Annotated in this window: 52 protein-coding genes and 1 tRNA gene (2 of these 53 only partly in view); 33 read left to right on the top strand and 20 right to left on the bottom strand. The window is 66.2% G+C overall.

Annotated elements, in window-relative coordinates; all coding sequences use genetic code 11:
• The 6 genes from M2319_RS18775 to M2319_RS18750 form a co-directional block, all read left to right on the top strand.
• A protein-coding gene (locus M2319_RS18775) for a hypothetical protein (RefSeq protein ID WP_264603001.1) crosses the window boundary here: on the top strand, positions 1-813 show its 3' portion. Its footprint begins 504 nt before the window's first position; 813 of the gene's 1,317 nt are visible here — the last part of the coding sequence; the start codon falls outside the window, past its left edge; the stop codon is at positions 811-813.
• Positions 803-1,759: an AAA family ATPase gene (locus M2319_RS18770; RefSeq protein WP_264603000.1), complete on the top strand. Its 957-nt coding sequence runs from the start codon at positions 803-805 to the stop codon at positions 1,757-1,759. Before M2319_RS18775 ends, M2319_RS18770 begins: the two co-directional genes overlap by 11 nt.
• Before the next feature lie 23 nt (positions 1,760-1,782).
• Entirely contained in the window at positions 1,783-3,054 is a 1,272-nt protein-coding gene (locus M2319_RS18765; protein ID WP_264602999.1) for a DUF58 domain-containing protein, read from the top strand.
• Positions 3,054-4,052: a stage II sporulation protein M gene (locus M2319_RS18760; RefSeq protein ID WP_264602998.1), complete on the top strand. Its 999-nt coding sequence runs from the start codon at positions 3,054-3,056 to the stop codon at positions 4,050-4,052. Before M2319_RS18765 ends, M2319_RS18760 begins: the two co-directional genes overlap by 1 nt.
• Positions 4,049-4,966 (top strand): RDD family protein, encoded by a 918-nt coding sequence (locus M2319_RS18755; RefSeq protein ID WP_264602997.1) that lies wholly within the window; start codon positions 4,049-4,051, stop codon positions 4,964-4,966. The genes M2319_RS18760 and M2319_RS18755 overlap by 4 nt, the downstream gene beginning before the upstream one ends.
• Positions 4,967-5,131: 165 nt before the next feature.
• Complete coding sequence (locus M2319_RS18750) at positions 5,132-5,905, top strand: hypothetical protein (RefSeq protein WP_264602996.1); 774 nt, start codon at positions 5,132-5,134, stop codon at positions 5,903-5,905.
• 48 nt (positions 5,906-5,953) lie between these two features.
• Here M2319_RS18750 and M2319_RS18745 read toward each other — a convergent pair whose 3' ends face one another.
• Positions 5,954-6,628 (bottom strand): TetR family transcriptional regulator, encoded by a 675-nt coding sequence (locus tag M2319_RS18745; RefSeq protein ID WP_264602995.1) that lies wholly within the window; start codon positions 6,626-6,628, stop codon positions 5,954-5,956.
• A gap of 105 nt (positions 6,629-6,733) precedes the next feature.
• On the opposite strand from M2319_RS18745, the gene M2319_RS18740 reads away from it, so the two are divergent.
• The 9 genes from M2319_RS18740 to M2319_RS18700 all read left to right on the top strand — a co-directional run bounded on the left by M2319_RS18740 (position 6,734) and on the right by M2319_RS18700 (position 17,559).
• The gene (locus M2319_RS18740) at positions 6,734-7,627 is read left to right on the top strand and encodes a shikimate dehydrogenase (RefSeq protein ID WP_406682216.1); all 894 of its coding nucleotides are present in this window, start codon (positions 6,734-6,736) and stop codon (positions 7,625-7,627) included.
• Between the two features lie 32 nt (positions 7,628-7,659).
• Entirely contained in the window at positions 7,660-8,673 is a 1,014-nt protein-coding gene (locus tag M2319_RS18735; RefSeq protein WP_264602993.1) for a DctP family TRAP transporter solute-binding subunit, read from the top strand.
• A gap of 74 nt (positions 8,674-8,747) precedes the next feature.
• Entirely contained in the window at positions 8,748-9,293 is a 546-nt protein-coding gene (locus M2319_RS18730; protein WP_264602992.1) for a TRAP transporter small permease, read from the top strand.
• 3 nt (positions 9,294-9,296) lie between these two features.
• Positions 9,297-10,571: a TRAP transporter large permease gene (locus M2319_RS18725; protein ID WP_264602991.1), complete on the top strand. Its 1,275-nt coding sequence runs from the start codon at positions 9,297-9,299 to the stop codon at positions 10,569-10,571.
• Positions 10,571-11,503, top strand: a complete 933-nt coding sequence (locus M2319_RS18720; RefSeq protein WP_264602990.1) for a hydroxymethylglutaryl-CoA lyase — start codon at positions 10,571-10,573, stop codon at positions 11,501-11,503. The genes M2319_RS18725 and M2319_RS18720 overlap by 1 nt, the downstream gene beginning before the upstream one ends.
• Entirely contained in the window at positions 11,500-12,336 is an 837-nt protein-coding gene (locus tag M2319_RS18715; protein ID WP_264602989.1) for a sugar phosphate isomerase/epimerase family protein, read from the top strand. The genes M2319_RS18720 and M2319_RS18715 overlap by 4 nt, the downstream gene beginning before the upstream one ends.
• A gap of 27 nt (positions 12,337-12,363) precedes the next feature.
• Positions 12,364-13,770, top strand: coding sequence for an aldehyde dehydrogenase family protein (locus M2319_RS18710; RefSeq protein WP_264602988.1), 1,407 nt, complete (start codon positions 12,364-12,366; stop codon positions 13,768-13,770).
• Positions 13,771-15,564 (top strand): thiamine pyrophosphate-binding protein, encoded by a 1,794-nt coding sequence (locus M2319_RS18705; RefSeq protein WP_264602987.1) that lies wholly within the window; start codon positions 13,771-13,773, stop codon positions 15,562-15,564.
• Between the two features lie 72 nt (positions 15,565-15,636).
• The gene (locus M2319_RS18700; protein WP_264602986.1) at positions 15,637-17,559 is read left to right on the top strand and encodes a bifunctional sugar phosphate isomerase/epimerase/4-hydroxyphenylpyruvate dioxygenase family protein; all 1,923 of its coding nucleotides are present in this window, start codon (positions 15,637-15,639) and stop codon (positions 17,557-17,559) included.
• A 42-nt stretch (positions 17,560-17,601) separates the two neighbouring features.
• On the opposite strand, the gene M2319_RS18695 is transcribed toward M2319_RS18700, so the two are convergent.
• Positions 17,602-18,477, bottom strand: coding sequence for a LysR family transcriptional regulator (locus tag M2319_RS18695; protein WP_264602985.1), 876 nt, complete (start codon positions 18,475-18,477; stop codon positions 17,602-17,604).
• A 123-nt stretch (positions 18,478-18,600) separates the two neighbouring features.
• Between M2319_RS18695 and M2319_RS18690 the strand changes: the two genes are divergently transcribed.
• From M2319_RS18690 to M2319_RS18655, 8 genes are all read left to right on the top strand, one after another.
• Positions 18,601-19,461 carry a carbohydrate ABC transporter permease gene (locus tag M2319_RS18690; RefSeq protein WP_264602984.1) on the top strand — a complete coding sequence of 287 codons (861 nt, stop codon included), beginning with the start codon at positions 18,601-18,603 and terminating at the stop codon, positions 19,459-19,461.
• Positions 19,458-20,273, top strand: a complete 816-nt coding sequence (locus M2319_RS18685; protein ID WP_264602983.1) for a carbohydrate ABC transporter permease — start codon at positions 19,458-19,460, stop codon at positions 20,271-20,273. The genes M2319_RS18690 and M2319_RS18685 overlap by 4 nt, the downstream gene beginning before the upstream one ends.
• 46 nt (positions 20,274-20,319) lie before the next feature.
• Positions 20,320-21,648, top strand: a complete 1,329-nt coding sequence (locus M2319_RS18680) for an ABC transporter substrate-binding protein (RefSeq protein WP_264602982.1) — start codon at positions 20,320-20,322, stop codon at positions 21,646-21,648.
• Positions 21,649-21,772: 124 nt separating this feature from the next.
• Positions 21,773-23,233 (top strand): sulfatase family protein, encoded by a 1,461-nt coding sequence (locus M2319_RS18675; protein WP_264602981.1) that lies wholly within the window; start codon positions 21,773-21,775, stop codon positions 23,231-23,233.
• A 24-nt stretch (positions 23,234-23,257) separates the two neighbouring features.
• Positions 23,258-24,268 carry an ABC transporter ATP-binding protein gene (locus M2319_RS18670; protein ID WP_264602980.1) on the top strand — a complete coding sequence of 337 codons (1,011 nt, stop codon included), beginning with the start codon at positions 23,258-23,260 and terminating at the stop codon, positions 24,266-24,268.
• Between the two features lie 44 nt (positions 24,269-24,312).
• Complete coding sequence (locus M2319_RS18665) at positions 24,313-25,086, top strand: L-iditol 2-dehydrogenase (protein ID WP_264602979.1); 774 nt, start codon at positions 24,313-24,315, stop codon at positions 25,084-25,086.
• A 171-nt stretch (positions 25,087-25,257) separates the two neighbouring features.
• Positions 25,258-26,187: a sulfite exporter TauE/SafE family protein gene (locus tag M2319_RS18660; protein WP_264602978.1), complete on the top strand. Its 930-nt coding sequence runs from the start codon at positions 25,258-25,260 to the stop codon at positions 26,185-26,187.
• Between the two features lie 7 nt (positions 26,188-26,194).
• Positions 26,195-27,409 (top strand): anaerobic sulfatase maturase, encoded by a 1,215-nt coding sequence (locus tag M2319_RS18655; protein WP_264602977.1) that lies wholly within the window; start codon positions 26,195-26,197, stop codon positions 27,407-27,409.
• A 98-nt stretch (positions 27,410-27,507) separates the two neighbouring features.
• On the opposite strand, the gene M2319_RS18650 is transcribed toward M2319_RS18655, so the two are convergent.
• From M2319_RS18650 to M2319_RS18610, 9 genes are all read right to left on the bottom strand, one after another.
• Positions 27,508-28,275 carry a L,D-transpeptidase gene (locus M2319_RS18650; RefSeq protein ID WP_319801799.1) on the bottom strand — a complete coding sequence of 256 codons (768 nt, stop codon included), beginning with the start codon at positions 28,273-28,275 and terminating at the stop codon, positions 27,508-27,510.
• A gap of 69 nt (positions 28,276-28,344) precedes the next feature.
• Positions 28,345-28,737, bottom strand: a complete 393-nt coding sequence (locus M2319_RS18645) for a hypothetical protein (protein WP_264602976.1) — start codon at positions 28,735-28,737, stop codon at positions 28,345-28,347.
• An 85-nt stretch (positions 28,738-28,822) separates the two neighbouring features.
• Positions 28,823-30,223, bottom strand: a complete 1,401-nt coding sequence (locus tag M2319_RS18640) for a multicopper oxidase family protein (RefSeq protein WP_264602975.1) — start codon at positions 30,221-30,223, stop codon at positions 28,823-28,825.
• Entirely contained in the window at positions 30,220-31,119 is a 900-nt protein-coding gene (locus M2319_RS18635; RefSeq protein ID WP_264602974.1) for a cytochrome c, read from the bottom strand. The genes M2319_RS18640 and M2319_RS18635 overlap by 4 nt, the downstream gene beginning before the upstream one ends.
• Positions 31,116-31,772 (bottom strand): c-type cytochrome, encoded by a 657-nt coding sequence (locus M2319_RS18630; protein WP_264602973.1) that lies wholly within the window; start codon positions 31,770-31,772, stop codon positions 31,116-31,118. Before M2319_RS18630 ends, M2319_RS18635 begins: the two co-directional genes overlap by 4 nt.
• 58 nt (positions 31,773-31,830) lie before the next feature.
• On the bottom strand, positions 31,831-32,205 hold the full coding sequence (locus tag M2319_RS18625; RefSeq protein WP_264602972.1) for a hypothetical protein: 375 nt from the start codon (positions 32,203-32,205) through the stop codon (positions 31,831-31,833).
• Between the two features lie 51 nt (positions 32,206-32,256).
• Positions 32,257-32,640, bottom strand: coding sequence for a c-type cytochrome (locus M2319_RS18620; RefSeq protein ID WP_264602971.1), 384 nt, complete (start codon positions 32,638-32,640; stop codon positions 32,257-32,259).
• A 383-nt stretch (positions 32,641-33,023) separates the two neighbouring features.
• Entirely contained in the window at positions 33,024-34,409 is a 1,386-nt protein-coding gene (locus M2319_RS18615) for an ATP-binding protein (protein WP_264602970.1), read from the bottom strand.
• A complete protein-coding gene (locus M2319_RS18610; RefSeq protein ID WP_264602969.1) occupies positions 34,406-35,140 on the bottom strand; it encodes a response regulator in 735 nt (244 codons plus the stop codon). The genes M2319_RS18615 and M2319_RS18610 overlap by 4 nt, the downstream gene beginning before the upstream one ends.
• 170 nt (positions 35,141-35,310) lie before the next feature.
• Here M2319_RS18610 and M2319_RS18605 point away from each other — a divergent pair, with 170 nt between their 5' ends.
• A complete protein-coding gene (locus M2319_RS18605) occupies positions 35,311-35,934 on the top strand; it encodes an EF-hand domain-containing protein (RefSeq protein ID WP_264602968.1) in 624 nt (207 codons plus the stop codon).
• 264 nt (positions 35,935-36,198) lie between these two features.
• On the opposite strand, the gene M2319_RS18600 is transcribed toward M2319_RS18605, so the two are convergent.
• Positions 36,199-36,945, bottom strand: a complete 747-nt coding sequence (locus M2319_RS18600) for an IclR family transcriptional regulator (RefSeq protein WP_264602967.1) — start codon at positions 36,943-36,945, stop codon at positions 36,199-36,201.
• 103 nt (positions 36,946-37,048) lie between these two features.
• On the opposite strand from M2319_RS18600, the gene M2319_RS18595 reads away from it, so the two are divergent.
• The 6 genes from M2319_RS18595 (at position 37,049) to M2319_RS18570 (ending at position 42,998) form a co-directional block, all read left to right on the top strand.
• Positions 37,049-38,236, top strand: coding sequence for a M24 family metallopeptidase (locus M2319_RS18595; RefSeq protein WP_264602966.1), 1,188 nt, complete (start codon positions 37,049-37,051; stop codon positions 38,234-38,236).
• A gap of 38 nt (positions 38,237-38,274) precedes the next feature.
• The gene (locus tag M2319_RS18590) at positions 38,275-39,351 is read left to right on the top strand and encodes an ABC transporter substrate-binding protein (protein ID WP_264602965.1); all 1,077 of its coding nucleotides are present in this window, start codon (positions 38,275-38,277) and stop codon (positions 39,349-39,351) included.
• Positions 39,351-40,457 carry an ABC transporter ATP-binding protein gene (locus tag M2319_RS18585; protein ID WP_264602964.1) on the top strand — a complete coding sequence of 369 codons (1,107 nt, stop codon included), beginning with the start codon at positions 39,351-39,353 and terminating at the stop codon, positions 40,455-40,457. Before M2319_RS18590 ends, M2319_RS18585 begins: the two co-directional genes overlap by 1 nt.
• On the top strand, positions 40,454-41,308 hold the full coding sequence (locus M2319_RS18580; RefSeq protein WP_264602963.1) for an ABC transporter permease: 855 nt from the start codon (positions 40,454-40,456) through the stop codon (positions 41,306-41,308). The genes M2319_RS18585 and M2319_RS18580 overlap by 4 nt, the downstream gene beginning before the upstream one ends.
• The gene (locus M2319_RS18575; protein WP_264602962.1) at positions 41,305-42,102 is read left to right on the top strand and encodes an ABC transporter permease; all 798 of its coding nucleotides are present in this window, start codon (positions 41,305-41,307) and stop codon (positions 42,100-42,102) included. Before M2319_RS18580 ends, M2319_RS18575 begins: the two co-directional genes overlap by 4 nt.
• A 149-nt stretch (positions 42,103-42,251) precedes the next feature.
• A complete protein-coding gene (locus M2319_RS18570; protein WP_264602961.1) occupies positions 42,252-42,998 on the top strand; it encodes a type 1 glutamine amidotransferase in 747 nt (248 codons plus the stop codon).
• A 147-nt stretch (positions 42,999-43,145) separates the two neighbouring features.
• Here the strand turns inward: M2319_RS18570 and M2319_RS18565 are convergent, their stop codons facing one another.
• The 8 genes from M2319_RS18565 to M2319_RS18530 form a co-directional block, all read right to left on the bottom strand.
• Positions 43,146-44,648: an amidase gene (locus tag M2319_RS18565; RefSeq protein ID WP_264602960.1), complete on the bottom strand. Its 1,503-nt coding sequence runs from the start codon at positions 44,646-44,648 to the stop codon at positions 43,146-43,148.
• Positions 44,645-45,739 carry an ABC transporter ATP-binding protein gene (locus tag M2319_RS18560; RefSeq protein WP_264602959.1) on the bottom strand — a complete coding sequence of 365 codons (1,095 nt, stop codon included), beginning with the start codon at positions 45,737-45,739 and terminating at the stop codon, positions 44,645-44,647. Before M2319_RS18560 ends, M2319_RS18565 begins: the two co-directional genes overlap by 4 nt.
• A gap of 30 nt (positions 45,740-45,769) precedes the next feature.
• On the bottom strand, positions 45,770-46,600 hold the full coding sequence (locus M2319_RS18555; protein WP_264602958.1) for an ABC transporter permease: 831 nt from the start codon (positions 46,598-46,600) through the stop codon (positions 45,770-45,772).
• Positions 46,597-47,469: an ABC transporter permease gene (locus M2319_RS18550; protein WP_264602957.1), complete on the bottom strand. Its 873-nt coding sequence runs from the start codon at positions 47,467-47,469 to the stop codon at positions 46,597-46,599. The genes M2319_RS18555 and M2319_RS18550 overlap by 4 nt, the downstream gene beginning before the upstream one ends.
• 114 nt (positions 47,470-47,583) lie before the next feature.
• Complete coding sequence (locus M2319_RS18545) at positions 47,584-48,645, bottom strand: ABC transporter substrate-binding protein (protein WP_264602956.1); 1,062 nt, start codon at positions 48,643-48,645, stop codon at positions 47,584-47,586.
• A 53-nt stretch (positions 48,646-48,698) separates the two neighbouring features.
• On the bottom strand, positions 48,699-49,859 hold the full coding sequence (locus M2319_RS18540; protein ID WP_264602955.1) for a mandelate racemase/muconate lactonizing enzyme family protein: 1,161 nt from the start codon (positions 49,857-49,859) through the stop codon (positions 48,699-48,701).
• Positions 49,860-50,204: 345 nt separating this feature from the next.
• The gene (locus tag M2319_RS18535) at positions 50,205-51,182 is read right to left on the bottom strand and encodes a LysR family transcriptional regulator (protein WP_264602954.1); all 978 of its coding nucleotides are present in this window, start codon (positions 51,180-51,182) and stop codon (positions 50,205-50,207) included.
• Between the two features lie 470 nt (positions 51,183-51,652).
• A tRNA-Ser gene (locus M2319_RS18530) sits at positions 51,653-51,744 on the bottom strand.
• A gap of 415 nt (positions 51,745-52,159) precedes the next feature.
• On the opposite strand from M2319_RS18530, the gene M2319_RS18525 reads away from it, so the two are divergent.
• The 3 genes in view from M2319_RS18525 to M2319_RS18515 are tightly spaced (at most 2 nt apart) and all read left to right on the top strand, a layout consistent with a single transcriptional unit that may run on beyond the window.
• Positions 52,160-53,233, top strand: a complete 1,074-nt coding sequence (locus M2319_RS18525) for an HlyD family secretion protein (RefSeq protein WP_264602953.1) — start codon at positions 52,160-52,162, stop codon at positions 53,231-53,233.
• On the top strand, positions 53,223-55,994 hold the full coding sequence (gene rbbA / locus M2319_RS18520) for a ribosome-associated ATPase/putative transporter RbbA (RefSeq protein ID WP_264602952.1): 2,772 nt from the start codon (positions 53,223-53,225) through the stop codon (positions 55,992-55,994). The genes M2319_RS18525 and rbbA overlap by 11 nt, the downstream gene beginning before the upstream one ends.
• 2 nt (positions 55,995-55,996) lie before the next feature.
• Positions 55,997-56,842, top strand: the 5' portion of a protein-coding gene (locus tag M2319_RS18515; protein ID WP_264602951.1) for an ABC transporter permease. 276 nt of this gene lie beyond the right edge of the window; 846 of the gene's 1,122 nt are visible here — the first part of the coding sequence; its start codon is at positions 55,997-55,999; its stop codon lies off the right edge, out of view.

Here is a 56,842-nt window from a genome sequence, read left to right as displayed (position 1 = left end):
ACCTATTCGAACCGCGCCTTCACCGGCTTCCGCTACGGCACGGAGGCGGGCAGGGCGCTGACGGCGGAGGTCTACGCGGCCCAGCTGTTCGACGCTCCCGGCTGCAAGCCGATGATCGGCCGGCCCGGCGCCATGCTCCTCGCCGACTGTCCGCTGGCGGCGAGGGACGGCAAGCGGCGCGTCCTGATCCTCTCCGATCCCGACCTTCTCAACAATCACGGCCTGCGCCTCGGCGACAACGCGTTCATCGCCAGGAACCTCTTCCGGCAGCTTGCGGGCGATCGCAACATCGTCATCGACTACAGCCTCAGCAACTGGCTGCACGCCCCCCGCGATGCCGCAAGGCGCGAGCGGAGCTGGGCCGACCTCAAGCGCTTCTTCTCGCCGCCCTTCACGCTTCTCTGGCTCGGCGCGGCGCTTACATTCGCCCTGTTCCTGTGGCGCGGCGCCCGGCGCTACGGCCCGGTCAGGGCCGGCGGCGGCGGCCTCGGGGCGAGCAAGACCGTGGCGATCGCCGCCCGGGCACGCCTGATGCGCCTTGCCGACCAGGACGGCGCCATGGTCAAGGACTACGCAAGGGCCCGGCTCGCGGCGACGGCCGCCGCCATGGTCGGTCCCGCCGAGGGGCATCGCATTGCGGGAAGCGATGCGTTCCTGAAATATCTGCGCCGCCGCCATCCGGCTTATGCCGAGCCGCTGGCCGCCGCGCTCTCCGCCATCGACGCGCTGCCCCAGCGGGTCGGCGCCAACGAAGCCATGCAACATGTCGACAGACTGGAACGGATATTGGAGCAGATAACGCATGACACCTGACATGCTTCGCGAGCGGGCGGAGGCCCTGCGCGCCGAGATCGGCAAGGTGGTCCTCGGCCAGGAGGACATTATCGAACTCCTCCTGGTGGCGCTGTTCGCGCAGGGCCACGTGCTTCTGGAAGGACCGCCGGGCACCGCCAAGACGCTGCTGGCGCGCTCCTTCGCCGCCGCCCTCGACCTCGATTTCGGGCGCATCCAGTTCACGCCCGACCTGATGCCGGGCGACGTTCTCGGCACCTCGATCTTCAACTTCCAGACCAACGATTTCGTGCTCACCAAGGGGCCGGTGTTCAGCCAGATCCTGCTCGCCGATGAGATCAACCGGGCACCGCCCAAGACCCAGGCCGCGCTGCTGCAGGCCATGAACGAGCGCATCGTCAGCATCGACGGCACCGACCACGCGCTCGGCTCCGAATTCATCGTCGTCGCCACCCAGAACCCGATCGAGCAGCAGGGCACCTATCCGCTGCCGGAGGCGCAGCTCGACCGGTTCCTGTTCAAGCTGGTCATCGATTTCCCGCCCCAGGACATCGAGATGGCGATCCTGCAGCAGCACGCCGCCCAGCCGATCGATGTGGGGACGGAGCCGACCGGCCTGGACCAGGTCATCGGCGCCGGCGAATTGGCGGAAATCCGGTCTGCGATCGATGCCATCATCCTCGACGACGACATCCTCGCCTATATCCTCCGGCTGGTGCGCGCGACCCGGGAAAGCGCCGACATCGCCTTCGGCGCCTCGACGCGCGCGGCCGATGCGATGGCCGGTGCCGCGCGCGCCTTTGCGGCGCTGAACGGGCGGGACTTTGCTATCCCCGATGACGTCAAGCGGCTGTTCGTGCCGGCGCTGCGCCACCGCATCGTGCTCGGTCCCACGGCCGAGATCGAGGGCCGGCACCCGGCCCAGGTGCTTGAGAACATCCTCAACCAGATCGAGGCCCCGCGCTGATCCGTCCCGCCCCCAGACTGTTGTTGGCCGGAACCCTGGCGCTGGTCCTGTCGGTCGTGGCGTCGGTCCTCGGCGGCGTACTGCGCGAGGCGGCGCTGTTGCCCTGGGCGCTGCTGGCGTTCGCCGGTGCCGCCGACCTCCTGCTGTCGCCGTCGCGGCGCAAGGAGGTCGCGTTCGAGCTCGTCCCGGAGATCTTCGTCGGCGAGACGGCCGACCTGAAGCTTGCGGTCGCGAACGCGCCGGACGCCCTGCGCGGCCGGCTCGAGTGGCCGGTCGGCGTCAGCGGCCCCGGCGAGTTTGCGTTCGAGGTCAGCGACGACCGGACGGCTAGGGCACGCGTGCCCTGCCGGGCGGTCCGGCGCGGCAACTGGTCGTTCGAGTATTTGTGGCTGTCCTGGCAATCGCGCCTGAAGCTCTTTGAATTCGTCCCGCGCATCGCCGTCGGCGCCAGCGTCCGGGTGGTGCCGAACATCCGTCTCGTCCAGTCGGGCCAGATCACCACCACCGTTGCCAGCACGCTGTTCGGCGTCAAGGAAAACCGGATCATCGGCGAGGGGTCCGAATTCCACCAGCTCCGGGACTTCGTGCAAGGCATGGACGTCAAGACCATCGACTGGAAGCGCTCCGCCCGCCGCCGCTCGCTCGTCGCCAAGGAGCTGAGGGCGGAACGCAACCACCAGGTCATTGTCGCGCTCGACACCGGCTATCTGATGCGCGAGGAGGTGATGGGCATTGCCAAGATCGACCATGCCGTCACCGCCGCCCTTGCCACCGCATGGGCGGCGATCATCGGCGGCGACCTCGTCGCCTGCTACGCCTACGACATCCAGCCCCGGGTCTTCGTCGCCCCGCAGGCCGGCCGCGCGGCCTTTGCGCGGCTGCGCAGCCTGATGGCGGATTTCACCTATGTCGGCCGCGAAACCAACCACATGCTGGCCCTCAGCGAGCTCAACGCGCGCACGCCGAAGCGCAGCCTGATCGTTATCTTCACCGATTTCGTCGACACCACCTCGGCCGAACTGCTGATCGAGAACATCGGCATCCTGGCACGGCGCCACGTGCTGATCTTCGTGACCCTGCGCGATCCCGAGACCGAAGGGCTGGTCGAGACGGCGCCGGAGACCCTCAACGGCGTCGCGACCCTCGTTGCCGCCAGCCAGTCGATCGCCGAACGCCGCCTGGTGCACGAACGGCTCGCCCGGCTCGGCGTCACGGTCGTCGATGCCAGGCCGGACCAGGTGACGGCCCGGCTGATCTCGGCCTATCTCGATATCAAGGCGCGCGAGGTGATCTGATGGACCAGGGCCAGCTCATGCGTTCGGCCCGGTTCCGCAAGGAGCGGGAAGCCGACTGGAAGCGGCTGGAGCGGCTGGTCACCGAGGCCGAGACGCACGGCATCCAGCATATGAGCTTTGCCGCGGCCCGCGACCTCTCCGCGCTCTACCGGCAGGCGACGACCGCGCTTGCCATCGCCCGGGAGGTCTCCCTTGACAAGGCGCTGCTGGAGTATCTGGAGGCGCTGACGGCGCGGGCCTATCTCAGCGTCTACGCGCCGCAGGAGCGTGTCGGCGGCGTCTTGCGGCGGTTCTTCGCGCAGAGCGCGCCCCGGGCCATGCGCCGCTCGTGGCCGTTCATCCTCGCCGCCTATCTGTGTCTCGGCCTCGGCGTCTTCGTCGGCTACCTGCTCTACCAGGAGAGCACCGGCTGGTACCACGTCTTCATGCCGTCCGGCCTTGCAGGGGGTCGCGGGCCGGAGGCCACCACGGAGTTCCTGCGCCGGGCGCTCTATGATGAGGCCCCCGACAAGTCGGCGCTCGGCGCCTTTGCGACCTTCCTTTTTTCGCACAACACGCAGGTTGCGTTTCTGGTCTTCGGCCTCGGCGTCTTCCTGTGCGTTCCGGCCATCCTGCTCACCGTCCAGAATGGCCTGTCCCTCGGGGCGTTCTTTGCCTTGTATGTCGACCGCGGCCTCGGGGTCGATCTGGCCGCCTGGCTTTCGGTCCACGGGGTGACGGAGCTGTCGGCGATCTGCGTTGCCTGCGCCGGGGGATTGCAGCTCGGCTGGGCGGTTCTCTTTCCGGGCGACCGGACGCGCCGGGACGCGCTTCGCCATGCCGGCCGCGATGCCGCCAAGCTTGCGATCGTCGCGGCCGCAATGCTGCTGGTCGCCGCCGTTCTGGAGGGCTTTGCCCGGCAGCTCATCCAGCAGCCGGAAACGCGGTTCGCGCTCGGCTGGGGCGTCGGCCTTCTCTGGCTGGCCTGGGTCGTTCTGGCGGGAAGGTCGCCGCGATGATCCGCCGGTCCCGCCCATCTGAGAAAAGGCCGCCGGTCGACGAGATCATGCCGCCGGAAGGCGTGCCGCTGAAGCTGAAGGTGGCCGGCGTCGGCGTCCGCCTGGCCGCCCAGATCGCCGATGTGCTGATCACCTTCGTCGGAGCGCTCGCCATCTTCCTGTTGCTGATTGCCCTTGGCGCCACCGATCCGACGAGCACGCTTGCCATCGGCGTCATGCTCTTCTTCCTGATCCGTGTGCCCTATTACGTGGTCTCTGAACTGGTCTGGAACGGCCAGACGCTCGGCAAGCGGCTGATGAAGATCAAGGTGGTCGCCCATGACGGCGGCCCGCTGACGACCCACGCGGTGGTCGCGCGCAACCTGATGAAGGAGGCGGAGGTCTTGCTGCCCGCGACCCTGCTCCTGGCGCTGGACGCCGACGAGCCCGTCCTCATGCTGCTCGGCCTGGCGTGGATCGTCATCACATTGCTCGTCCCGCTCCTCAACCGGTACCGCATGCGGCTCGGCGACATGATCGCGGGCACACATGTGATCCACCTGCCGGTGCCGATCCTCCTGAAGGACCTTGCGGCGGAGGCCCCACGCGGTGCGGCAACCGGCGACAGGTTCACCTTCCTGCCGCACCAGCTGGACCACTATGGGGCGTTCGAGCTGCAGACCCTTGAGAAGTTTCTGAGGGTGGAAGAACGATCCGTGGCGCTCTCCGAATACACCAATCACCGCGCGACGCTGGCCGCGATCGTCGACAGGATCCAGCACAAGATCGGCCATGCCGACCCGATCCCGCCGTCCGATCACCGGGAGTTCCTGCGCGCGTTCTACAACGCGCAGCGCGAGCATCTGGAGCAGCGCCAGCTCTTCGGCGACCGGCGCAAGGACAAGCATTTCGCCGCATCGAGCGAGGACGAGTGAGGCTTTTGCCACAGCCGGCTGACTGAGACAGGCCGCCTCGGCAAAAAGGGTTGCGCGCGCAAGGCAGGCCGGCTTTTCATGGGTTGGAGCGAGCGGTCGCATCCTCGCGGCCGGGACGGGGCGCCCGATTGAACAGATAAGGCGTTTTCGAGAAAAGGATTTGTCATGACGGATATGTCCATGGACCGGCCCGCGCCGTCGCTTGGCGTCGGCACGATCATCGGCGACAGTTTTTCGATCTTTTTCCGGAAATTTCCCGCCGTGATCGTCATGGCCCTTATCCCGACGGTGATCGGGCTCGTCATCTCCGCGATGCTCGTCGGCTGGAGCGTCACCCTCGGCCTGACTGAGGTCAACACGTCCAATGCCGGCGCGGCGGCCGCCAGTTTCTTTCAGACACTGATCGACCAGGTCGTCTATGCGATCGCGACCGCTCTGCTGGTGCAACTGGCCTATGACGCCAAGCTCAAGCGGCCGCTGCGCATGGGCCAGTACATCTCGCGCGCCTTCGGCTCGGCCCTGCCGATCGCGATTCTCGGCCTGGCCGCGGGCTTTCTCGCAGTGATTGCCGCACTGGCCCTGATCATTCCGGGCCTTTGGGTCTACGCCGTGTTCTCGGTCATGGCGCCGGCCGTCGTCATCGAGGGCATCGGCTTTCGCGGCCTCGGCCGCAGCGCGCAGCTGACCAAGGGGTACCGCTGGCCGATCCTCGGGACCTTGGTCCTCGTCGGCATCATCCTGGTCCTCATCAGCCTCGCCGGCGGCGTTATCATTGCCATGATCGGCACCAGCAGCCTGTTCATCGGCGCGGGCGCCTTGGCCCTCCTCACGGCTTTCTTCATGGGCTTCGGCGGCATCGTCATCGCCCTGATCTATGCGCGCCTGCGCGAGATCAAGGAAGGCGTCAGCGTCGACGAGATCGCATCGGTGTTCGACTGACCGCGTTCGCTCCGCGCTGCCCGCATGTCGGGTACGCGTCCTGCGCCCTTACCGCGGCGGCCGCGCCGCGGACAGCACCGCCTCGATGGTGAGGTCGCGCAGGCGCTCCTCGTTCTCCGGATCGAACAGGTGCTCGCCGAAACTGATGCCGAAGCTCGGCCGGTTCGAAACGTTGAAGAAGCAGAGCGCTGAGATCATCCAGTGCAGCTCCAGCGGCGTCACGGTCGCGCGGATGCTGCCGTCCTCCTGGCCGCGCGCGCAGATCTCGTGGATGCGTTCGATGGCGCTGGCATTGACCCGCGCGATCAGGTCCGACGTCGCCAGGTGCCGGCCCTTGTGGACGTTCTCGATCATCACCAGGCGGATGAAGCTCTCATTGGCGCGGTGGTGGTCGAAGGTGAACTCCACCAGCTTGCGCAGCGCATCGAGCGGCGCCAGCGACGACAGGTCGAGGGTGGATTCCTCGCCGCGGACCTTGCGGTAGGCCTCTTCCAGGACCCGCCGGTAGAGCGTCTCCTTGTCCTCGAAATAATAATAGATCATCCGCTTGGAGGTGCGCGTGCGCGCGGCGATCTCGCTGACCCGCGCGCCGGTCAGGCCGTGCTCGGCGAATTCCTCGGCCGCGGCCGCCAGGATATTGGCCCGCACCGCTTCCGGATCCTGTTTCCAGCGCCTCTTCGGTTCCGTCTCCGGAGCCTCGTCCGCCGCCTCTATGTCGCTCATTGATTTCGGATTCCTTGCTTGACGTCAGGGTAATGAACCGGCCGGTCCAAAGCAATTGACTCTTTTAACCGTACGGTCCAATGTCGTCGGTACTAGGGAGGATACATGTTACGGTTGCCGGATGATCGGGGTGCCGGGCGCGGCTCGGTGCTCATCGGTTTAATTGGCGCTGGGATCGCGGAATCGCGAACGCCCGCCATGCACGAGGCTGCCGCACTGGCGGCGGGTTTCTCGCTCGTCTATCGCCGTCTCGATCTCGACCTCGGGCCGGATATCCCCCTTTCGGAGCTGTTGAAGCTCGCCGACTGGATGGGCTTCGACGGCCTCAACGTCACCTACCCGTGCAAACAGGCGGTGCTGCCGTACCTGGACGAATTGTCGGAAAACGCCCGCGGCGTCGGCGCCGTCAACACGGTCGTCCTTCGGGATGGGCGCCGCTTCGGCCACAATACCGACATCTGGGGCTTCACCGAGGCCTTTCGCAACGAACTCCCCGACGTGCCGCGGACACGTGTCCTGCAACTGGGTGCCGGAGGCGCCGGTTCCGCCGTGGCCTTCGGTCTTCTCAGCGAGGGCGTCGGCGAGTTGCGCCTCTTCGACCCCGACCGCGCCAGGGCCGAGCTGCTCGCCCGCGAAATGGCAGAACTCGGCAAGGCGGCCGAGATCGTCGTGGTCGAGGATGCCGGCGCGGCGGCCGAGGGCTGCGACGGCATCGTCAACGCCTCGCCCGTCGGCATGCAGAAGATGCCGGGCCTGCCGCTGCCGGCCGAAGCGATCCGGGGCGAGGCCTGGGTCGTCGACGTCGTCTATTTCCCCATCGAGACGGAGTTCCTGGCGACCGCGCGGGCGCGCGGCTGCCGGGTCATGGGCGGTGGCGGCATGGCCCTCTGGCAGGCCGTGCGCGCCTTCGAACTCTTTACGGGCCAGAAGCCGGACCAGCGGGCGATGCGCGAGGCGTTCGCCAGAAAGGCCCGGCTGATGGCCGCTGCCAACGACTGAAACAGCAATGAACGCAAAAGGGAGGAAAGACCATGCGTTTCACCACCACCACGACACTATCGGCCATCGCCGCCCTGGCGATGGGGCTGGGGATGGCGGTCGCCAACGCGCAGACCATCCGCTTTGCACATGTCGACCCCGCTGACTGGCAGAATTCCAAGAAGGGCGCCGCGGCGGAGATCTTCAAGAACATCGTCGAGGGCGAGACCGACCTGACGGTCGAATTGTTCCCGGCCGGCGCGCTCGGCAACGAGGACGAACTGGTCGCCCAGGCCCAGGACGGCATCACCCAGGTGGTGATGGTCTCCGGCGCCATGTCCAAGGTCTGCCCGGCCGCCTCCGTGCTGGACATTCCCTACACCTTCCCCTCCGCGCCCGTCGCCTGGAAGGTGCTCGACGGCGACTTCGGCGCTGCCCTCGCCGAGCATTGCCTGGAAAAGACCGGCCTCAGGACGCTCGCCTATGGTGAGACCGGCTTCCGCAACTTCACCAACGGCGTGCGCGAAATCCGCACCCCGGCGGACATGAAGGGCCTGAAGTTCCGCGTGCAGCCGATCCCGCTCTACATCGAGATGGTCAAGGGCCTCGGCGGCGAGCCGACCCCGATCGCCTGGACCGAGCTTCCCAACGCGCTGACCACCGGCGTCGTCGACGGCCAGGAGAACCCGGTCGGCGTGATCTACAACAACGGTCTGCACAAGCTGCAGAAGTACATGACCCTCGACGGTCACGTCTACGGCGCCGACTTCCTGCTGATCTCCGACGAGTTCTTCCAGTCGCTGAGCCCGGCGGAGCAGGAAGTGGTCCAGAAGGCCGCCATCGTCGCCGGCAATATGGGCCGCTCCATCCAGCAGTTCTCGACCGCGCTCGGCGTCAACGCCGTCCAGGCCGAGGGCATGCAGGTCTATTCGCCGACCGCCGAGGAACTCGCCCAGTTCCGCAACGCCGCCCAGCCCGCCGTCAAGGAATGGCTCGCCGGCGAACTCGGTGACGACGCCGGCTGGATCGACCAGCTCGACAAGGCCGTCGCCGCCGCGACCGAATAAGCAACCACCCCGGCGGAGGGCAGCGCCGTGCGCGTTGCCCTCCAGCCCGGCATGTCTGGAGAAACAGGGCGCCCATGACCCGTATCAGCCGGCTCTATGAACGCATCCTGGCCTTCGGGGCCGGCCTGATGATGTTCCTCGTCTTCGCCATCATCTTCGTGAATTCGATGCGCCGCTACACCACGGGCCGCTCCCTGGAATGGGGCGAGGAACTGCCGATCTACCTGATGATCTACGGCGTCATGTTCGGCATCGGCCTTGCCTATCTCAACGACCGGCACATCCGCTTCGCCCTCGTCACCGACATTCTGCCGGAGGCCTGGACGCAGAAGCTCTTTGCCGCGACCGATATCGTCACCATGGTGACGGGTGCAGCGCTCGCCTGGTCCGGCATCCTGTTCGCCATGCGGCGCCCGCACATCGATGCGTCCGGCCTCATCGGCTCCGCCCGCGCGCTCGCCGACAGCACCGGCCTTGCCTGGCTGGAATGGATCGGCCACGTCGGCACCTGGCAGTCCGCCATCGCCATCGGCGGCGTCCTTCTCGCGCTCGCCGCCCTTATCCGGTTCCTGACGCGGCTGCAGGAGATCCGCGCCGGCGTCCAAGATCAGGCGGCCTGAGCGATGTCCTATGCCATTCTCCTCGGCGGTCTGTTGTTCGGCCTGCCCATCGCCGTTTCCATCCTCGCCGCCCTCTTGTGGTTCATGGCCACCGGCGAGCCGCCCTACAACATCCGCATCGTCGCGACCGAGATGTTCAAGGGGCTGAACTCCTTCCCGCTTCTGGCCATTCCGCTGTTCATCCTCGCCGGCGAGCTGATGAATGCGAGCGGCATCACCCACCGCATCATCGCCTTTGCCAAGATCCTCGTCGGGCGCTTTCCGGCCGGCCTTGCCCATGTCAACATCTGGGCCTCGGTGATCTTTGCGGGCCTCTCCGGTTCGGCCGTCGCCGACACTTCGGCCATCGGCCGCGTCTTCATCCCGGAGATGGAAAAGAACGGCTACGACCGCGCCTTCGCCGCCGCGCTGACGGCCGCCTCCTCGGTCATCGGGCCGATCATTCCGCCTTCGATCCCGGTCATCATCTACGCGCTGATCGTCTCCGGCGTCTCCGTGCCGGTGCTGTTCCTTGCCGGCGTCGTGCCGGGCCTCCTGCTGGCGCTCTTCCTGTCGGCCTATGTCGCGCTGAGGGTCAAGGTGAAGGAGACCTCCGCGGGCTCCAAGCAGGACGGGACCTCGACCCGCGACGCGCTCCTCGGCGGCGTGCTGCCGCTCCTGATGCCCGTCTTCGTCGTCGGCTCCATGCTGCTCGGCGTCGTCACCCCGACGGAGGCCGCCAGCTTTGCCGTCGCCTATGCGCTGATCCTCGGCCTCTTCGTCTACCGCAAGATCAAGCCGTCGATGCTGCCGCGCCTGTTCGCCCACGCGATGCGCGACAGCGCGGTGATCCTTGCCATCATCGCAGCCGTCGCCGCCGCCAACTGGCTGCTCACCTATAACCGTGTGCCGAACATGCTGACCGACTGGGTGATCGGCAATGTCGACAGCAAGACGATGTTCCTGCTCGCCGTCATTGTCCTGTTCCTGTTCGTCGGCCTGTTCTTCGAAGGCATCGCGGCGATGCTGGTGCTGGTGCCGATCCTGCACCCGATCGCCGTCTCCATGGGCGTCGATCCGGTCCATTTCGGCATTCTCGTCATCTTCAACCTGATGATCGGCCTGATCACGCCGCCGCTCGGGCTGTGCCTGTTCGTCGCCGAAGGGGTGGCCAATGTCGGCATGTCGCGGATCGTGCGGCAGATCATGCCGTTCTTCTTCGTCGAAGTGCTGGTGCTTTTGATCCTCACCTTCGTGCCGGCAACGGTCACCTGGCTTCCGCACGCTTTGGGCTTCTGATGTACGACTTTTCGGACGATATCCTGATCGAAGACACGTTCCTGCGCGACGGCCTGCAGGTCGAAAAGCGGCTGTTCTCGATCGAGGAAAAGCTGCACTTCCTGACGGCCCTGGAAGCGGCCGGGGTGCGGCGCATCCAGGTCGGCTCCTTCGTCCATCCCGAACGCGTGCCGCAGATGGCCGACACCGATGCGCTGTTCGAGCGGATCGTGCCGAAGGAGGGCGTCGTCTACACCGCGCTCGTCCTCAACAAGGCCGGCCTCGACCGCGCGATGGCCGTCGGCGTCAGGCACCTGTCGATCTCGGTCTCGGCCTCGGAGACCCATTCGCGAAAGAACGCCAACCGCAGCGTCGACGACGGCATCGAGCGCATCCTGCCGGTGATCGAAAAGGCGCTCGGCGAGGGGATCGCCGTGCGTGCCGGCATCCAGTCCGCCCTCGGCTGCGGCTATGAGGGCCGGATCGACCCGGAGCGGGTCTCTGAGATCGCCCGCCGCTTCTCCGACCTCGGCGTCAATGAGATCAACGTCGCCGACACGGCCGGCCTCGCCAATCCGCGCCAGGTGTTCGAGCTGTGCACGCGGCTTCGCGGCGAGATTGCGCCGGAGGTGGCGCTGTCGCTCCACCTGCACGACACGCGGGGCCTCGGCCTTGCCAACATGATCGCCGGGATCGAGGCCGGGGTGCGCGTCGTCGACGCCGCCCTCGGTGGGCTCGGCGGCTGCCCGTTCGTGCCCAAGGCGACCGGCAACATCGCCACCGAGGACGCGGCCTTTGCCTGCGAGCAGATGGGCCTTGAGACCGGCATCGACTGGAAGGCGCTGCGGGCGTTGGTCGCCGAGGCGGAGGAGCTTCTCGGCCGCACGCTGCCGGCCCGCGTCAGCCACGTCCCCGTTCCGCCCTGGGAGCGCGCCGTGGAGGAGAAGGCATGAGCCATCCCTATTCACTGTCCTACCTGACCGTGCCGGGCGTCACGCCGCCTGAACAGACCTACATGGCCGCGCGCACCGGCTACGACTATGTCAGCTACCGGCTGTTCCACCTCGGCGTTGCCGGCGAACCGGACATCGACCCGACCGACCCGCAGATCGTGAAAGAGACGAAGCGCGCGCTCGCCGATACGGGCCTCAAATGCTTCGACATCGAGCTGATGCGGATCATGCGCGGGCTTCAGCCGCGCGAGTTCCTGCGCTCCTTCGAGGTCGGGGCGGAGCTCGGCGCCAGCCAGGTCATCTGCTCGGCCTGGACCGATGTGCGCAACGACCGCAAATACATCGTCGAGACCTTTGCGGAGATCTGCGACCTCGCCGCGCCCTTCGGGCTGACGGTGAACCTGGAATTCCCGGCCTTCTCGCGGCTGACGACGCTGGAGGAGGTGATGGAGGTGCTGGAGCGGGCAGGGCGTCGGAACCAGGGCATGCTGGTCGACACGCTCTACATGCACTTCAACAAGACGCCGCTGCTGGCGCTGGAAAAGGTGCCGCCGGAGTGGATCAACTTCCTGCACATCTGCGATGCGGAAGACCTCGCCTTCACCCGCGAGAAGATGATCCAGACCGCCCGCGACGCCCGCCTTTATCCGGGCGAGGGGGCCATCGACTTCTGGGCCGTCAACTACCTCTTTCCCGACCTTCCGCTGTCGATCGAGCTGCCCCACGCCAAGCGGATTGCCGAACTCGGGCTTGAGCAGCATGCCCGCAACTGCCTCGAAGCGGCGCGCTCGGTGTTCGATGCGAACCCGGCCGAGACCCTGCAGTCGATCTGAGGCCGACAGGAGCACAAGGAGATAACAATGGCACGCGAGATCACACAGGAAGAGATCGACGCAATCGACGAAATGATGCTCCGCGCCCGCAAGGCGATGGACGAGATCGCCGATTGGGACCAGGCCCAGGTCGACCGCCTTGCCCAGGCCATCGGCTGGCATTGCGGCAACGAGAAGACGTTCCTGCGCATCGCCCAGATGGGCGTCGACGAGAGCGGCATCGGCGACCGCGCCGGCCGCGGCGGCAAGCGCTTCAAGATCCTCGGCATCCTGCGCGACGCGCTGCGCGGCAAGTCGGTCGGCGTCATCGAGGAGGACCCGGAAAAGGGCCTCACCAAGATCGGCAAGCCGGCCGGCGTCATCGCCTCGCTGATCCCGACGACGAACCCCGAACTGACCCCGCCGGTCACCGGCATCTATGCCGCCAAGTGCAAGGACGCGGTGATCTTCTCGCCGCATCCGCGCGCCAAGGAGACCACCAACGAGATGGTCAACGTGATGCGCCATGCCTGCAAGCTGGTCGGCGCGCCGGAGGATCTGTTCCAGTGCGTGCGCAAGCCGTCGATCCCGGCGACCGGCTATTTGATGGCGTCGGCCGACCTGACGCTCGCCACCGGCGGCAAGCCGATGGTCAAGGCGGCTTACAGTTCCGGCAAGCCCGCCTTCGGCGTCGGCGCCGGCAACTCCACCATGGTCATCGACGAGACCGCCGACATCGCCGAGGCCGCCGCCAACTCCCGCATGTCGAAGATGTCGGATTTCGGCTCCGGCTGCTCGGCCGACGGCAATCTGATCATCGTCGATGCGGTCTACGACAAGATGAGGGACGCGCTGATCGCCGAGGGCGGCTACCTCTGCTCGCCGGAGGAAAAGGAGCTCCTCGCCAAGGCGCTGTGGAACGACGACGGCTCGCGCAAGATCGAGACCGTCGCGGTCGACGCCAAGACCATCGCCCATTTCGCCGGCTTCGAGCTGCCGGACGGCGCCAAGTTCCTGATGGTCGAGCAGGAGGGGATCGGCAAGGAGCACCCCTTCAGCCGCGAAAAGCTCTGCGTGACCATGGCGCTCTACCGGGCCAAGGATTTCGAGGCGACCCTGCCGATGGTGCGCGCCATCTACGAGGTCGGCGGCAAGGGCCATTCCTGCGGCATCTACTCCTTCGACGAGGAGCGCATCCTGCGCCATGCCGCCAACGCCCCGGTCAGCCGGGTCATGGTGCGCCAGCCGCAGTCCAAGGCCAATGCCGGCTCCTTCACCAACGGCATGCCGATGACCTCCAGCCTCGGCTGCGGCGTCTGGGGCGGCAACATCACCAACGAGAACATCTCGCTGAAGCACTACATGAACGTCACCTGGGTCGCCCGTCCGATCCCCGAGGACCGGCCGTCCGACGAGGAGCTGTTCGGCGAGTTCTACAACACCGAGGTGCTTTGAATGGCCCGGGACCCCAACGCCAAGACGGCGGAGCAGGCGCCGCAACTGGTGCGCTATCTGGAAGCGCGCGGCATTACGCACATCTTCGGCCTGTGCGGCCACACCAACATCGCCGTCCTCTCGGCGCTGGCCAACTCCAGGATCCGCTTCGTCAATGTCCGCCACGAGCAGATCTCGGCCCATGCGGCGGACGGCTACGCAAGGGCGACCGGCAGGGCCTCGGTGCTGCTGACGCACCTGTCGCCGGGCCTCACGAATGCCGCGACGGGCGTCGCCAACGCCGCCCTCGACTGCACGCCGATGGTGGTCATCGCCGGCGACGTGCCGTCCTACTACTACGGCAAGCACCCGCACCAGGAGGTCAACCTCCATGCGGACGCCCAGCAATACGAGATCTACCGCCCGTTCGTGAAGCGCGCCTGGCGCGTCGACACGCCGGAACTCCTGCCGGAGATCATCGAAAAGGCGTTCATCCTGGCCGAGAGCGGCCAGCCGGGACCGGTGCTCGTCAACGTGCCGATGGACATCTTCTCCGCCGAGGTCGACGTCGCCCTGTGGGACCGGCTGAAGACCGGCTCCAAGAAACTGGCAAAGCCCTCGCTCGATGAGGACACCGCCCGCCGGATCGTCTCAGCGCTCGCCGATGCGGCATCGCCCGTGATCCATGTCGGCGGCGGCATCGCGCTCGCCCGCGCCTATGACGAGCTGCGCGATTTCGTCGACCACATGCAGATCCCGGTCTCCTTCTCGCTGATGGGCAAGGGCGTCCTGCCCGACGACCATCCGCTGGTGCTCGGCATGACCGGGTTCTGGGGCATGAAGTTCACCAACGAGCAGACCCTCGGCGCGGACTGGATCCTCGCCCTCGGTACCCGCTTCAAGGAGGCCGACAGTTCGAGCTGGTATCCGGAATACACCTTCGATATCGGCAAGGACGGCTCCAAGCTGATCCATATCGACATCGAGCCGCAGGAGATCGGCCGCAACTATCCGGTCGAGATCGGCGCCGTCGCGGACCTCAAGCCGGCGCTCACGGTGCTCAACCGCGTCGCCCGCGAGATGCTGCCCGACGGCCGCCGGCCGGACGGGCGCGCCGCCCGCATCGCCGAAGAGCGCAAGGCCTTTGCGGAAACCAATACGGAGATGCAGGTCTCCGATGCCTTCCCGATGATGCCGGAGCGTATCCTTGCCGACCTTCGCGCCGTGATGCCGCGCGATGCGATCCTCACCTCCGATGTCGGCTGGAACAAGAACGGCGTCGCCCAGCAGTTCGACATCTTCACGCCCGGCTCGATCCTGATCCCCGGCGGCTTTGCCACCATGGGCTTCGGCCCGCCGGCCGCGGTCGGCGCCAAGATCGCGGAACCGGACCGGGTGGTGATTTCCCTCGTTGGCGACGGCGGCTTCGGCCAGAACCCGGCGGTGCTGGCAACGGCCGTGGCCGAGAACACGCCGGTCATCTGGATCATCATGAACAACAACGCCTACGGCACCATCGCCGGCCTGCAGCAGTCGAATTACGGCCTCACCCACGGCACGACCTTCCCGACTGCCGCGAGCCCGGCGGAACAGATGCCGGACTATGCGGCGATCGCCCGCGCCTATGGCTGCGAGGGCGTGCGCGTGACCTCGGCCGCGGACTTCAAGCCGGCGCTGGAGGCGGCGATCGCCAGCGGCAAGCCGACGGTCATCGACGTGCCGATGATCAACAACCCGACGCCGACCTCCGGACACTGGAATATCCTCGACATCTACTCCCCCGAGGGCGGCGGCGGCCACGCTGCGACCGGTTGACGTCCGGCGGGGCGGCGACGCGAGGCTGCCGCCCCCAAATTCCGTCCCAACCCTTCTGAGAGGAGCGGCCCGATGAAGACCTCCATTTCCACCCTCTCGGCAGCCGACGGGCTGGAGGACAAGCTCGCGGCCTTCTCCGCCGCCGGCTTCGACGGGATCGAGATCTCCGAACTCGACTTCGCCGTCCAGGGCCGCACCCCGGCCGAGATCGGCAACATGGTCCGCGATCAGGGGTTGGCCATCCACCTGTTCCAGCCCTCGGTCGAGTTCGAGGGCCTGCCGGAGGATTTGCGGGAAAAGGCACTGAACCGGATCGAGCGCCGGTTCGACGTCATGGCCGAACTCGGCACAGACCTTATGCTGCTCGGCTCGGCCACCTCGGCGGCAAGCCTTGGCGGCGTCGACCGCATGGCCGACGACTTTGCCCTCCTTGGCGAGCGCGCCGCCGCAAGGGGCCTGCGCATCTGCTACGAGGCCCGCGCCTGGGGCAGACACGTCTCCGACTACCGCGATGCCTGGGAGGTCATCCGCCGCGCCGACCGTCCGGCCGTCGGCCTCGTCCTCGACAGTTTTCATGTCCTTGCCCGCGGCCTGCCGTCGGATGCCATCCGCGCCATTCCCGCAGACCGCATCTTCCACGTCCAGCTTGCTGATGCGCCGGCCGTGGCGATGGACCTTGAGTACAAGTCGCGCCGCTTCCGGCTGCTGCCGGGCGAGGGGGCCTTGCCGCTGCTCGATTTCGTGCGCGCCGTCGCCGCCACCGGCTATGCCGGGGCCTACAGCCTCGACCTGGTCGAAAACCGCAGCCGGGCCACCACCCGCCAGCTCGCCCTCGACGGCCACCGGGCGCTCACCGCGCTCGCCGATGCGGCACGCCGGGCCGAGCCGACCTGCCGCTTCGATCTTCCCGACATGCCGGCAAAAGCGCACATCGAGGGCGTGGAGTTCATCGAATTCACCGCGGGCGCCGACGACGCCGCCTCCCTTGGAGAAATGCTGCGGCAACTGGGCTTTACCCCGGTCGCCCGCCACATCGCCCGCAAGGTGACGCTCTGGCAGCAGAACGGCATCAACATCGTCGTCAATTCCGAGACCCGCGGCTACGCCCACTCCGCCTATGTCATGCACGGCACCAGCGTCTGCGATATCGGGCTTCTGGTCGGCGATGCGGAGGCCGCGGCGACGCGGACCGAAATGCTCGGCGCCCGCCGCTTCGCCCAGCGTCGCTATTCGGGCGAATTGAACATCCCGGCCGTGCGCGGCGTCGGCGGCTCGGTGCTCCATTTCCTCGACCGCAAGACCGAACTCGGCAAGGTCTGGGAGACCGAGTTCGAGCCCCTTGCGCCCGATACCTCGATCCAGTCGACAGGGTTGAGGCGCATCGACCATCTGGCGCAGGTCATGAAGCAGGAGGAACTGCCGAGCTGGATCCTGTTCTACACCTCGGTGTTCGACGTGGAAAAGGCGCCCCAGGTCGGCGTGTCCGATCCCTCCGGCCTCGTGCGCTCGCGCGCCCTGCAGGGCTCCGACGGCGCGTTCCGGCTGACCATGAACGGCGTCGACACCTATCGCACCTTCGCCGGCCGGTTCCTGTCCGACAGCTACGGCGCCTCGGTCCAGCACTTCGCGTTCCTGACCGACGACATCGTTGCGAGCGCCCGCAAGCTCGCCGAGAACCGCTTCGAGAGCCTTTCGATTCCCGACAGCTACTACAGCGACCTCGGCAGCGACTTTGATCTTGCCCCGGACGAGATCGCGCTCCTGCGCGACCTCAACATCCTCTATGACCGGGACGAGACGGGCGGCAGCTTCCTGCAGCTCTATTCGCGCCCCCATGGCGACGGCTTCTTCTTTGAGATCGTCGAGCGCCGCGGCACCTATAACGGCTACGGCGCCCGCAACGCCCCCTACCGCACCGCCGCCCTGAAGCGGCTCGCCATGCCGTTTCCCGGGGACCGCGGATCGCTGCGCATCGGCAGGCGGGAGGAGGCGTAGGGCAGGGCGGTCGGATCAACCGACCCCGTTGTGCACTGATGCTCAGCCGCTCGCGATCGTGGTGCGGACATAGGACAGGAATTCGCGGGCAGTGGAGCGCAGGTGCGCATTGCGCGCCGTGATCGCGCCGGAAACGAACACCGGGCTTTCCGGATCCTCGATCAGCGGGACGATGCCGGCCCGCGCGAAATGGCCCTTCAGCGTCTTGGCCGTGGACAACAGGTACTTCGATCCGCGCATGGCGCCGATGGCGTGCAGGATCGCGTTGGTGCGAAGCGCGAAATGCCGCTTGGTCTTCAGCGCCGACGAGGGGTCGTAATCGTACTCGAACTTGTGATTGATCCAGTGGAATGACAGCAGGTCCGAGGCCGTCACCTCGGACTTCGCCAGCAACGGATGGGTCTCGTCGCAATAGACGTCGTAGGGCGCTTTGATTAGCGGCTCGAAATCATAGGCGCGGGTTGCCAGCACCTCCGGGGAGATCACCCCGAAGGCGATCGCGTGGCTGCGCGTCTCAAGGCCCTGGATGCGGCTTTCGTGGTCGAGAATGTCGACCTGGAGGAAGACGTCCGGATGGTCCTCGGAGAACCGCTGCACGATCGGCGGCAGGATGCCGAACCCCCAGCTGTCGCCGCAACAGATCCTGAGGACGAGGTCCGTCTGGCGCAGGGAATAGTCGATCTCCTCGCGCGCATTGTTGATCGCCCGGACCGCGCGGCTGGCGTAAAGATAGAGCGTCTTGCCGGCTTCGGAGAGCTGCACGCCCTGGCGCGTGCGCACGAAAAGCCGCGTCCCCAGATCCTCTTCCATCAGGCTGATGGTGCGCGACAGCGCCGGCTGCGAGACGTGCAGGGCTTCGGCCGCGCGCGAGATCGAGCGGTGCTCGGCGACGGCGAGAAAACGGATGTAGTCTTCCATGGCCTCGGTTATCAGCTTTTTCGATATATTATCGAAGATTGATATTTGCGCAATGGTCGCACTTGCGTCACAAACCGGAGCTAAGGGAGGAAAATAATGAAAAATCCGGCCAATAAAGGCCTAATGACGCTGATTCTGCCGACCTTTCTGACGCTGGTCGCCATCACCGTCCTTCCCATTTTGATTACGTTCGGTATCAGTTTGTTCTATATCAAGCTGACATCGACGGCCGGTCCGGTTTTCATCGGGCTGGAGAACTATTTCGAGCTCTTCACCGACGACCGTTTCCTCAACTCCCTGGTCGTTACGGTCGAGCTGATCTTCATTCCCGTGGCACTGCAGATCGTCATCGGGCTCCTGCTGGCGATGATCCTGAAGGAAAAGCTGCCGGGCATGGGCTGGATGCGCATCGCCTTCCTGCTGCCGGCCGTCATCCCGCCCGCCGTCTCCGGCCTCGTCTGGAAGCTGTTCATCGTCCCGGGCGCGGGCGGCCTCACCTACGGCGCCAGCCTTTTCGGCATGAACCTCAGCCTCGATCTGCTGTCGATGCCGTCGAGCGCGCTTGCCGTCGTCATCGCCACCTCGGTATGGGTCGGCACGCCCTTCGTCGCGCTCCTGATGCTGTCGGCGCTGGAATCCATCGGCGAAGAGCAATACGAGGCGGCGCGCATCGACGGCGCCAACTGGTTCCAGCGCCACTGGTACATTTCCATTCCGGAGATGCTGCCGGTGGTCGTCACGGTCACCGTCTTCCGCATCCTGGAGGCGCTCGCGATCTTTCCGATCATCTTCGTCCTGACCGGCGGCGGCCCGGCCGGCTCGACCGAGCCGATCAACTACTACGCCTATGTCAACGGCTTCGAGTACCTGCGGGTCGACTACGCCGCGACGATTATCTTCTTCTTTTTCGTCGCCATGATGGGCGCGACAGCGCCGTTCCTCATCAACATTGCCCGGCGCGAAGGGCGGGAGGCGCGGTCATGAAGCCCGGCGAGAAGCTCTTTGCCTATGTCGTCGCGACGATCTTCATCGTCTTCCTCGTGGCGCCGGTCGTCTGGCTGCTGTCGACCTCGTTCAAGGGCCAGCTCGACATCTTCGCCAAGCCGCCGATCCTGATCGGCGATTTCACCCTGGAGAACTACCGCGAGGTGCTGACCGACCGGCGCTTCATGGGCTCGTTCCTGAACTCGGTCATCATCTCCTCGCTCACCGTGGTCTTTTCCATGCTGCTCGCCCTGCCGGCGGCCTACGGGCTGTCGCGGCTACGCTCGCCGGCGAAGATCCCGCTGCTGTCCTGGGTGCTCCTGGTGCGCGCCGCGCCGGGGATGATCTACGTGATCCCCTATTTCATGGTCTTCAACGAGGTCGGCCTGATCGACACGCGCGTCGGCCTCGTTCTCATCAACACGGTCTTCACCGCGCCGCTGGCGATCTGGATCCTGATCTCCTTCTTCGACGGCATTCCTTATGAGATCGAGGAGGCGGCGCGCGTCGACGGCGCGACCCGGTTCCAGGCCTTCACCAAGGTCGCCATCCCGATGGCGGCGCCGGGGATCGCGAGCGCGGCCATCCTGGTCTTCATCTTTTCCTGGAACGAGTTCCTGTTCGCCCTGACGATGACGCGCTTTGAGGCCAAGACCGCCGCGATCGCGATCCTCAACTACATGGGTTACGAGGGCACCGAGTGGGGCAAGATCGCCGCCGCCGGCATCCTCATCCTGTTGCCGGTCGCGATCTTCGCCATCGGCATCCGCAAATACTTCGTCCAGACCGCCGCAGGAGGCGTGAAGGGCTAAGGCACTACCCCAGCAAACGTCCAACCAACTGAGGAGGAGGAAAACGATGCAACGAAAAAACCTCAGCAAGATCGCCGCCCTTGCGGCAGCCGGTATCATGACGCTCGGGCTCGGTACCGCAAGCGCACAGGACAAGCCCTATGACGGCGTGACGATCCGCGTGCTCTCCACCCAGCAGCCCTGGGACACCGAAGTCCAGAAGCGGGTCTCCGCATTCGAGGAGGCGACCGGCGCCAACGTCGAATACGACCTCTATGCCTTCGGCCAGGCGGTCCAGAAGATCGCCGTGGAACTGTCGACCGGCTCGCCGGCCTATGACGTGTTCTTCCTGGAGGCCTCCGACGTTTCGCGCTTCGCCGCGGCCGGCCGGCTGAGCCCGCTCGACGACGCCATCGCGTCGGAAAAGTTCGACGTCGACGACTTCATTCCCTCGACCATCAAGGCCTTCACCTATGACGGCAAGGTGATGGGCATTCCCTATTTCGCCGCCACCCAGCTCTATTACTGGAACGGCCCGATGATCGAGGAGGCAGGCCTCACCGCACCTCCCGAGACCTGGGAAGACATGCTGACCCTTTGCGGCGCGCTGAAGGACAAGGGCGTCGCCCCGTGCACGGCCCTTCGCGGCAAGCCGTCGACCTCGGAAAACATCTGGTACTGGACCCAGATCATGCTCGGCGAAGGCGGGACCTGGGTCAAAGACTTCCCCGACGACATGACGCCGACCGTCAACTCCCCGGCGGCCATCAAGGCGGCGGAGCTCTATGCCGAGCTTCTCAACAATCACGGCATCCCCGGCTCGGTCTCGGCCGGCTATGACGACGTCGTCGTCGCCATGCAGCAGGGCAACGTGCCGATGGTCGTGGAAGGCGCCCCGCTTGCCGGCCGCATCCTCGATCCGGAGCTTTCCAAGGTCGTCGGCAAGGTCGGCTTTGCGCCTCCCCCGGGCGGCTCGGCCGGTCATTTCGCGCCCTTCACCGCACAGGGCTACGCGGTCGGCGCGGCATCCCGCAACGTCGATGCCGCCAAGGCCTTCGTGCTCTGGGTGACGTCGCGAGACACCGTGCTCGATATCGCCGCGAACTCGACCTTCCTGGCGGTGACCCGCAGTTCGGTCTGGTCCGATCCGGCGTTCGTCAAGGCCCATGGCTATGACTTCGGCTACGGCATGTCCTTCACCGAGGCCTATGCCAAGACCCTCGAACTTGGCGATCCCAACTATCGCCTCCCGATCCCGGAATTCCGGGAAATGGGCGACCGCGTTGGCCTTGCGCTGCAGCAGGTCGTCACCGGCGACAAGACCGCCAAGGAAGCCCTCGACGATGCCCAGGCGGATGTCGAGAAGCTGCTGAAGCGGGCCGGCTATCTGAAATAAGACCCGATGCCCAACTGGAAGCGGCGGTGCTCCTCCCACACTGCCGCTTCCCTCTTCTTCTTCCAACCCGGCCCGGCCGGGAGAATGACCCCGGCAGCACCGGGGCATGCAGGACCGAATTGACATGACCCGCCCGAACATCCTGTGGATCTGCACCGATCAACAGCGCTGGGACACGCTCTCAGGCCTCGGATTTGCCGGCGCCAGGACGCCGCATCTCGATCGGCTGGCCGACGAGGGCGTCGCCTTCACCCGCGCCTATACCCAGAGCCCGATCTGCACGCCCTCGCGCGCCTCGTTCCTGACCGGCATGTATCCGATCGCCCACCAGGTCCAGCGCAACGGCAATGTCGGGTTTCCGTCCCACCTGAAGCTGGTGCCCCGGGTGTTCCAGGAGGCCGGCTACCGCACCGGCCTGATCGGCAAGCTGCACCTGTCCGCCGCACAGGACATGATCGAGCAGCGCCCGCCCGAAGACGGCTACGACGAATTCTACTGGTCACAGCACCCCGGGCCCGACTGGCCCGACGGGCACGACTACCAGGACTGGCTTGAAGAGCGCGGCGTCGATATCCGCAAGGCCTACACGCCGTCGAACGACATCGTCAGCCATCCGGTGGACGCGGAGCACAGCCAGGTCGCCTGGGCGCTGGACCGGGCACTCGGCTTTATGAACCGCGCCGCCGACGACCGACCCTGGCTGCTGTCGATCAATCTCTACGACCCCCATCCGCCCTTCGATCCGCCGAAGGAGTGGTACGACCGCTTCGATCCGGCGGAGATGCCGCCGCCGATCTTCGCGCCGTCGGATCTGGAGCACCACAAGAAGCTTTCCGGCGTCGACCAGCAGACCCAGCGTCCGGTCGACCCGACCCTTGCCCCGGTCGAGCCGGCAGGAAAGATCAGCCACGATACGCCGCCGGACCATTACGACGTCGGCCGCATCCGCGCCGCCTATGCGGCGATGGTCGCCCAGATCGACGACATGGTCGGCAGGCTGGTCGCCTGGCTCGACGAGACCGGCCAGCGCAAGGATACCCTGATCCTCTTCATGTCGGACCATGGCGAGATGCTCGGCGACCACGGCCTGCTCTACAAGGGCTGCCGCTTCTACGAGGGCCTTGTCCATGTGCCGATGATCGCCTCGATGCCGGGCCGGGTGCGCGAGGGCCTGCGCTCCGATGCGCTGGTCGAACTGGTCGACCTGCCGGCAACGCTCTGCGAGGCGGCGAGCCTCACGCCCCCGGCGCAAAACCAGGGCCTGTCGCTCTGGCCGCTTCTGACGGGCGCGACGGATGCGGCGCATCACAAGGATTTCGTCCTCAGCGAATACTATGACGCCCTGCGCAGCCCCGGCTTCGTCGGCTCGCGCGGCAGCATGTATTTTGACGGGCGCTACAAGATCGCGATCTATCACGACCAGGGCACCGGCGAATTGTTCGATCTGGACATCGACCCGGACGAACTGAACGATCTCTGGGACGACCCGGACCATGCGACACTCAGGGCCGATCTCGTGCTGAAGCACTTCTCGGCAATGATGATGGTCTCCGGCGCCGGCCCGGAACGGATCGCCGACTACTGAGCGCCGGAGGGAGCGGCACGACCCATGGCAGACGTCGAGATAAAGAAGCTGACCAAGCGCTTCGGCGCGGTCGAAGTGATCCCGGAGATGGATCTCGTCATTCCGGACGGCTCGTTCACCGTGCTGGTCGGCCCGTCGGGCTGCGGCAAATCCACCCTGTTGCGGATGATCGCCGGCCTGGAGCTGCAGACCAGCGGCGAGCTCGCGATTGGCGGCGTCGACGTGCGCGGCAAGGACCCCTCCGACCGCGGCATCGCCATGGTCTTCCAGTCCTATGCGCTCTATCCGCACATGACGGTGCGCGAGAACATCTCCTTTGCCCTGCGCCTCGCCAAGGCCGATCCGGCCGAGATCGAGGCCCGGGTCAAGAACGCGGCCGAAATCCTGCAACTGACGCCGCTGCTCGATCGGCGGCCGAAGCAGCTCTCCGGCGGCCAGCGCCAGCGCGTCGCCATCGGCCGCGCCATCGTGCGCAATCCGGAGGTGTTTCTGTTCGACGAGCCGCTCTCCAACCTCGATGCGGCGCTGCGGGTGCAGATGCGCGTGGAGATCATGGAACTGCACGAGCGGCTGAAGACCACCATGGTCTATGTGACGCACGACCAGGTCGAAGCGATGACCATGGCCGACCGCATCGTCGTCTTGAACGAGGGCCGGATCGAGCAGGTCGGCAGTCCGCTGGAACTCTACGACACCCCGCAGACGGCGTTCGTTGCCGGCTTCATCGGCTCGCCGAAGATGAACTTCGTGCGTGGGGATCTCCCCGAACGGCTCGGCGGCGATCTCCTCGGCGTGCGCCCCGAGCACATGACGCTCGGCGAGGGCGATACCGGCTGGACTGCCCGTATTCACCTCCTGGAACAGCTCGGCAGCGACACCTTTGCGCATCTCGACAGCGAGGTCGGCCCGCTCGTCGTGCGCTGCCACCGGGAGGTGGCGGATCTCGTCGGGCGGGACCTGCGTGTTGCCGCCAAACCGGGCATGCTGCACCTCTTCAAGAATGGACGGCGCATCGACGCGCCGGAAACGCTCTAGGCCGGGACGAAAGCCGTCCGGCCGGAAATCGAGGACCGATCGACATGAAACGTTTGGATGGAAAGACAGCGCTGATCACCGGAGCCGCCCGCGGCATCGGGTTTGCCTATGCAAAGGCCTATGTCCGCGAAGGCGCAAGGGTCGCGATCGCCGACATCAACATCGCCAGGGCGCGGGAAGCTGCCGCCGAAATCGGTGAGGCGGCCATCGCCATCGACATGGACGTGACGAAGCAGGAAAGCATCGATGCCGGCGTCGCCGAGGCGGTCGAAAAGCTCGGCCGCATCGACATCCTGATCAACAATGCGGCGCTCTTCACTGCCGCGCCGATCGTGGAGATCACCCGCGAGGACTACGACAAGGTCTTCGCCGTCAACTTCACCGGCGCGGTCTTCACCCTGCAGGCAGTCGCCAAGCACATGATCGCGCGCGGCGGCGGCGGCAAGATCATCAACATGGCAAGCCAGGCCGGGCGCCGCGGCGAGGCGCTGGTTGCGGTCTATTGCGCGACCAAGGCGGCGATGATCTCGTTCACCCAGTCGGCCGGCCTCGACCTCATCAAATACGGCATCAACGTCAACGCCATCGCGCCGGGCGTCGTCGATGGCGAGCACTGGGACGGGGTCGACGGCTTCTTCGCCAAGCTTGAGCACAAGGAGCCCGGCGAAAAGAAGAAAGAGGTCGGCCTCGGTGTTCCCTACGGCCGCATGGGCAAGGCCGAGGACCTCACCGGCATGGCGATCTTCCTCGCCACCAGCGAGGCCGACTACATCGTCTCCCAGTGCTTCAACGTCGATGGCGGGCAGTGGATGAGCTGAGGCGGCGCCGGGGCGTCCGCGCCCTGGAGCGTATTCCCGAACCACAGGTCTGCGACAGCGAAAAGTGGAGGACCGGTTTTCGGATAAGAATACGCGTAAAAACAAAAGGTTAGAGCGTTTCAGGCGATTCCACAATCGCGTGAAATGCTCTAGCAGGGACAGGCGTCGACCGTGCAGATCTACCTTCCCATCGCGGACCTCTCGTTCAACGTCTTCTATCTGGCCGCCCTCGGCGCGTCGGTCGGGTTCCTGTCGCGCCTGTTCGGCGTCGGCGGCGGCTTCCTGCTGACGCCGCTCCTGGTCTTTTCCGGGATTCCCGCGCCGGTCGCGGTCGGCTCGGTCAGCGCCCAGATCGTCGCCGCCTCGACGCCGGGCGCCCTCGCCAACTGGCGTCGCGGCGGCATCGATCTGCACCTGGCGCTCTATCTTTTCCTGTCGGGCGTCATCGGTGCCATCGCCGGCGTTTCGACCTTCGATGCCCTGAGGTCGGCCGGCCAGCTCGACCTCGTCATCGCCGCCTCCTATGTCGTCCTCCTCGGCACGCTCGGCATCCTGATGCTGCGCGAGGCGGTGCATGCCGCGCTCAACCACAGGCACGACACCGACATCCATGCGAAGCTGGCGCGCCATCACAACCGCATCCAGGGCCTGCCGTTGCGGCTGCGGTTCAAGCGCTCCAAGCTCTATATCAGCGTGCTGCCGGTCCTGGTGATCGGTCTCAGCGTCGGCTTCGTGGCGGCGATGCTCGGCACCGGCGGCGGCTTCCTGCTGGTGCCGGCGCTCGTTTATATCCTCAGGGTCCCGGGCTCCGTGGTCATCGGCACGGCGCTCCTTCAGGTGCTGGCGACCCTGGCGGTCTCCACGGTGCTGCATGCCGCGACGTCCTGGAACGTGGACATCGTGCTCGCCTTCTGCCTGATGATCGGCGGCATCTTCGGCGGCCAGTTCGGCGCCGCTGCCGGCCGCCACCTGAAGGGACAGTACTTGCGCGCGCTCCTTGCCCTCCTTGTCCTTGCGGTCGCCATCCGCTTCGCCGCCGGCCTGATCGTGTCGCCGCACGAGGCGTTCACGATCTCAGCCCTGCCGACGCCACGAGGCTGAGCGTCCCATGACCGGACCGCATCCTTTTCATGTCATGGCCAAGCCGATGGGGCCGCGCTGCAACATCGACTGCGCGTACTGCTACTACCTGGAAAAGGAAAAGCTCTATCCGGACGAGAAGCGGTTCCGCATGTCGGACGCCGTGCTGGAGCGCTATGTGCGCGACCTCATCGCGGCAGGAACGCGTATCGGCCAGCGCGAGATCGCATTCGCCTGGCAGGGCGGCGAGCCGACAATGCTCGGCGTCGACTTCTTTGCGCGCGCCGTCGCGCTCCAGAAGGCCCATTGCCCGGCGGGCGTCGCCATCAGCAATTCCTTCCAGACCAACGGTATCCTTCTGGACGACGGCTGGGGCGCGTTCCTTGCCCGCGAGAAATTCCTCGTCGGCATCAGCATCGACGGCCCGCGCCCGATCCACGACCGCTACCGGCGCGACCGGGCCGGGCGCGGCACCTTCGACCGGGTGATGGCGGGGCTTGAGGTGCTCAAGCGCCACGGGGTCGAGTACAACATCCTCACCACCGTCCACCGCGAGAACGCCATCAAGGGCAAGGAGGTCTACAAATTCCTGAAGACCCTCGGCACCCCGCACATCCAGTTCATCCCCATCGTAGAGCGCCGCGCGCCGTCGGGCGGCCTTGCCGCCGCGCCCCAGGTCGATGACGACCCGTCCAACGTCGTCAGCCCGTGGAGCGTCACGCCGCGCGCCTACGGCAAGTTCCTGTGCGAGGTCTTCGACGTCTGGCACCGCAAGGATGTCGGAAAGATCTTCGTCCAGTTCTTCGAGAACCAGGTCGCGCTCTGGATGGGTCACCCGGCCTTGCTGTGCGTCTTTGCCGAGACCTGCGGCAACGCCCTTGCCATGGAGCACAATGGCGATCTCTTCGCCTGCGACCACTTCGTCTATCCGGAATTCAGGCTCGGCAACATCCTGGAAGCGCCGCTCGGCGACCTGGCGTGGTCGGACAAGACAGAGGCTTTCGGCAACGCCAAGCGCGACACCCTGACGGCCCAATGCCGCGCCTGCGACTTCCGCTTTGCCTGCAATGGCGGCTGCCCCAAGCACCGCATCCTCACGTCGAAAGACGGCGAGAAGGGGCACAACTATTTCTGCGAAAGCTACACCATGTTCTTCCGCCATGCCGGCGACCGGCTCCGCGAGATCGCGGCCGCGCTCGGGCGGTTTCCGCGCCACGGTGCGAGCAATCCCCATCGCGGTTGAGCCGTGCGAAAGGCTCCGCGCCCTTAGTCTCGGCCGCGATTCCGTCCGCCGAACGATGGCGAAGAGGCGCGTCCGTCGCGGCGGACGCGCCGCCTGCCTCACGCCACGATGATCGGCGTGTCGGGCGGGACACGGTCGTAGAGGTCGATGACGTCCTGGTTGAGGAGCCGCACGCAGCCGCTGGAGACGGCACGGCCGATGCTCCAGGCCTCCGCCGTGCCGTGGATGCGGTAGAGCGTGTCGACCTTACCCTCAAAGATGTAGAGCGCGCGAGCGCCGAGCGGGTTGCCGAGCCCCGGCGCCATGCCGCCGTTCTTGGCGCTGTAGGGGGCGAGTTCCGGCTGGCGCGCGATCATCTCGTCCGGCGGCGTCCAGGTCGGCCATTCCTTCTTCCAGGCGATCCGCGCCCGGCCGGACCAGGCAAAGCCGGCGCGCCCGAGGCCGACGCCGTAGCGCCGGGCCATGCCGTTTTCCTGCACCAGGTAGAGATAGAAATTGGCGGTATCCACATAGACCGTGCCCGGCGGCGCCCCCGTCGGGTCCGGCACGGTCGCGCGGTAGTACCGCGCATCGACCTTCTTCAGATCGACGGCCGGGATCGGGAACGGCTCTTCCGGCATCGCCCGGTACATCATGGCCGCATTCCGCTCAGTCAGTTCTTCGGCGGTCGGTCCTTGCTGCCGCGGCGGCCGGATGGCGCAGCCGGCAAGCAAGAGGCCGGCGGCGCTGGCGCTGCCGGTGAGGAACATGCGCCGCGCCGGCGAGGGCGGTGCGGTTCCGGCGCAGGCGGTGTCATGGTGCGGGGCGGGCGACCGGGCCTGGTCGCCCGTCTGTCGGGCGCCGGTCGATACAATTCGGCAGGGCATTCTACTCTCCTGAAGACAACGCGGTTTCCGGCACGGCTGGGCGCCGGCCGGGCTTGAAGGACGAAGGTCTCAGGAGGAAACGCGCGGGGGATGAAAAGGATGCGGTGAGCCGCGCCCCGGCGGCATCCGCACCTGCGCGACCGCGAAACGCGCCGGGATCTGCCGCGTCCGCACGGCGATGTCGCCGGCCGGAAGGCTGTGGTCGGACGTGCAGGCGCTGCGGGGCATTGCCGGGCCGCCGGTGTAGGGCCGGCAGCGGGACGACGCCCGCACGGCCGCGCCGGCGGATTTCCCGGTGGCACGGGCCTGCCGTTCGGCCCCGTCCCGGCCGGAACCGGCACCCTGATCGCCAACGCCGGCCACGGTCGCCAAAGGCAGCATCGCGGCCATGGCGAACCGGTGGGCGACGCCGTTGGCGAGCAAGGCAACGACCAGCAGGAGAACGACAACACTTCTCTTCATGGCCGCCTTCTATCCCATCCCGGCCCCCGGGCCGAACTGACATCGCGGTCAAACATCCGTGATCGGCGCCCCGGCATCGCGGTCGTCAGGTGACCTCGAACCACGTCGTCATGCCGGCCGCCGCGTGTTCCAGCATGTGGCAGTGGTAGAGCCATTTGCCGGGATTATCGGCGACGAAGGCGATCCGTGTCGTCTGCTCCGGCCCGATCAGGAAGGTGTCGCGCCACGGCGTTTCCGCGACCTCGCTGCCGCTGCGGTCGATGACCTGGAAGTGGTGGCCGTGGGTATGCATGGCGTGCGGAAAGGCGGTCTGGTTGACCGTGTCGATGACGACGGTCTCGCCGCGCTTCACGGAGAAGAACGGCTCGTCCGGGAAGTTGGTGATGCCGTTGAAGCCCCACATCCGCCGCGACTCCATCATCACCTGGCGGGTGATCGGCTTGCCCTCATAGGTGAGATGGCCGATCCGGCCCATCGCCCCGCCTTCCATCAACAGCTTGAAGTGCTTTGCCGCGGAAAGGTCCGGCACCGGCAGGTCGGTCCCGGGGATCGCCGGCAGGGCGGGCGCTGCGGCGCTTCCATTGGCGACGCGGAAGGTCGCGAAGGGGTACGGCTTCTCCTTGTCCTCGGTCTCCAGGGAAATCGGCACCGACCCCGGCCGGTCGAACGTCAACACAAGGTCGACGCGTTGCGCCGGTCCGATGAGGTGCGGGCTGTAGTCGAGCTTGCGTGCCTCGCCGACGGGCTGGCCGTCATAGGCAATGACTTTGCCGCCGACGCGGTTGGGGTCGAAATAGAGGATGCGCGAATTGCAGGCATTGAGGAGGCGGACGCGATACCAGCGCCCGGTCTCTACGGCGACGTCGGGCCGGGTCACCCCATTGACGGTCAGCCGGTTGCCGGTGCGTCCGCCGTGGCTCCAGTCCATCATGTTGCCGAGGCTCGCCACATCGAAGCGCCCGCTGTCATCAAGGAGCCAGTCGTCGAGGACGAAGGAGATGTCGGCCTCCGGCGCAAAAAGCGGCTCGTCTTCGTCGACGACGAGAAGGCCGTAGAGGCCGCGCGCGACCTCGTTCCAGCTCTTGTTGTGGGCGTGGTACCAGTAGGTTCCGGCATCCGGCACCGTGAAGACGTAGTCGAAGCTCTCGCCGGGCTCGACCGCGTCCTGGGTGAGGCCCGAGACGCCGTCCATGGCGTTATCGATGCGGATGCCGTGCCAGTGCACCGAGGTGGGCTCGTCGAGCGCGTTGCGAAAGCGGATGCGGAGGGTTTCGCCGCGTTTGGCCCGGATAATGGGGCCCGGCACTGTGCCGTCATAGCCCCACAGGTCGCTCGTCGGGCCGTCCGGATCGGCGAGCTTGATCTTTGCCTTGCGCGCCGTCAGCTCGCGAAAGCCGTCGGCGGCCGTGGCGCCGACCGTCAGGAAGGGTGCTGCCGCGAACGCTGCGGCGGTTTGTTTGAGAAAGGCGCGACGATCGATCGTCATGGCTGTTCTTCGTCCTCGTCAAGGAGATAGGTGGCGATGGCCTTGCGGTCGCCCGCGGTGAGAAACGACGTGCCGTGGCGGACGACGTCGCCCATCGACCCGCCGAAGGCATCGCCGTCGGGCGCAAGGCCGGTCTTCAGGGCATAGGCGATGTCGTTGTGCGTCCAGCCGTTTCGTTTGAGGGCGGCCGTCGTGATCGGCGGCGACTTGCCGCCGTCCGGAAGGGCGTCCGAGCCGTGCAGGGCGAGCTCCGCGTCGCGGGCGCCGGCAAAATTGCGCGGCGTGTGGCAGGCCCCGCAATGGGCCGGACCTTTGACGATGTAGCGGCCGCGCCGCCAAGCATCGCTGCGGTCCGGCGCTTCCGCCAATCCGGCATCGGAAAGGAACGCGGCCCGCCACAGCTTCACGCCGCTGCGAAAGCCGTAGGGGAACGATAGTTCGTGCGGCTTCGACGGCTCGGCGACGGCGGGAACGGTCCGGAACGCGGCCCACAGGTCGGCGATGTCCTTATCGGACAGCACCGCGTAGAACGGATAGGGGAAGGCCGGGTAGTAGGGATCCCCGTCCGGCGACACGCCCTGGCGCACGGCGCGGGCGAAATCCTCGATCGACCAGCCGCCGATGCCGTGGTCTGCATCGCGCGTCAGGTTCGGCGAGAAGAAGGTTCCGAACCGGGTCTTGAGCGCCAGCCCGCCGGCGAGCGGCTTGCCGCCGCCCTTCACGTCCGTGTGGCAGGCGATGCAGCCGGCCATGCGCGCCAGATAGGCGCCGCGCCGGGCATCGCCGTTGCGCTCGGCGAGCGTGACCGCGGTGCCGATCGGCCAGACCGACAGCCCGACCGCCCCGGCGCCGGCGAGTACCAGGACCAGGGCGGCAACGCCAATCGCCGTCTTCATTCCTTGTCGCGCCGGAACTCGGTATGGCAGGACGAGCAGGTCTGGACGACCATGTTGAAGACGCCCTCGGCCGGCATGGCGGCCAGCATCTCCGGCGTCGGCATGCCCGAACCATCCATCATCGAACCATCCATCATCGACTGGCCGCCCATCATCGAACCGTCCATCATGGACCCGTCGCCCATCATGGCGCCCGGCTCCATCATCGTGCCGTCCGAGCCCATCATGCTGCCGGGCTCCATCATGTGGCCGCCGGAGCCGTCCTCTCCGGGGCCGTTGTCGGCCGCCTCGGCAAGGCCCTCGCTGAGAACTTTCAGCCGGTTGGCGAGGTCCTCGAACCGGTCCCGGTCGTTCCAGATCTTCGGCAGCGCTTCGGAGGGCGCGTGGTCGGTTCCTTCCGGAAACATCTTGACAAGCGCGGCGCCTGAATGGGCGTTGATGGTCTCTGCCGCTTTCCGGACGGTGGCCAAATCGTAAGGCGCTTCGCCCTTGAACATGGCGGACGTCGCCTTGACGGCCTTGCCCATCTCCTTCATGGCGTCCATGCGGTCCTTGACGACGCCTTCGGCGCCGCCATGGGCGAATGCCGCCGCGATGGACAGCGAGAGGGCCGCGGGGACGAGCCCCCCGGCGAAAAGGGTCTTCTTTGTCACGATAAGAGTCCTGTCTTGATGTCTGGGAGGCGGCTTTGTCGGCCGCGACGTTTCTCGACTAGGAGGACAGGAGACGGGGAGGGGGCGGGTCGAGCACATGGAGCCGGCCGGTGAAATCGGCCGCCGGGACGTGCTCGTGGATGGCGCCGGCGCTGGGGCCGAAGCGGAAATGCACCGGGACGATGCCGAGGATGGAAGCGCCGCAATGGACGGAGGATTCGCCCATGCCGTCCTTCTTATTGCCGTGCTGATGGGGGCAGGAATGCCCGCCGCAATCGGACGTGCCGTGGACCGCGTGGTCGTGGACCTCTTGTCCATGAACCTCAGGGCCGTCGCCGGACAGATGCGTTTGGATCTCCGCGGCATGCGTGAAGGTCGCGCCGGAAAGCACGAAGCAGGCCATCGACGCCAGCACGATCAGCCTGTGCAGCATCCGGGCCTTCGGTCCGTGGGGTGTCCGGCGGTGGCGCATCATGGCTGAGCCCTAAAGGATTCCGTTTTCCTTTTGAAGCTCACGCACATACACAATTATGCGATTGATCTCCTCTGCCGTGACCTCAGGTTGCGGCGGCATGTTGCCGAAGCGCCAGTGATGCGCCCGAACGCCCGCCTTGGCGGCCGTCCTGAACGCGTAGTCCGGATGGTGGCCGGGCCGGTAGATGTTGTGAACGAGCGGCGGCCCGTTCTCCGTGCCGCTTGCGTTCTCGCCGTGGCAGGACACGCAATTGGCCTCAAAGTCGCGCGCGCCGAGGGCGGCGACCTGGCTGAACTCCGGCACCTTGACGTCGACGATCGTGACGGCCGGGTCCGAGGTGCTGTTGCCGACATAGAGCCGGACGCCGACGACCACCAGGACGAAGGCTGACATTATGATCCAGAAGGACTTGTTCATCGTTCCTCATCTGCCATAGGGGTTGATGTGCTCCCCGCGCGGCTGTGCAAGAACCGTCCGTAGAGGCGGTTCAGTTCGCGCAGTTCCGGCGAGGAAAATCCGATCTTTCGGGACGTCGCGACAAAATCGGCGCCGATGGAGCCGGGCATCAGGGCGCTTTGCTTGGTGTCTCGCTCTGTCATCCGATCCGGCGGCAACGTCGTTCCGAAAGCGTCGAATTCGCACGAAGCGACCCTAGACCTTCCGGTAACTGGAAGATCAAGAGGGGTTCTGGCGCGGAAAAACGGGATTGCGTGGCACGGCGACCGGCATCCGCGCGCGGGCCGTCACTGCAGGGATCTGGATGTTTTTCCTGAGGTTCAGTGCCCGTCGCGGGCGAGCGGCACGACGATCGTTGCCGCAAGGCCGCCTTCGGCGCGATTGGCGAGCGTTATGTCGCCGCCATGGGCGCGCAGGATGTCGCGGGCGATCGACAGGCCGAGGCCGGTGCCGCCGGTCTCGCGCGAGCGGGAGGCCTCCAGCCGCACGAACGGGTCGAACACATGCTCCAGCGCGTCCGGGGCGATGCCGGGGCCGTCGTCCATGACGACAAGCCGTGCATCGCCGCCGGCCGCCTCCAGCCTGACGGCCGCACCGCCGCCATAGCGCTGGGCGTTTTCAAGGACGTTGCGCAGGGCGCGCCGCATGGCCGTGCGCCGCGCGCGAACGGAGAGGGGAGGCGCCGGCTCGACGGTCACCGAAGGACCCGCTTCCGAGACTTCGGCGGCGAGATCGTCGACGAGGGACGTCAAATCGACGGTCTCCGTCTCTTCGTCGCTTGCGATGCCCCGTGCATAGGCAAGGGTCGCCTCGACCATCTCCTGCATTTCGTCGAGGATGGCGACCATGCGGTCGTGCGTCTCCGCGTCGTCGACCATTTCGGCGCGCAGGCGCAGCGCCGTGATCGGCGAGCGCAGGTCGTGGCCGAGGGCGGCCAGCATGCGCGTGCGGTCGGAAATAAGCCGCGTCAGCCGGTCCTGCATGTCGCTGAACGCCTCCGACAGCGCCCGCACCTCGCGCGGGCCGGACGCCGGCAGCGGCGGCAAGTCCTCGCCGCGCCCGAGCCGGTCGGCGGCAACGGCGAGGCGCCGCAACGGTCCGGTGATCCGGCTGAGCCCGAACCAAAGCGCGGCGACGACGCCGGCGACCGACAGCACGGTGGTGAGCAGGAAGCCGGGCGGCCGCTGCAGGCCCGGGCGCCGGACGCGGGTCGCCATGTTCAGCCAGCCGCCCGTCGAAAGGGGTACGGAGACCTGCATCCGCACTGGCCCGAAGCCCATCATCCGCTGGTGCATCCCGCGCGGCATGTCGGGGGGCACCACCGAACGCCCGCCCGGACCGGTCCGCACGAGCGAGGCCCGGATATCGCGGTCCACCGCGTCGCCGAGAAGGGAGCGAATCCGCCCGGCAATACCAGGCGCATCGTCGTCGCCGTCGGAAACCTCCGGCTCGGCATCGATCGAGAACCGGGCAGACGGAGAGCTTGCCGCCGCAAGGATCGCCGCGCGCGCATCCGGCCGCGCCTGTTCGATCAGCCGGACCACCGTGGCAACCCGGTCCGCCGTCTCAAGGCCGATGGCGGCGCGCAGGGCATGGCCGCGCTCGTCGGCAAACAGCCAGATGCTGACGGCCTGCGCCGCGACCAGGGCGGCAAGGATCAAGAGCACCAGTTGCCCGAGAAGGCTGCGCGGCAGGAGCCATTTCATGACAGCACCTCGACATCGGCGGCAAGGCTGTAGCCGCCGGCGCGGACCGTGGTGATGATCTCCGGCTTTGACGGTGTGGGCTCGATCTTGCGCCGGAGGCGGCTCACCTGGTTGTCGATGGTGCGGTCGAACACCTCCGCGGTCCGCCCGCTGGTCAGGTCCAGGAGCTGTTCGCGCGACAACACGAAGCGCGGCCGCTCCAGGAACACGGTGAGGAGCTTGAATTCCGCCGTCGTCAGGCTCACTTCCGTGTCGTCCCCGCCGCGGGTGAGGACGCGCCGGTCGGTGTCCAGCACCCAGCCGGCAAAGGCCAGCCGCCGGCCGCCGAGGCTGCCGGCGAGCGGTTCGCGCCGCTCCGTGCGGCGCAGGATCGCCTTGATGCGCGCCAGCAGTTCGCGCGGGCTGAAGGGCTTGGCGAGGTAGTCGTCGGCGCCGATTTCCAGCCCGACCACCCGGTCCGTCTCCTCCGACAGCGCGCTCAGCATGAGGATCGGCGGGCCGCCCGCCGCGGTCAGCCGCTTGGCGGCCGACAGGCCGTCCTCGCCCGGCATCATGACGTCGAGCACGATAACATCGAAGCGGCCGGCCTTCAGGCAGGCATCCATCTCCGCCGCGTTTTGCGCCGAGGTCACCCTGAGGCCGTTCTTTTCAAGATAGCGCGCGACCGCATCGCGGATCTCGCGGTGGTCGTCGACGACGAGGACGTGGGGGCTGAAGGGCTGCTCGGTCATGGCCGCACTATAGCGAGGCGCCGGCGGCATCGAAAAAGATTGTGTCGCGGTTCGTATCAGGCCGGCATTTTGCGACAGACCGATACAAAACGCCCGTCTTGCCGGCATGCTTCTGCGACAGACGCCCCCCAGTTTTCCGTCATCGAAACACAAACACACGAGGTGATGTGATGAAACGGAAAACGATCCTTGCCCTCAGCCTTGTCACCGCGACCGTGGTCGGTGGCGCCTTCGCAATCCCGGCGCTCGCCGGCGGCTGGGGCCCCGGCAACTGCGGCGGCGGCATGCGCGGCCCCGGTGCGTGGGGCCATGGAGCGTGGGGCCCCGGAACGGGCGGTCCCGGCGCCATGATGCAGCAGCAGGGCGGCATGCCCGGCGGCCAGTGGGGCAACATGCCCGGCCCGCGCGGGCGCGCCATGCACGGCCGCATGGGCTTTGGTCCGCGCGGCGGCATGGGCCCGATGAACAGCGCCGTCTTCCGCGCCTTCGACACGGACAAGGACGGCACCGTCAGCGCCGACGAGATCGAGAAGGGCGTCGCCTCGCTGCAGAAGAAGTTCGACACCGACGGCAACGGCACCCTGTCCTTCCCCGAGTTCCAGGCACTCCACGCCGAGGTGACCCGCGACTTCGCCAGGCGCCCGTTCCAGATGATGGACCGCAATGCGGACGGTCAGGTCAGTGCCGACGAGCTGCGGTTCCCGGCCCAGATGCTGGCGCGGTTCGCGCCCTACGATATCGGCGCCGGCGACACCATCGGCACCCCGCCAGCCGACGCCCCGGACGCCAAGTAACAGGGCCGCAAGAAAGAGAAGCGGGCGCGGCGATGCCGTGCCCGCGCTCCGCCGGCCCCGGCGCATCGAAAGGATTGCGCAGCCGGCGACATTGCCCAGGAAACAAGGAGATTTCGCCATGATGAATGGTGGGTATGGAATGATGAGCGGATTTGGCATGGGCTTCGGATGGATCGGCGGACTGCTGATCCTCATAGCCGCCGTCCTGGCGATCGCCGCGCTCGTCAAATATCTGCGCAGTTGAAGCAGCCGGGCCTCATCCCGTCACTTGTTCAGCCAATAGTAGTCACGGGTCAGGGCCGCCGCCTGGCGGGCGCTGTTGACCAGGGCCATGGCGATCTCGCGGCGTTTTTCCCGGCTCACCAGGTCGGCGTGATAGGAGAGTGAATAGCCGATCAACTGGCTGGAAAGCGGGCTCACCACGGCGACGCCGAGGCCGTGGGCGCCGGGCACGGAGGTCTTGGTGGCCTCGGCCCAGCCCTGCGAGCGGATGACGGCGATTTCCTTCAGGAACTCGCCCATCCTCGCCGGCCGGTCCTTCGGATATTTGGTGAAGAAGCCCTCGATTTCCGCATCCGTCCGGCGCGCCAGAAGCGCCTTGCCGAAGGACAGGTAGGTCACCGGATAGCGCCGCCCGACCTCGATCCTGTAGCGCACCGCATCGACGCCCATATGCTTGCGCATGGCGACGATCTCGCCGTCGTTGAGAAGCCCGATATAGCCGGTGCAGCCCGTCTGCTTGACCAGGTCGCGCACGATCCGGTCGACGATCTCGATGATGTCGAAACGCATCTGGTAGATCGAGCCGAGCTGGAAGAGCAGGTAGCCAGGACTGTAGCAGCGGGTGTCGGCATTCCGTTGCAGCAGCCCGAGCTGGGCCATTTCCTTCATCAACCGCGATATGGAGCTTTTCGGCAGCGCGAGTTTCTCGGCGACGAAGGAGACCGATAACTCCGTATTTTCGGTCGCGAAACAGGCCAGAATCGAGGCGGCCTTGGAGATTGAGGACACGATAAGTTCCATATATTGCAACTATGTTCCATTATGTTTGACTCGTTTTGGTCGCGTTGACCAGTCTGACGGGGTCCTTTTTACAAGCAGCGGATCCCGATACATGAACGAGCAGCCGTCCGGACTTTCCTCCCCCAAGAAGCTGCTGTTTCCGGAAGCGACCTATCGCCAGCGCCATGCCGCCGTGCAGGCCGAGCTGGCACAGCGCGGCGTCGACCTCGCGATCTACGACGAGATCGAAGCCGTCCAGTGGCTGACCGGTTTCGGCGGCGCGATGAACATCTACCGGTGCTGCGTCCTGCCGGTGTCCGGCGATCCGTTCTTCGTCATCCGCGCCCTCGACGCCGCCCCGTTCCGGCAGGTGAGCTGGATCGACGACGTGGCAACGTTCTGCGATTGGGAGGACCCGATCGCGGTGATCGTCGCGGCGATCGAGGCGCGCGGCATCAGGGCCGCACGGATCGGCCTCGACAAGAAATCCTACGCCCTGCCGGTCGGGTTCATGGAGCGGCTGCTCGGCCTCCTGCCGGACGCCGATTTCGTCGATGTCGGCGACGTCGTCACCAGCCGGCGGATGATCAAGTCCGAAGCGGAACTGGCCCTCATGACGCGGTCCGCCGCGACGGCCGACAAGGCCATGCTGGCCGCGCTCGGCTGCGCGCGCCAGGGCACCGTGCTGCGCGACGTGGTCAAGGCCGCCTACCGGGTCTATCTGGACGAAGGCGCCGACCCGGCGCCGGTCGGGCCGATCACCGTCGGCGTCGGCGAAGACTTCCTGCACGGACATCTGCGGCCCGAGCCGCTGGCGCCGGGCGAGATCTGCCATGTGGAGCTGTTGCCGAAGTTTTCCGGCTACAGCGCCCGGATGATGCGCCCGGTCGTCGTCGGCCGGGCCAATGCGCGCCAGGCCCATGTGGCCGAACGGCTGATCGCCCTGCAGGACGCGCAGTTCGCCGCCATGAAGCCCGGCGTTCCGGCGCGCGAGGTGGACGCGGTCGTGCGCCAGGCGCTGGTCGAAGAAGGGCTGCGGCCCGATTTCACCGGCATCTCCGGCTACACCGCCGGCTTCAACGGCGCCGCGACGCCGCGGACCTCGGACTTCAACCGCATTTTCCATCCCTTCGCCGACTGGGTGCTGGAGGCCGGCATGACCTTCCACATGTACCTGGTCGCCGACGGCATCGCCTTCAGCGAAACGATCCTGGTGACGCCGGACGGCTCGCGGCGGATGACATCGCTGCCGCGCAAGCTTTTCGAGAGCGACGCCTTTCCCGGCAACGAGGACGCCTGACCACTCAATAACAAACCGATCCAAGAGGAGAACTCACGATGACACGAAAGACATTCCTGCAGATGAAGCGCCGCGACTTCCTGAAAGGCACCGGCGCTGCGGTGCTCTCCGCCCCGTTCCTCAACCTCAGCGCACGCGCGGCCTCCAATCAGGTCGTCGTCCGCAATCCGGGCGGCGTCTATGAGGACACGATGCGCAAGGCGGTCTACGACCCGTTCACCGCGGCGACCGGCATCGAGGTGATCTCGGTTCCCGCCACCTTCGCCAAGCTAATGGCGATGTACCGCGCGGGCCATCTCGAACTCGACGTGATCGACATCTCCGACGGGGCGCTGGTGAAGCTGGAGCGCGAGGGCGCGATCGAAAAGATCGATTACGACAGTTGGACGTTCACCGACCCGTCCGACATCACCCCCGACCTGGTCCGTCCGCACATGGTCGGCAACTTCCTGTTCGCCACCGTGATGGGCTACTCGACCGAAGCGTTCAGCGCCGGCAACCATCCCGGGTCGTGGGCAGAATTCTGGGACGTGGAGAAATATCCCGGCGACCGCATGCTGGCCGACATCGCCTCGGGCCAGCCCAACCTGGAATTCGCGCTCCTGGCCGACGGCGTCGCCAAGGAGGACCTCTATCCGCTGGATCTCGACCGGGCATTCGCGTCGATGACCAGGATCCGGCCGGCGATCAAGAAGTTCTGGGATAGCGGCGCCCTGTCGGCGCAGATGATGGCCGACCAGGAAGTGGTGCTCGGCTCGATCTGGAACGGCCGGCTGCAGTCCGCGGCCAAGGGCGGCGCACCGCTCGCCATCGAGTGGAACGAAAACATGCTTCAGGTCCAGGCCTATGGTATTTTCAAGGACGCGCCGAACGCCGAAAATGCCCAGAAGCTCGTCGATTTCGCCTGTGGTTCGGAACCCGGCAAGGTTTTCGCCACCGCTCTCAACTACGGTCCGGCCAACCGCAAGGCCTACGACCTGATCGACCCGGCGCTGCTCGCCGAGATGCCCGGCAGTCCGGAGCTGGCGGCCAAGGGCTTCCTGCAGGACGTGGTCTATTGGGAAGACAATCGCGAGGAAATCAGCCGTCGCTGGGCGGATTGGGTCATCGAATGATGGCAGCGGACGCACCCGTCCGGATCGAGCTGGATGGCATCGGCAAGACCTACGGTGCGGTCCAGGTCGTTCGCGACGTGAACGTGACGATCGAGGAGGGGGAGTTCTTCTCCCTTCTCGGCCCCTCCGGTTCGGGCAAGACCACGACGCTGATGATGATCGCCGGCTTTGCCGAGGTCGACTGCGGCCAGATCCGCGTCGGCGACAGGGATATCTCCGCCGTGCCGCCGAAGCATCGCGGCTTCGGCATGGTGTTCCAGAACTACGCGCTGTTCCCCCATATGAGCGTTGCCGAAAACGTCGCGTTCCCGCTGAAGGTGCGCAATGTGACGGCGGCCGAACGGCGCGAGCGGGTCGCCTGGGCGCTGGAGACGGTGCGGCTGACCGACTTTGCCGGGCGCTCGCCGCGCCAGCTTTCCGGCGGTCAGCAGCAGCGGGTCGCGCTCGCCCGCGCCATCGTCTACCAGCCCAAGGTGGTGCTGATGGACGAGCCGCTCGGCGCGCTCGACAAGAATCTGCGCTTCCACATGCAGACCGAGATCAAGGACATCCAGCGCCGCCTCGGCATGACGGTGATCTACGTCACCCACGACCAGGAAGAGGCGATGAACCTGTCGGACCGGATCGCCATCATGCGCGACGGACAGATCGCCCAGATGGGCGCGCCCTCGGAGGTCTACCAGCACCCGACCTCGGCCTTCGTCGGCCGCTTCCTGGGCGAGGCCAATCTCGTTCCGGTCACCGCGCGCTCGTCGACGGCCGCCGGCCGCGGCGCCGTGGACTTCGCCTGCGGCGACACGCCGGCCAGCCCCGGCCAGGGACCGGCGCTGCTGTTCGTGCGGCCGGAAAAGCTGCGCGTCAGCGCGCAAGGCGGCAGCGGACTGGAAAACGAGGTCCGCGGCACGATCAGCCACGTGTCCTATCTCGGCAACTTCATCCGATACGGCATCGATTTCGACGGCTACGAGCTGACCGCCGACGTCCTCAACCTCAGCGGCGTGCCGGCCTTTGAGGCCGGCGGCGAGGTCCACGCCGCCTGGCGGGCGGACGATTGCCGGCTGTTGCCGGTCGGCGCCGAGGACGAAGCCCGCTGGAGCGCGGCATGAGGCTGGAGCGCAACGCAATCGTCCTGATGCTGCTGCCGATGCTGGCGCTGCTGGCGCTTGTCTTCATCGGCCCGCTGCTGTGGTTCTTCGCGATGTCGTTCGGCGACCTTCTGGAGCGCGGCCTGTCCGGCGGCCTGACCTACGCCGCCAAGGTGTTGAGCTCCAGGGCCGTGGTCGACGCCTTCGTGACGACGTTGCGCATTTCGGTCATCGTCACCGCGCTGTGCCTCCTCTTCAGCTACCCGCTCGCCTATTTCCTGACGCGGGCCAGCAAGCTCGCCTTCAACCTGGTGATCCTGTGCGTGATCGTGCCCTATTTCACCTCGGTGATCGTGCGCACCTATGCCTGGATGGCGCTGCTCGGCAGCAAGGGGATGGTCAACGAAACGCTGATTGCCCTTGGCCTGACCGGCCAGCCCCTCGATCTCCTCTACAATGAGCGCGGCATCCTGATCGGCATGACCTATGTGCTGATGCCCTACACGGTGCTCACCCTCTACGCCGCCATGAAATCGATCGATCCGCGGCTGATGCAGGCGGCCCGCGGCATGGGCGCAAGCAGCTTCTACGCCTTCTGGACGATCTACTTTCCGCTGTCGATTCCCGGCGTCGTCTCCGGCGGGCTGATCGTCTTCATCCTCTCGCTCGGCTATTTCATCACGCCGGCGCTGATGGGCGGCCCCGGCGACGTGATGATCGCCATGCAGATCCAGCACGAAGTGGAGATCATGCTCAACTGGCCGCTGGCCGCGATCCTGTCGCTGACGCTGCTGGCCGCGACGCTGCTGCTGTTTGCCGTCTACATCCGCTTCGGTGGCCTGAAATCCCTGATCCGGAGCGAGACGCAATGAAGCAGATGCCGTTCGCCCTCCGGTTCGTCGTCATCCTCGGCAGCCTCCTGATGATCGCGCCGATCGCCATCATCCTGATCGTGTCGTTCGGCGGCGACGGCTACCTGAAGTTCCCGCCCACCTCGCTGTCGCTGCAGTGGTACGACATCTTCTTCGGCGATCCGCGCTGGTGGCGGTCGCTGTGGTCGTCCTTGCTGATCGCGCTGGTCGCCAGCCTTGTCTCCACCACCATCGGCTTTCTGGCGTCCTATGTCCTGGTTCGCACCTGGTCGCGCCTGCGCACACCGTTGCTGGCGCTCGCGCTGACGCCGATGATCGTCCCCCAGGTGATCACGGCGATCGCCATGTTCTACGCCTCGTCGCGTGCCGGCCTGGTCGGCAACCTGTTCTGGGTGGCCATCTGCCATTCGGTCATCGCCCTGCCGATCGTGCTGTTGATCCTGCTGGCGACCCTGCAGAGCATCGACGTCTCGCTGGAACAGGCGGCGGCCGGCATGGGCTGCTCGCGCTTCGGCATCTTCCGCCGGATCGTCATCCCGCTCGCCCTGCCGGGCATCATTTCCGCCGCGCTGTTTTCGTTCCTGGCCTCGTTCGACGAATTGATCATCGCCCTGTTCCTGACCGGGGTGACGACGCAGACGCTGCCGGTCCGGATCTGGAACAGCCTGCTCCTGGAGGTCGAGCCGACGATCGCCGCCGTCTCCAGCTTCCTGGTCGCAATCACCGTCATCGTGCTGATCGCCGACTGGGCGATCCGCAAGGCGACGGGCAACCTGCCGCAGGAGACCCCCTGAGCCCCGCCTGACTGCTTGTCGCGTTCGCCCCGATATTGACGCGGCACGCGCCGTCCGTTTGTTCTGCCAAGCGTTTTTCCGGGCCGACGATCGGCGCAAGCGCCAACCGCACCCGTCCGGGAAACACGTCCAACGACGAAGAGAAAGCGATGGAGACGATCCATATCGGCATCCTGAAGGCCGGCAGCGCGCCGCAACGGCTCGCCGCCAGGAAAGGCGACTACGACACCTGTTTCCGCGAGCTGCTGGTCGGTGCGGGGCCGTTCCGGTTTTCGACATTTGCCGTCGAGGATGGCGTCTTCCCCGACGGCGCCGACGCCGCCGATGCCTGGCTGATCACCGGCGCCCGCCACGGGGTCTATGAGGACCACCCGTGGATCGCGCCGTTGGAAGCGCTGATCCGCGACATCCGCGCGCTCGGCCGGCCCCTCGTCGGCATCTGCTTCGGCCACCAGATCGTCGCCCAGGCGCTCGGCGGCAAGGTGGAGCGGGCGGCAGCCGGCTGGATCGTCGGCCCGCAGCAGTACCGTACGGTCTCCGGCCGCAGCTTCTGGGTCAACGCCTGGCACCGGGACCAGGTCACGCATCTGCCGCCCGATGCCGAGGTGCTGGCGAGCGGCGAGAACTGCCCCTATGCGGCGCTCCGCTACCCCGGTCCGGTCCTGACCCTGCAACCCCATCCCGAACTCGCCGCCGACGACCTGCTCGACCTGCTGGCCGAACGGGCCGGCGCGCTGACGGCCGACCAATACGCCTATGTCGAACGCACCGCCCGGCGCAATCTGCCGGACCTCGACTACGTCGTCCCCGTCCTCGGCAGAGTCTTGAGCTGCGGTCGGATCGACGCAGAGGCCAGGGCGACCTCGCGCAGCGAGCAACCGGAACAAACGCGCTGAAGCCAAATTCGACCAGATGTGGCGTCGATATTCGAGCCGCCATGGCATGACATGCGTGACATGAGATCGGGCAGATTCGGGCGATTGCCGTCTGAACTGGCCCTCAATATTCGGCTGTCTTTCAAAATGAGCGATCCCGTTTTGGGGTCACTCGACGTCCAGGAACCCATGACGGGACGAAAGCGGCGGGGCGGCCATCAGACCGTTGAGGTCCGGGGCCACGGGCGCCAGATTCGATGATCCCGCGATGAGGCGTTCGATCTGTGCAGTAACCGCCAGGACGCCGAGGTCATCATGCCGCCGGCCGATGATCTGAAGCCCGAAGGGAACGCCGCCCGGATACCGGCCGCAGGGGATCGATATCGCCGGATGCCCGGCGATGGTCGAGGCATAGGCCAGCGCAAGCCAGTGGTAGTAGCTGTCGAGCTTGCGCCCGTCGATCTCCAGCGGGGCGTTTTCGTGCCAGTCGCGGGGGCCGGCGGTGACCGTGGGCGCGATCAGATAGTCGCAAGATTCAAAGAAATCCTGCCAACGCCTGTAATAGGCACTCTGCGCATACATCGCCTCTGCCACGTCGGCCGCGGAATACCCACGCGCCTCGATCACATTGTCGGTGACGTTCCGGCCGACATGGTCGGGCTGCTCGGAGACATAGCGGTCATGGGCGCCAAGAAACAGCAAGGCCCGCAATACCGCGAAAATCCGGTCGGCGCCGGTGCAGTCGGGGTGGCGCTCGTCGATCTTCGGCAGGAAGGAGGCAAGGTCCGACATGACAGAGCGGAATGTCGCGCGCGTCGCGCCCTCGGTGGGGGCAAACCCGAAGTCCTCGGTGACGGCGAAACGCAGCCGGGAGAGGTCGACGCGCGGCAGATCGGCAAAGCGGCTCGATGTCCACGGCGTCCCGTCGGCCGTCACGGTCGTGAAGGGATCGTACCGGTCCGCAACCGCCATGACGGAGAGCATGAGACCGCAGTCCGCGACCGATCTGGCCATCGGTCCCGCCGTGGTGATCGACAGTGTCGCGATCGACCGCGAATGTCCGGGCACGACGCCGGGGGAGGGGCGAAACCCGACGACGCCGTTGAAGGCGGCGGGGGTCCTGAGGCTGCCGCCCGTATCCGATCCGGTCGCCAGGGGCGCGAAACCGCAGACAAGCGCCACCGCCGACCCGCCGGAAGAGCCGCCGCAATTGAGCGAAAGGTCGTAAGGGTTTGCCGTCGTGCCCCAGACGCGGTTGCGGGAGTTGGCCCCGGCACTCCATTCCGGCGTGTTCGTCTTGCCGATCGGCAATGCGCCGGCCTGGCGGAGCGCCGTCACGATCGGATCATCCGCCTTGGCGATATTGTCTCTGAAGATCTCGGAGCCGAAGGTCGTCGGCAGTCCGGCCACGTCGATCATGTCCTTGACCGCGAATGGCAGGCCGTGCAGCGGCCCCAGCGGCAGGCCGGCCGCCTGCCTGGCGTCGGCCTCTCTCGCGCGGTCCCGAAACGTGTCGAAATCGCGCGCGACCAGGGCATTGACGGCGGGGTCCACCGCTTCGACCCGCGCGATGCAGGATTCCGCCAGTTCTCGGGCGGAAAGCGCGCCGCTCGCGATCAGCTCCCGGGCCTCGATCGCCCCGAGATCGCACGGAGCGGTTGGCCGGGTCATCGGCCGGACTCGGATGCGAACAGGTGGGTATGGTCGGACGACCAGCCGAGCCGTAAGGGCTGGCCCGGTGCCGCCGCCGCCACATCGAAATTGTTCGCGACCTTCACCGATATCTCCGGACCGCCGGCGATCTGCGCCCGGATTTCCAGGGCATCGCCGAAGAAGGTGGGGCCGAGCGACGACGCCGAAAGGACGTTGTCCTCGGCGGCACCGTTGTCGCCGATCAGGTGTATGTGCTCCGGCCGGACCATCAGCCGGACCGCGTCGCCTTGCCGGACGCCGTCGCGCCGGGGAGCCAGCAATTCCGCGCCGCCGGACAGGCGGCAACGCGTCCCGGCGTTCGAGATTTCCGATACGGTCGCGTCGATGAAGTTGGAATTGCCCAGGAAATCGGCCGCGAAAGCGGTCTTGGGAGAGAAATAGAGCTCGCGCGGCGCGCCGAGCTGCTCGATCCGCCCGTCGTTCATCAGGGCGATCCGATCCGACATCGACATCGCTTCCTGCTGATCGTGCGTCACATAGAGGATCGTGATTCCGAGCCGCTCGTGCAGTTGCTTGATCTCATGCTGAAGCTGTTCGCGCAGCTTCTTGTCGAGCGCGCCCAGGGGCTCGTCCATCAGCACCAGAGACGGATTGTAGACGATGGCGCGGGCGATCGACACGCGCTGCTGCTGTCCGCCGGACAGCGCCTGGGGCTTGCGGTCGGCCAGATGCGCCAGCTGCACGGTTCCCAGCGCTTCGCCGACCTTCCGCCTGATCTCCTCGGCCCCGGTCTTTCGCACCTTCAGTGGAAAGGCGACGTTGTCGAAGACACTCAGATGCGGCATCAGCGCATAGTTCTGGAAGACCATGCCCAGGTCGCGTTCGCGAACGGGCGTCTCGGTCGTGTCCCGCCCGTTGATGAAAACACGGCCGCCACTCGGCCGTTCCATCCCGGCAATGATCTTGAGCAGGGTCGATTTGCCCGAGCCGCTCGGCCCCAGAAGCGTCACGAATTCGCCCTCGGCGACGTTCAGGTCGGTCGGATGCAGGGCGTCCACATACCCGTAGGCCTTGGAAACCTGTTGCAGCGAAAGTTTGTTGATCGTCATAGGGCCACCTTTGGAGGATCCGGTCGACAGTCAGATGCCGTCGGTTTCGGCCGAACTGGTGAATGCCGCCACGACGGAGCCAACCACCGTGATCGCGACGAGGAAGGTGGAGATCGCTGAAAGCACGGGCGAGATTTCCCACTGGATCGAACTGTACATCTTGACGGGCAGCGTCGGCTGGTCGCTGCGCGCGATGAACCACGACACGATCACCTCGTCGAAGGACAGCAGGAACGCGAACAACCCGCCCGTCAGGACCGAGCCTTTCAACGCCGGCAGAACCACGTGAAAGAAGATCTGGAGCCGCGTCGCGCCCATCACCATGGCCGCGTTCTCGATGTTGCGGTCCAGATGCTTCAGCCCGGACAGCGTCGTCACCAGAATGAACGGCGTGATCACCACCGCGTGGGACATCGCCAGAGCGACCATCGTCCCGGTCATGCCGAGTGTCGCGAAATAGAGATAGAGCGCGAGCGCCACCACGATGGTGGGCGCGAAGATCGGGCTCATCAGCATGAAGGTCAGGGCCTTCTGGCCGGGAAACCGCGAGCGCGACAGGCCATAGGCGGCCGGCACCCCCATTAAGAGGGCGATGGCGGTCGCCAGAATGCCCAGCATCGTGCTGCGGCCGGCCGCCGAGAGCCAACCCTCGGCGGGATCGAGCGCGCGGCGATACAGGTCCAGCCCCCAGTCCTGCGGGGGAAAGACCAGCTCGTTCGAGGTGCCGAACGAAATCGGGATCACGACGAGCGACGGCACGAGCAGGAAGACGTAGATCAGCCAGGTCACAAGGACGGGCAGGCTCAGGTTTCTGGTCAGGAAGCGCATCGGGGTCCCCGAACTGGAAGGATTGGTGCTCATGCCACGGCTCCTCTTTCCTGGCGCTGCCGCAGCCAGGCGGCGAGCGACAGGATCAACAGCGCGATGAGAACGAGGATCACCGCGATGGCCGAGGCCATGCGCCAGTCGAGTGCCTCGCGGACGTAGAAATCCACGAGGTTGGCCATCATCATGTCGCGTCGACCGCCGAGGAGCGCCGGCGTGACGAAGCTGCCCATGCCGATCACCGAGGACATCAGGCCGCCGGCGATGACGCCGGGCAGGCTCAGCGGAAAGGTGACCTTCCAGAAGATGTCCCACGGGCGCGCGCCCATGATCTCGGCCGCATCGCGCAGCGCCTTGTCCTGTGACAGCAGGCTGCTGAGGATCGGAAAAACGGCGAAGGGAATGAGCCAATGGGCCATGCCGATGATCACACCGGCACGGTTGAAGATCATGGGGATAACGATATCGGTCCCCGTCACCGCCTGGAGGGCGTTGTTGATGATGCCGTCGGTGCCCAGGATCACGGTGAAGGCAAAGCTCTTGACCAGGATCGAGGTCCAGAACGGCAGCATGACCAGCACAAGAAAGAGCCGTCGCCTGCGCGCGGTCATGCGCGACAGGTGATAGGCCACGAAATAGCCGCAAGTCACCGAGACGAGCCCGGTAATGAAGCCGATCGAAAGCGTGTTGGTCAGCGCACGGTGAAACAGCTTGCCGGTGGCGAAATCCGAATACGCCACGAGCGAGCAATCGCCGTCGCAGATGCTTGTGCGGATCACCCCGATCAGAGGGAGGCAAAAGACGAGGAGCATGAACAGGGTCAGCGGCAGCAGGAAGCTGCCGAAGCCCAGCCGGTTCAGCATTTTCCGGGTCCTGCCGTCGCGCCGGAGCAGGGGTGTGGTCATGGTGGTCTCCTAACCCTCCATAGGGCAATCCGGGAAAAGCGGCGACATGCGTTTCCCCCGAAATGCCCGCAATGCCGGGGTGTTTCCCGGCATTGCGGCGGCCGCGAATGCGCCTCAGGCGAGCAGGAATTCCTTGAAGCGCCGGTCCAGCGTGATGAAGTTGTCGGCCCAGAAGGCTTCCTTCAGCAGCACCGTGCGGGGGTCCTTCGGGTCCGGAAGCAGAGCCTTGACCTCGGGCGCCACCTGGTCCAGCGCGCCGGGGCGCACGGGAACGGAATAATAGGCCTCGGACAGGCGCGTCTGCACCTCGGGGCGGGTGGCATAGGCGATGTATGCCATTGCCTGCTCCCGTTTGGGGGAGCCCTTCAGAACCGAATAGTACTGGGTCATGAGGATCGTCTGATCCGTCGAGAAGTCGATGCTCAAGCCATCGGCCTTCGCAGACGCGACCCGGCCATTATAGGTGTAGGAATAGTCGATCTCGTTGCTGCTCAGGAGGCTGATGGTCTGCGGGGTCTGCGCAATCCATTTGGCCACGCGCGGCTTGATCCTTTCGAGCGCAGCAAAGGCCCGGTCGACATCGAGCGGGTAGAGATCCTTGGGGTCGACGCCGTCGGCCAGGAGCGCGATCTCGAGCGTTTCGGAAACGCGGGTGCGCAGGCCGATGCGGCCGGGATAGGCATCGCCATCGAAGAGCTGCTTGAAGGTGCGGGGCGGGCTGGGCGTGCGCTCCGGGTCAAAGGCAATGCCGCCGGCATAGATCAGGAACGGCATCGCGTGCGCCGTCGCCTCGCCCACAAGGTTGGACGTGTCGATGACGCTGGTATCGAGCTCCTCGAACAGCCCTTCCTTGGCGGCGTTGTGCATTGAGCCGCCGCTGCCGTCGTAAAGATCCCATTCCAGGTTCCCGGTGGTGACCTGCGCCTTGGCCTTGGACAGGTCCGGGCCGCTGACCAGCGTCACGCCGATCCCGGTTTCCTCGGTGAAGGGTGTGGTGATGGCCTTGCGGATGACATCCGCATAGGCGCCGCCCCAGGTGACCAGGACCAGGGCATCCGCGGCCAGCGTGCGGCGCGCCGACAGGACGAACGGCGCCGCCAGAATGCCGGTGCCGAGCCCTTCGAGGAAGCGCCGGCGCGTCGGGGTCGGCGGGAGTGTCTTGGTCGTCTTGCTCATTGTAGTGCTCCTTGCTGGATGGTGTTTGTTTTGGTTTGGGGTGCCGGCACGTTTCAATCGAGATGCGCAAAGACGTGGTCGCGCATGACCGCGTCGTTCAGCGTGACGCCGAACCCCGGGCCTTCCGGGATCGGAAGTGCACCGTTGCGCGCGCAGGACTCGAAGCTCTCGGTCGCCACCTCGATGTAGCCCGGGATGGTCGACCAGTAGGGGAAATGTTCCTGGATATAGAAGTTGCGGATGCAGGCGCTCAGATGCATGCCGATGGCCACCCCGACCGAACCTGCACAGACATGCGGCTGCAGCTTGAGCCCGTAGGCCTCGCCAAGGGCCGCCACCTTGAACGCTTCGGCGAAGCCGCCGACGCTGCCGACATCGGGTTGCAGGATGCTGACCGACCGGGTCTCCAGGAGATCGCGGTAGCCGTTCAACAGGAAATGCCGTTCACCCGTCGCGATCGGAATGTTGATATGCGGTGCGATTTGGGCCATCGCTCCCAAATCGCCGGGGTCGATAATCTCTTCGACGAAGGAAATGTCGTAGTCCTCGATCTCGCGGCAGAAGCGGATCGTATCGCCATGGGACAGGCCGCCGGCAAGGTCGAGCATGAGCAGGACGTCGGGCCCGATCGCGGCGCGCACATCGCGGACGAAGGCGACGGCTTCGGCGACAAGCATGCGGTCGTCGGCGAACCGGTTGCTCGGGTGGCAAAGCGTGCCGTTGGGCCGGATCCGCGCAAGGGGATACATCTTGAGGGCGCGATGCCCGTCCTTGACCGCCGCCTCGGCCTGGCTGATCACCTCGGCCTTGGATTTCGCGCCGAAATACCAGCCGTTGGCATAGTAATCGAGGCCGTCGCGCATCCGCCCGCCGAACAGGTCGTAGACCGGGACGTCCAGGGCGCGTGCCCGGATGTCCCACAGCGCCAGTTCGATCGCGCTGAGAGCGGAGCTGGCGATGCCGCCGGGATTGCGCAGCCAGAAGGACTGGTCGATCATCTCGGCCGTCAGCGCGTTGATCCGGGTCGGGTCCTGGCCGACGATGAAGCGCTCGCAAAGATCCTTGATCATCCCGACCGTACCGCCGCCGCCGCAGCCAAAGGAGGGCGCGGGCTCGCCGAGCCCGACGATGCCGGCATCGGTCTCAAGCTTCAGGATAATCGGCTTCAGTCCTTCGCCTTTGACATGGTAGACGGTTGCAGAGGTGATCTTCACTTGGATGTCCTGTTTTTATAACTAGGCCGGCAGAGGCGGCATCCAGAGGACGATCAGCGATCGGAAGAAACGTGTCAAAACCGCCAAAAACCAAAAATTATATAATATTTTTCAATGGGATAGGATAACCAGTGGCAGCCACTGCCCAGTCTGGCGCATAGTCATCATTACTGACAGTTATGATGGCGCCACATTGCGGCCCAAATCGAGGTTGGACCTTCGTCGCCTTTCCTTTTTTTGAACGTTTCGGCGCAAGCCTGAGGCAGGATTCAGCCGAAATGCTGCAGGCCGGTCCCGGCGCAAAGGCTCCGCAGGCCACAACGGCGCGGCGTGGACTGTCCAGGGTCAGGTCGTGGCGAGGGCGATATTGCAGGCCGCGGCAAAGAGGCGTTCCGATTTTTCGATAGCCTCAAGCTCCGCGCGCACCTCCTTCTGCATCCAGGCCCGAACTTTCCTGACGAGATCGCTCGGAGGAAAGGCACTGTTCGTAATCAGGTTGTAGGTCGCTCCGGTGGAATAGGCGGCATCCGCGGCGCCAACCAGTTTCCGCATGCGGATCAGCCGTGAGGTGACCGAAAGCCATCCCAGCACGACGCCTTGCCCGTTGATGGCGGATTCCAGTGCGACCGAGTAATCCGAAAACTGCATCTCGTTGAATTCTTTCGGCAGGGCAAGTCCGCTTTCCGCTGCGAATTTCGGCCAGTCGCACCAGTGGTTGCTGAGCGTGATCAGCGTGTGCGGCCGCCGCGCTCCCGTACGCCCGAGGGGCCCCATGCGGCGCAGATATTCCGGCGAGGCGATCGGCTGGATGATCTCCGGGACATAGAGCGAGTCCGGTTCGGCGGACTGTCCCGGTTCGACCCGCCGCAGCCCCAGATCCGCAGTGATGGGAGCGCTGCCGATAGCGCCCGCGATCAGCTCGAACCGCAGATCGACATTGGGAAAGAGCTGCCGGAAGTCGAACAATCTCGGGATCAACCAATGTGTCGCCATGGAGGAGGAGATCGACAGCAGAACCGATCCGCGATCCCGGTTCGCCCGCCAGCGCGCGAACAGCGTCTCGAGCGACGTGAAGGCGTCCGAGAGCAAGGTACTGAGCTCCGCGCCCTTGGGTGTCAGCTGCACATTCGGGCCCGAGCGCTGGAACAACTGTTCCCCGACCTCCGCCTCGAGCGCGGCAATCGCGCGGCTGACGGCAGGCTGCGTGACCCCCAGTTCGGCCGCCGCTTTGGAAAACGATCCAAGGCGTGCCGCGGCTTCGAAGGCGTTGAGCGTGTGGGGTGAGGGACGCTTTGAGCGCATTTCGCCTGCGGAATAGGTCAATCGAAGACGGTCGTCCGACGACGACCCGATCTATGGAGAGCGGTACCGTTGCTCAGCCTTTTTAGCACAGAAAGCAGGTCACGGCGCCTTCGTGGAAAGAGACCGCGCATATTGCAGCGGCGATCAAAACAGTGCTGTTGGATGTAACCTGAAATGTCGGCAACTATGAGATCGACATCGGATCGCCAAAGAAAAACAAATTACTTTCAATAATTTACGACGAAAAATGGCAGAAAGGGAGGCGCCGCCTTCGAACCCATCGGGTTTGCAAGCCCGAACAGGCGCCGGCCGCTCAGGCCGCCCCCGCGGAGCCATCGAACGAAGTGAGATTGGCGTGGGCGCAATAGTGAGTGGCGGAGGATTCGGAGCACCTTCGAACCCACCGGGTTCGCAAGCCCGACCGGGCGTCGGCCGGCCAGGCCGCCCCATCGGAGCCGTGAGCAAAGCGAACCGGCGCGAGATACATCGAATGGCGGAGACGGTGGGATTCGAACCCACGATACGCGGTTCAGCGTATACTCCCTTAGCAGGGGAGCGCCTTCAGCCACTCGGCCACGTCTCCGGTTCGCCGAGATATGCCCGAGCGTTCGGCACAATGCAAGACATTGACCGGTGAGCGCGTTTCAAACCCCGGATTTTTCGCCGGGCCCCCGCGCGGCGTCGTCGAAACGGCGGGCGTCACTTGAACGCAGGCCGCCGCCCTTGGTTGGCCCCGATGGGCTTCCCAGATAAGCGACGGACGACGGTCTTCGTTGCGAATCGCGTAGTGTTTCGCCGTCGCCCAAGCGTCTCTTCCAGAAGCCGGACCGGTCTTGGGGAGAGACGGCTGCAAGCGCGTGCCGTTCGCGGGGAGCGGCGAGCGTTCCCGGGATGGGGGCATGCGCCGATGGGGACGACCGGGGCAGGGCGGGGGACGTTCGTTTGAACGCATCCGGCCTTAGATGCCGGGCCGGTCGCATAAGAAGAGGCGAGAGATCATGAAGAAGCCGGGGTTTGCCGTCGGGCTCCTCGTTGTCGTCATCGGCGGCGCGCTCGCCTTTGTCGGCTGGAACTATCTGCAGCGCGACGAGCTGCCGGACGGGTTCGCGGCCTCCAACGGGCGCATCGAGGCGGTGGAGATCGACATCGCCACCAAGACCGCGGGCCGGGTCGAGGAGATTTCCGTCAATGACGGCGATTTCGTCACGGCGGGCGACACCGTTGCCCAGATGGAGACCGCGACGCTGAAGGCGCGCTTGCGTGAGGCCGAGGCGGCCCTGAAACAGGCGCGGATCGGCGTGGAGACGGCGAAAAGCCTCGTCGTCCAGCGCCAGGCGGAGAACGCGGCGGCCAAGGCGACGGTCGCCCAACGCCAGGCGGAACTCGACGCCGCCACCAAGCAGTTGACCCGCACCGAAGAGCTGGCGACGCGCGGCACCGCGACCCTTCAGAAGCGCGACGACGACCGCGCCAGCTTCCAGAGTGCCAAGGCCGCCGTCAGCGCCGCGGAGGCAACGCTCGCCGGCACCGACGCCGCGATCGGCTATGCCAAGGCCCAGGTGATCTCCGCCGAGGCTGCGGTCGAGGCGGGTGAGGCGACGCTCGACCGCATCCGCACGGACATCGCCGACACCACCCTGACCGCGCCGCGCGACGGCCGTGTCCAGTACCGCGTCGCGCAGCCGGGCGAGGTGATTGCCGCGGGCGGCACGGTCGTCAACATCGTCGACCTTGCCGACGTCTACATGACCTTCTTCCTGCCGACCTCCGCGGCCGGCCGCATCGCCATCGGCGCCGAAGCCCGCATCGTGCTGGATGCCGCGCCGCAATACGTGGTGCCTGCCGAAATCTCCTATGTCGCGGACGTCGCCCAGTTCACGCCGAAGACCGTTGAGACGGAGGAGGAGCGCCAGAAGCTGACCTTCCGCCTCAAGGCCAAGGTCGATGCCGGGACCCTCAAAAAATACATCCGCTTCGTGAAGACCGGCCTGCCGGGCATGGCCTATGTGCGGCTCAACCCTGAGGCGGAATGGCCGGAGCACCTGGCCGTCAGGCTGCCCGATGTCCGGTAAGGAGCCGCCGGCATCGCAGGGAGGCGAGGCGCTGGATCCGATCGCCCGGCTGAGGGGCGTTGGCCTTCGCTACGGTAAGACCGTGGCGCTGGGTGCCGTCGATCTCGACATTCCGGCCGGAACGATGACCGGGCTGATCGGCCCGGACGGCGTCGGCAAGTCGAGCCTGCTGGCGCTCGTCTCCGGCGCCCGTGCGCTGCAGACGGGAACGCTGAGCGTTCTCGGTGGCGACATGGCCTCGATCCGCCATCGCCACGAGGTCTGCCCGCGCATCGCCTATATGCCCCAGGGCCTCGGCAAGAACCTCTATGCGACGCTGTCGGTGTTCGAGAACATCGATTTCTTCGCCCGCCTGTTCGGCCACGACCGCAAGGAGCGCGAGCGCCGCATCGACGAACTGACCGAGGCGACGGGCCTGAAGCCCTTCCTCGACCGGCCGGCGGGAAAGCTCTCCGGCGGCATGAAGCAGAAGCTCGGCCTTTGCTGCGCCCTCATTCACGATCCGGATCTTTTGATCCTCGACGAGCCGACCACCGGCGTCGATCCGCTGTCGCGGCGCCAGTTCTGGGCGCTGATCGACGACATCCGCCGCGGCCGGCCGGGCATGACCGTCGTCGTCGCAACGGCCTATATGGAGGAGGCGGAGCGGTTCGACTGGCTGGTCGCGCTCGATGCCGGCGCGGTGCTCGCCACCGGTACGCCGGAAGGCATCCGCGAGGAGACGGGCACAAAGACGCTGGAAGCCGCCTTCATCGCCCTCCTTCCGGAGGAAAAACGCGCCGCGCACCAGCCGGTGGTGATGCCGCCGCGGCCCGAAGGCGCCGGCGACGCGATCGCCATAGAGGCGCGGGGTCTCACCCGGCGCTTCGGCGACTTCACCGCCGTCAACGATGTCAGCCTCAAGATCACGCGCGGCGAGATCTTCGGCTTTCTCGGCTCAAACGGCTGCGGCAAGACGACGACCATGAAGATGCTGACCGGGCTGTTGCCGCCGAGCGAGGGCGAGGCCTGGCTGTTCGGCCATGCGGTGGAGGCGGACGACATGGCGACCCGCCGGCGCGTCGGCTACATGTCCCAGGCCTTCTCGCTCTATACCGAACTGACGGTGCGCCAGAACCTCGACCTGCACGCCCGCCTGTTCCAGGTCGCGCCCGCGGATATCCCGGCGCGGGTCGCGGAAATGCTGGAGCGCTTCGACCTCACCGAATTCGCCGACGCGCTGCCCGACAGCCTGCCGCTCGGTCATCGCCAGCGCCTGTCGCTGGCCGTGGCCATGGTCCACAAGCCGGAAATGCTGATCCTCGACGAGCCGACGTCGGGCGTCGATCCGGTCGCCCGCGACGGCTTCTGGCGCATTCTGGGCGAGCTGTCTCGGCGAGATGGCGTCACCATCTTCGTCTCCACCCATTTCATGAACGAGGCCGAGCGCTGCGACCGCATCTCGCTGATGCATGCCGGCACGGTGCTGGTCACCGATACGCCGGCAGCGATCGTCGAGAGGCGCGACGCCAGGGACCTTGAGACCGCCTTCATCGCCTATCTGGAGGAGGCCTCCGGCGAGGGGCCGGCGACAAGCGATGCCCCGGCCGTGCCGCTGCAGGAGACCGCCGGCGCTCCGGCTGCCACCCAGCGCCGCTTCGACCTGCGCCGTCTCGCCAGCTATGCCCGGCGCGAGCGGCTGGAGCTGCGCCGCGATCCGGTCCGGCTGATGCTGGCGGTGCTCGGCAGCGTCATCCTGATGTTCGTCATGGGTTACGGCATCACGCTCGATGTCGAAGACCTGACCTTTGCCGTCCTCGACCGCGACGACACCACGCTCAGCCGTGACTACGCCCTCAACATTTCCGGCTCGCGCTATTTCATCGAAAAGCCGCCGCTTGCGAGCCACGCCGACCTCGATGAGCGCATGCGCGCCGGCGAGATCGCGCTCGCAGTAGAAATCCCGCCGAATTTCGCCCGCGACGTCGCCCGCGGAAAATCGGTCGAGGTGGCCGTGTGGATTGACGGCGCCATGCCGCAACGGGCCGAAACGGTGAAGGGCTATGTGGAGGGCATGCACGGCACCTGGCTCCTCGCCAAGGCGCGGCAGATGCGGCAGGGCGCGGCGGCGGAACCGGCGATCACCATCAACACCCGCTACCGCTACAACCCGGATGTGGAAAGCCTCGTTGCCATGGTGCCGGCGGTGATCCCGATCCTGCTTCTGATGATCCCGGCAATGCTCACCGCGCTCAGCGTCGTGCGGGAAAAGGAACTCGGCTCGATCACCAATTTTTACGTCACGCCGACCACGCGGCTGGAATTCCTGTTGGGCAAGCAGGTCCCCTATGTGGCGCTCGGCTTCGGATCCTTCCTGCTTCTGACGTTCTTCGCGGTCACCGTCTTCGGCGTGCCGGTGAAGGGCAGTTTCCTGGCGCTTTGCGCCGGCGCCCTGCTTTACATCGGCGCGGCGACGGCCCTCGGCCTCCTGGTCTCGGCCTTCATGAAGAGCCAGATCGCGGCGATTTTCGGCACCGCGGTGATCACCCTGATCCCGGCGGTGCAGTTCTCCGGCATGATCAACCCGGTCTCCTCGCTGAGCGGGGCAGGGCGGGTGATCGGCGAGGTGTTCCCGGCCTCCCAGTTCATCCTCATCGCCAGGGGCACCTTTTCCAAGGCGCTCGGCTTTGCCGATCTGGCCCAGCCCTTCCTGTTCCTGGCATTGACCGTGCCGGTGCTGCTGGCCCTGTCGGCGGCCGTGCTGACCAAGCAGGAGCGCTGACCATGCGGCTTGCCAACGTCCTCCATCTCGGCATCAAGGAGCTGCGCAGCCTTGCCCGCGACCCGATCATGCTGGTGCTGATCGTCTACGCCTTCACCTTTTCCATCTACACAGCGGCAACGGCGATGAAGGAGACCCTGCATCGCGCACCCATCGCCATCGTCGATGAGGACAGCTCGCCGCTCGCCGCCCGCATCGCCGGCGCCTTCTATCCGCCGGACTTCCTGCCCCCGCAGATGATCAAGCCGCAGGAGCTCGACCGGCGCATGGACATCGGCCTCGATACCTTCGCCCTCGACATCCCGCCCGATTTCCAGCGCGACCTGCTCGCCGGCAAGAAGCCGACCATCATGCTCTCGGTCGACGCGACCCGAATGACCCAGGCCTTCACCGGCAATGCGGTGATCCAGAACATCGTCACCGGCGAGGTGAACGCCTTCCTGAAACGCTATCGGGACGTCCCGGACACCACCGTCAACCTGGTCACGAGGGCGCGCTTCAATCCGACCCTCGACAACGAACGCTTCCTCGGCGTCATGCACGTCATCGACAACGTGACGCTGCTGGCGATCATCCTGACCGGCGCGGCGCTGATCCGCGAGCGCGAGCACGGCACCATCGAGCATCTGCTGGTGATGCCGGTAACGCCGCTGGAAATCATGACCAGCAAGGTCTGGGCGATGGGGCTCGTGGTGCTCGTCGCCTGTTATTTCGCCATTCTGATCATCGTCCAGGGCATCCTCAAGGTGCCGGTCGAAGGCTCCATGGCGCTGTTCCTCCTCGGCACGGCCCTGCACCTGTTCGCCACCACGTCGCTCGGCATCGTCCTCGGCACGGTGGCGCGCTCC

This window comes from Rhodobium gokarnense (assembly GCF_025961475.1).
Classification (GTDB): Bacteria; Pseudomonadota; Alphaproteobacteria; order Rhizobiales; family Rhodobiaceae; genus Rhodobium; species Rhodobium gokarnense.
This window is presented reverse-complemented; position numbering and strand designations above follow the sequence as displayed.

Excerpts from the sequence above, each read along its gene's own strand:
- M2319_RS18770 (WP_264603000.1), top strand. The coding sequence starts at position 803 with ATGACACCTGACATGCTTCGCGAGCGGGCGGAGGCCCTGCGCGCCGAG.
- M2319_RS18760 (WP_264602998.1), top strand. The coding sequence starts at position 3,054 with ATGGACCAGGGCCAGCTCATGCGTTCGGCCCGGTTCCGCAAGGAGCGG.
- M2319_RS18755 (WP_264602997.1), top strand. The coding sequence starts at position 4,049 with ATGATCCGCCGGTCCCGCCCATCTGAGAAAAGGCCGCCGGTCGACGAG.
- M2319_RS18750 (WP_264602996.1), top strand. The coding sequence starts at position 5,132 with ATGACGGATATGTCCATGGACCGGCCCGCGCCGTCGCTTGGCGTCGGC.
- M2319_RS18745 (WP_264602995.1), bottom strand. The coding sequence starts at position 6,628 with ATGAGCGACATAGAGGCGGCGGACGAGGCTCCGGAGACGGAACCGAAG.
- M2319_RS18740 (WP_406682216.1), top strand. The coding sequence starts at position 6,734 with ATGTTACGGTTGCCGGATGATCGGGGTGCCGGGCGCGGCTCGGTGCTC.
- M2319_RS18735 (WP_264602993.1), top strand. The coding sequence starts at position 7,660 with ATGCGTTTCACCACCACCACGACACTATCGGCCATCGCCGCCCTGGCG.
- M2319_RS18730 (WP_264602992.1), top strand. The coding sequence starts at position 8,748 with ATGACCCGTATCAGCCGGCTCTATGAACGCATCCTGGCCTTCGGGGCC.
- M2319_RS18725 (WP_264602991.1), top strand. The coding sequence starts at position 9,297 with ATGTCCTATGCCATTCTCCTCGGCGGTCTGTTGTTCGGCCTGCCCATC.
- M2319_RS18720 (WP_264602990.1), top strand. The coding sequence starts at position 10,571 with ATGTACGACTTTTCGGACGATATCCTGATCGAAGACACGTTCCTGCGC.
- M2319_RS18715 (WP_264602989.1), top strand. The coding sequence starts at position 11,500 with ATGAGCCATCCCTATTCACTGTCCTACCTGACCGTGCCGGGCGTCACG.
- M2319_RS18710 (WP_264602988.1), top strand. The coding sequence starts at position 12,364 with ATGGCACGCGAGATCACACAGGAAGAGATCGACGCAATCGACGAAATG.
- M2319_RS18705 (WP_264602987.1), top strand. The coding sequence starts at position 13,771 with ATGGCCCGGGACCCCAACGCCAAGACGGCGGAGCAGGCGCCGCAACTG.
- M2319_RS18700 (WP_264602986.1), top strand. The coding sequence starts at position 15,637 with ATGAAGACCTCCATTTCCACCCTCTCGGCAGCCGACGGGCTGGAGGAC.
- M2319_RS18695 (WP_264602985.1), bottom strand. The coding sequence starts at position 18,477 with ATGGAAGACTACATCCGTTTTCTCGCCGTCGCCGAGCACCGCTCGATC.
- M2319_RS18690 (WP_264602984.1), top strand. The coding sequence starts at position 18,601 with ATGACGCTGATTCTGCCGACCTTTCTGACGCTGGTCGCCATCACCGTC.
- M2319_RS18685 (WP_264602983.1), top strand. The coding sequence starts at position 19,458 with ATGAAGCCCGGCGAGAAGCTCTTTGCCTATGTCGTCGCGACGATCTTC.
- M2319_RS18680 (WP_264602982.1), top strand. The coding sequence starts at position 20,320 with ATGCAACGAAAAAACCTCAGCAAGATCGCCGCCCTTGCGGCAGCCGGT.
- M2319_RS18675 (WP_264602981.1), top strand. The coding sequence starts at position 21,773 with ATGACCCGCCCGAACATCCTGTGGATCTGCACCGATCAACAGCGCTGG.
- M2319_RS18670 (WP_264602980.1), top strand. The coding sequence starts at position 23,258 with ATGGCAGACGTCGAGATAAAGAAGCTGACCAAGCGCTTCGGCGCGGTC.
- M2319_RS18665 (WP_264602979.1), top strand. The coding sequence starts at position 24,313 with ATGAAACGTTTGGATGGAAAGACAGCGCTGATCACCGGAGCCGCCCGC.
- M2319_RS18655 (WP_264602977.1), top strand. The coding sequence starts at position 26,195 with ATGACCGGACCGCATCCTTTTCATGTCATGGCCAAGCCGATGGGGCCG.
- M2319_RS18650 (WP_319801799.1), bottom strand. The coding sequence starts at position 28,275 with ATGCCCTGCCGAATTGTATCGACCGGCGCCCGACAGACGGGCGACCAG.
- M2319_RS18645 (WP_264602976.1), bottom strand. The coding sequence starts at position 28,737 with ATGAAGAGAAGTGTTGTCGTTCTCCTGCTGGTCGTTGCCTTGCTCGCC.
- M2319_RS18640 (WP_264602975.1), bottom strand. The coding sequence starts at position 30,223 with ATGACGATCGATCGTCGCGCCTTTCTCAAACAAACCGCCGCAGCGTTC.
- M2319_RS18635 (WP_264602974.1), bottom strand. The coding sequence starts at position 31,119 with ATGAAGACGGCGATTGGCGTTGCCGCCCTGGTCCTGGTACTCGCCGGC.
- M2319_RS18625 (WP_264602972.1), bottom strand. The coding sequence starts at position 32,205 with ATGCTGCACAGGCTGATCGTGCTGGCGTCGATGGCCTGCTTCGTGCTT.
- M2319_RS18620 (WP_264602971.1), bottom strand. The coding sequence starts at position 32,640 with ATGTCAGCCTTCGTCCTGGTGGTCGTCGGCGTCCGGCTCTATGTCGGC.
- M2319_RS18615 (WP_264602970.1), bottom strand. The coding sequence starts at position 34,409 with ATGAAATGGCTCCTGCCGCGCAGCCTTCTCGGGCAACTGGTGCTCTTG.
- M2319_RS18610 (WP_264602969.1), bottom strand. The coding sequence starts at position 35,140 with ATGACCGAGCAGCCCTTCAGCCCCCACGTCCTCGTCGTCGACGACCAC.
- M2319_RS18605 (WP_264602968.1), top strand. The coding sequence starts at position 35,311 with ATGAAACGGAAAACGATCCTTGCCCTCAGCCTTGTCACCGCGACCGTG.
- M2319_RS18595 (WP_264602966.1), top strand. The coding sequence starts at position 37,049 with ATGAACGAGCAGCCGTCCGGACTTTCCTCCCCCAAGAAGCTGCTGTTT.
- M2319_RS18590 (WP_264602965.1), top strand. The coding sequence starts at position 38,275 with ATGACACGAAAGACATTCCTGCAGATGAAGCGCCGCGACTTCCTGAAA.
- M2319_RS18585 (WP_264602964.1), top strand. The coding sequence starts at position 39,351 with ATGGCAGCGGACGCACCCGTCCGGATCGAGCTGGATGGCATCGGCAAG.
- M2319_RS18580 (WP_264602963.1), top strand. The coding sequence starts at position 40,454 with ATGAGGCTGGAGCGCAACGCAATCGTCCTGATGCTGCTGCCGATGCTG.
- M2319_RS18575 (WP_264602962.1), top strand. The coding sequence starts at position 41,305 with ATGAAGCAGATGCCGTTCGCCCTCCGGTTCGTCGTCATCCTCGGCAGC.
- M2319_RS18570 (WP_264602961.1), top strand. The coding sequence starts at position 42,252 with ATGGAGACGATCCATATCGGCATCCTGAAGGCCGGCAGCGCGCCGCAA.
- M2319_RS18565 (WP_264602960.1), bottom strand. The coding sequence starts at position 44,648 with ATGACCCGGCCAACCGCTCCGTGCGATCTCGGGGCGATCGAGGCCCGG.
- M2319_RS18560 (WP_264602959.1), bottom strand. The coding sequence starts at position 45,739 with ATGACGATCAACAAACTTTCGCTGCAACAGGTTTCCAAGGCCTACGGG.
- M2319_RS18555 (WP_264602958.1), bottom strand. The coding sequence starts at position 46,600 with ATGAGCACCAATCCTTCCAGTTCGGGGACCCCGATGCGCTTCCTGACC.
- M2319_RS18550 (WP_264602957.1), bottom strand. The coding sequence starts at position 47,469 with ATGACCACACCCCTGCTCCGGCGCGACGGCAGGACCCGGAAAATGCTG.
- M2319_RS18545 (WP_264602956.1), bottom strand. The coding sequence starts at position 48,645 with ATGAGCAAGACGACCAAGACACTCCCGCCGACCCCGACGCGCCGGCGC.
- M2319_RS18525 (WP_264602953.1), top strand. The coding sequence starts at position 52,160 with ATGAAGAAGCCGGGGTTTGCCGTCGGGCTCCTCGTTGTCGTCATCGGC.
- rbbA (WP_264602952.1), top strand. The coding sequence starts at position 53,223 with ATGTCCGGTAAGGAGCCGCCGGCATCGCAGGGAGGCGAGGCGCTGGAT.